The organism is Streptomyces sp. NPDC079141 (assembly GCF_040686775.1).
Lineage (GTDB): Bacteria > Actinomycetota > Actinomycetes > Streptomycetales > Streptomycetaceae > Streptomyces.
Genome location: NZ_JBFBLP010000002.1, coordinates 780,303 through 835,101, shown reverse-complemented (window position 1 = coordinate 835,101; position 54,799 = coordinate 780,303). Strand labels below are relative to the sequence as shown.

Below are 54,799 nucleotides of genomic sequence, written 5' to 3'. Positions count from 1 at the left end.
CGGTTGAGCTGCGAACGGTCCGACAGCCGCGCCCACATCGAGCCGGACCGGTCGACGAGCACCAGCGTCCGCCCGGGCAGCGCCGGCACATTGGCCAGCGAGTGGCCGAGCGCCTGCTCCAGCGGGTACGACCAGCGCAGCGACGGCGCGTGCTGGTACGCGGCGAGGTAGCGGAAGGGGAACTGCCGCGAGCGCGCGACCTCGGCCGGGTCGCTGATGCGCGCGGCGACCTGCGCGGCGACCTCGTCCGAGACGCCCGCCTCGTCGAAGTTCCGCAGATTCCGCACGAGCGCCATCGCGCCCATGGACGGGATCACGGCCTCCCAGGCCGCCTTGTCCATCGGCCCCTGGAGCCAGCCCGCCAGCGCCTCCCAGGTCATCCCGGCCGCCGCGAGCCGCTCGGCCCCGCCCTCGGACGTGACGACCCCGCGCCGGTCCTCGACGGGCAGCGCCATCAGCTCGCGGTGCGCGACCAGCGTCCGGTTGGACGCGGGCGGCACGGCGGTCTCCGGGTTGTGCCGACGGTCGAGGGCGTACTGGAACAGCTCGCCCTGCCACGGCTTGTCCGGGTCCGGCGCCGCATGCACCAGGTTGAGGATGTCACCGAAGCGGTAGCCCTTGGACGCCGTGTCGTACTTCAGCAGCGACTTGCCGCCGTAGAGCCGCCGTACGGCGTCGGCGATGCCGCGCTTGACCGGCTTGGGCACATTGCGGCCGTACGTCGCCGTCCAGTACGCGAGCAGCTCGCCGGGCTCGTCCGGCCGCCGCAGCACGGAGTCGACGACCTGCCGGTTCGACGGTCCGTCGGTGGCACCGGCGTCGAGGCGTGCCTTGACGTACTCGGCGGCGCCCACGATGGAGGCCGTACGGAGGTTGCCCTCGCCGCGCAGCCAGCCGAGCAGGCCGGCCGTCCACGCCGGGTCGGTGACGGCGAGCTCGCGCACGAGGCGCGCGAACCGGTCGTCGCGGTCGGCGCCGGACTCGTAGAAGGTGTCCTGCGAGACGAAGTTGGCGACGGCGAGCAGGAAGAGCTCGGAGCGTGCGTCGCGCTCGTGGCCGCGGCCGCCCTCGTACGTACGCAGAATGCGTCCCGTCGATGTCACCCGCGAAGTGGGCTGAGCCCGCGCGGCCTTGGAGTTGAATCGCGCCATGGTGAATTCCCCCGAATTCGTTTCTGTTTCGGAGGGAGGCGCAGCAAAAGGAGGGTGCCCGAGGTCAGAAGTCGGCGGCGGACTAAGTCAGATGCTCTATCCGTTGAGCTACGCCGACCCGGAGTCGACGACGGGATTCGAACCCGCAACCTTCTGATCCAATGAAGTAACCGCTGCCTGCGCACCGGGCACCCACCATGAGCTGCGCCTCCCGAGATCAAGTCGGCGGCGGCCCGGATTCTTTGGAAGAGAAGTAGCCGCAGCCCGCGCACCGGGAGGTGCAATGAAGTTGTGGTGTCCAGAGTTCAGGTCGACGGAACCGACATTAGGTGCTCTAACCCCTGAGCTACACCGGCGCGTTGTACCGGTGGCGGGACTCGAACCCGCGGCCGCCCCATTATGAGTGGAAGTAGGTCCTGCCTTCGCACCTGGACGTTCATCACTCTAGGAGGCGTGCCGCGGGACGGGCGAGCGAATTAATTCATCCGCGCTGCTGCCGCTTCCAGGGGCCGGTGATGGCCAGCAGGATGCCGGGCTTCTGGATGTTGGCGTACAGGGTCCGGCCGCCGGGCGAGAAGGTGACGCCCGCGAACTCGCTGTACTCGGGCTCCTCTTCGGTGCCGACGTTGAGGTCGTTGCGGGCGATGGGGTAGGTGCGGCCGCTGTCCGTCGCGCCGAACAGGTGGGAGACGCCTTCGCCGTCCTCGGCGAGGACGATGCCGCCGTAGGGGGAGACGGTGATGTTGTCGGGGCCGTCGAAGGCGCCGTCGACGGAGGGGTCCGGGTTGACGCCGAGGAGGACCTTCAGGGTCAGGGTGCGGCGCTTGGGGTCGTAGAACCAGACCTGGCCGTCGTGGGGGGCGCCGGGGCTCTCCTCGCGGGCGTAGGAGGAGACGATGTAGGCGCCGCCGTCACCCCACCACATGCCCTCCAGCTTGCGGGCACGGGTGATCTCGCCGGCCGCGAACTGGTTCCGCACCGCGACGGTCTGCGCGTCGCGGTCGGGGACGTCGATCCAGTCGACGCCGTAGACCGTGCCGACCTTCGTGGCGCGGGAGAGGTCGTCGACGAACTGGCCGCCGGAGTCGAAGCACCTGGGCGCCTGGAGGACGCCGGCGTCGTCGGCGAGGGTGCGGAACCTGCCGCGGCCGTACTCGAAGCCCTTGGGCGGGGTCCAGCGGAAGAACAGGCCGTTGGGCTTGGAGGCGTCCTCGGTGAGGTAGGCGTGTCCGCGCCTGGGGTCGATGACGACGGCCTCGTGGTCGTAACGGCCGAAGAACTTCAGGGGCTTGGGGTCGCGGTTGGCGCGCCGGTCGGCGGGGTCGACCTCGAAGACGTAGCCGTGGTCCTTGGTCATGCCGTTGACGCCGGCCTTGTCGGAGTTCTCCTCACAGGTCAGCCAGGTGCCCCAAGGGGTGCTGCCGCCCGCGCAGTTGGTGGAGGTGCCGGCGATGCCGACCCACTCGGCGACCCGGCCGTCGGGGCGCACCTCGACAACCGTGCAGCCGCCGGAGGCCGCGGGGTCGTAGACGAGGCCCTCGGTGAGCGGGACGGGGTGGTCCCAGTTGGCGCGCGGGCCCTTCAGCTCGTGGTTGTTGACCAGGAGGGTGGTGCCGCGCGGGCCGCGGAAGGCGGCCGTGCCGTCGTGGTTGGAGGGGGTGAACTCGCCCGACTCCAGCTTGGTCCTCCCGCTGTAGGTGAGGACGCGGTAGCTGAATCCGGCGGGCAGCGCGAGGATGCCGTCCGGGTCGGGGATCAGCGGCCCGTAGCCGACACCGAAGGGGCTGCCCGCGGACTCCTCGCCGTCGACTTCGGTGGAGGCGAGGGCGTTCGGCGCGGTGGCGAGGACCCCCACACTGCCCGCCAGCGCGACACCGGCCCCGGTGATCGCGGAGGTTCGGGCGAAGTCCCTGCGGGTGAGCGACATGGTGTCTCCTGTGACGGTGGGTGTGCCGTGGAGGGTGGCGTACCTCGGGTCGGCGCAACCGTCGCGCCCCCGCCTGAACGGGAGTTGAACACCGGGCGACGCCACCGGACCCCCTTGCGTGAATCCGTCCGTGTCCGCGCACCGGCACCAGCGTCCCCTCCAGCCCGGGAAATTGGTCGGACGAATCTTCGTAAAGAAGGTCAACCGGCACAGATCACCGCAGTACCCATGATTTACGGCGGACATGCTTGACCGGCGTGCTCCGCGGCAATAGACAGCAACCACCTGAAGCACCCGGGGGAGGCGAGCCGGAGTGGACGCACGTCGGACACGCAGCCTCCATGAGGGCCGGCTGATGAGCCTGCCCAATGTGACGGGGGTCGGGACCGGGAAGGACGAGCACACGGGTGAGGACGTCATCGTCGTCTTCGTGACCCGCAAGGTGCCCCGGGACCGGCTCAGGGAAGAGGACGTGGTTCCGGACGAGCTCGACGGCGTACCCGTGCGCGTGCTCGCGATCGGCGAGGTCTCCGCGCAGGAGTAGCGACGCGCAGGAGTGGCGACCGTACGCCCCGGCACCGCGACGACACCGGAAATCACCGGGGAAGAAGGTGGTCTGGCCGTGACGAGCCAGCCCGAACTGATGCGAGGCCCCACCGGCGCACAGCTGAGCGACAGCTCGCGCCGGCAGGCGTTGTCGGACTTCCTGCGGCGTGAGCAGCCGCTGGCGAACGTCGTCGGCTACGGCCACGGCGTGAAGTGGAGTGGGGGTCAACCGACCGGCGAGGAGGCCGTGTTGGTGTTCGTGACCCAGAAGGTCCCGGAGTCGATGCTGCCGGAACGGGATGTGATCCCGTACCAGATGGACGACGGCACACCGACCGACGTGGTGGCCGTGGGCCATGTCGCCGCCCAGCGGCAGCAGCGGGCGCCGGGTGCGCGGCGCGAGGAGCGGCGCGGGGTGTCCTACGGCCCGGACGGCGCCGAGGAGCAGCTGGCGCGGCTGTCGCAGCCGCTGCTTGAGGAGCTGGGCACGGCCGCCGCGTTCGAGCCGCAGATCCTCAAGCGCCGTATGCGGCCCAGCCCTTCGGGCTTCTCGGTGGGCAACGTACGGGTGACCGCGGGCACGCTCGGCAGTGTGGTGTACGACTTCCTGCCGGGTGCGACGGTCGATCCGCCGGGCCCGGGTCTGGGTGTCCCGGCGAAGTTCTACATCCTGTCCAACAACCATGTGCTCGCGGACTCCAACCGGGCGCAGCTGGGCAGTCCGATCGTGCAGCCGGGTGTCTTCGACGGCGGCATCGACCCGGCGGACCGGATCTCGACCCTGGACCGTTTCGTGACGATCCAGTTCGCGCCGCAGATCCCGCTGGAGCAGCACAACAACGTCATCGACGCGGCCCTGGGCTCGGTGGACTTCCAGGACGCGACCCGGGAGCAGTACTTCAGCGGTGCGCCGCGTGCCTGGCGGCGCAAGGCGAATGTGGCGGTCGGCGACCTGGTGAAGAAGACGGGCCGGACGACCAACATCAGTTTCGGCCGGATCATCGCGGTCGACGCGACGATCGACGTCAACTACGGCACGGCCGGTACGGCCCGCTTCAAGGACCAGATCCTGACCACGAACATCTCCGCGGGCGGGGACTCGGGGTCCCTGGTCACCTCGCTCGACAACGTCGCGGTGGGGCTGCTGTTCGCCGGTTCGTCGGTGGTGACGGTCGTCAACCACATCGAGAACGTCCGCGCGCTGCTGCGCGTCGAGGTCGCCGAGCAGCTGGCCTGAGGAGGAGCATCCCATGACGACACAGGCACGCAGGCAAAAGGGCGCGGCCTCGGCCGAGCACCGCTTCCACAACGCGCAGGGCGCGGAGGTCAAGACCCGCGACGAGGCGTTCGCGCTGCAGCAGCAGGTGTCCGCCGAGGCGGTGTCCGCGGCGGCGAAGCTGGTCCTGCACAACGGCTCCGTCACCTTCGACATGGAGGTGAAGTACAACCCCAACACCTACCCGCATGTGATCACCGGCGGTCAGATCACCGGCACCATCTGCGGGGCCCCCTGGAACATCACGGGCGGGTTCATCGGTGAGACGATCCGGCTGGACGCCAAGCGCGCGGGCACGGGCTCCTGCGCGGACACGCTCACCGTGGTCGGCGAGTACCAGAACCCGCCGGCGTACCGGGGGACGTACGGCTTCAACGGCTCGGCGTCCTCGTTCAAGCACACGACGGTGTACCACTGCTGAGGACGGCGGAGTTCTAGGTGCCGAGAACCGACACCGTGACCCCGCAGCACAGCATGACCCCGGTCCAGGGCATGGCGCGCAGCAGGTGTCGGTTCTTGGCGTGTGCGATGGCGCCCAACAGGCGTGCCATGTCCCAGAGTTGGGAGCACAGCAGGCGCGGGTCGGCGGCGGGCGGTATGTCCAGTCCCATGAAGCCGAACGGGCTGAGCGGGAGCGGGACGTGCAGCCGGGGCCTCATCGCCCGGCCCAGATGGAACCCCGAGACCAGGAAGGCGACGGCGAACCCGGCCAGAGCGAGGTCGATGAGGGGTCCGGACCGGTCCCGGCCGTCCGCCCCGAGGGTGGTCACCACGGCGACGACTCCCCCGGTGTGCACCACCAGCATGCTGTTGATCTTCGCGTCGGCCTCCTGGACGTAGCCCTGGAAGGCCGCCAGCGCCCCCAGCCCCGCGGCCACGGCGATCTCGGCCGCCCGTCCGCCCGCGTACTCCGACATCCCGCCCCCTGCCCCGATTCCCTGTCCACCAGGGTGGAGCGCCCGCCGAGCGGCCCCGACCATCCCCCGTCACCTGACGGGATGGCTCCGGAGCACAACCCGCGCTCACGGGGCGCGGACCGGGGCGGGGGCGGCCGGTCAGCCGACCGTCCAGTGCTGCGTCCGATCACCCGCCCGGCATGCCTCCAGCGTCAGCGGGCCGGCCTCTCCGTGTGCGGTGAGGCAGCCGTCCGGGTGGGCGCCGTTGTGGAGGCGGAACGCGCCCTGGCCGCCGGGTACGGGGACGGCCCACCACTCCTGGGCGGGGACGTCGGCGTAGCGGTCGAGCAGGACCCGGCCGGTGTCGGGGTCGAGGGTGAGCGCCCGGTCCCGGCCGGTGGTCAGGCGCAGTCGTCCGTCGTCTCCCGGCCGCCACTGCCAGGTCCGGCCGGCGCCTTCGGGGTCGTCCACGAGCCGGGCTCCGGTCCCGTCGGCGGCCAGGACTCCGCCGTCGCCCACGTTGCCGACCGTTCCCTGCTCGGTGGCGGCCGCTGTGGGGACGGACAGCCGGGGCCGGATGTCCTCCGAGCGCGAGGTCGCGGGACCGGGGCGGTCGGGGGCGGGGGTCGCGTTCTCCGCCGCCCAGACCGACGCGTCGACCGTCCCCGCCCCGCCCGGTGCCAGGGAGAACGTGAGGGGCGTCAGGAGCGCCGCCGCCGTGAGGGTTGCCACGGCCGGTGCCACCAGGGACGCCAGTACGAGCCGCGGTGTCCATCTGACCGCCCGTGAGATTCCGCGGATCCGGGGTGCAACGGTTCTGCCGAAACGGCGTCGCAGCCGGGCGAGCAGCGACGGATCGACGGTTCTGCGCACCTCCTCGGCCGTGCGGCCGGGCGCAGTGAGGAAGGCGCCCCACTTCTTCTTGTGCTTGTCGAGGACCTGGACGGGCTGGAAGCTCGCCGGGTCGACGCCCTCGGCCCAGCCTCCGCGCACGGCCTGTTCGTACACGTACTGGCTGACGATCACCACCAACTGCTGGTCGGCGAACTCCCGTTGCAGCCACTTCGCCTGCTCGCAGTCGACGAGCCGCTTGGCCTCGACGGCGCCCTCGCCCGCGGTGCCGAGCGCGCTCTCCGCGGCGAGGCCGGTGACGACCGACAGCCGGACCCGCAGCAGCTTGCCGGGTTCCCTGGTGACGTTCTTCTTCTCCAGGCTGTCCTGGAAGGCCGCGACGTAGGTGGAGACCACCCGGCTCATCCGGTCGCTGGGCCACCAGATCAGGAACCCGTCGCCGTCCTTCTGGAAGCCCCGCCAGTGCTCGCGCAGTGCCTCGGGCATCTGTGCGAGCACCTCCTGGTGCGCCCCCAGGAGCGCCGCTTGCGCCAGGTGCATCTCGGGGCCGGAGAAGCTGCTGTAGTCGCCCAGATCCGCGCGAACGAATACCGCCTCGAAGAGATTCTCGACTGGATCGGATCCGGGTCCGTCACCGGACTCGGACGGATTGTCGTGCAAGGTACGTGTGGCCCTCTCCTGAAACGGAGGACGAAGTCCATGGCGTGGTAACAGCAGGTGAATACCACACCAGAACGAGCGGTCGCCACCTGCGTCCGGCCCCTCTCCCGCACCGGCCGTCACTCCTGCTCGGCGAGCGCCCGAAGCCCCGTCAGATCCGTGACGATGACGCGCCGGTGCTGAGCGTCCACGAGATCACGCAGCTCCCTCAGCGCCCGGTAGGCGGTGCTCTCCGAGACCCCGATCAGCTCGCCCCACTCCAGGTGCTTGAGGTCCATCGGAAGGATTACCTCACGACCCCGCACCGACTGCCCGAAGTCGTCGGCCATCTCCACGAGAACCCGCGCGAGCCGCACCGCGGGACTCCTGCGGCGGTAGTCGACCCGGCGCCGGGTGGCCGCGGCCAACTTCCGGCTCACGGACTCCTGAAGCTGCCGCAGCACCTCGGGACGGGCCTGCCTGACCTGGTCGAAGTCGCTCCAGCGGAGCCGGAGCGCGGTGACGGGCCCGGTACCGCACGCGATGACGGACGCGCTGCGGGGAGCCCCGCTCATCCCGGCCAGCTCGCCCACCAGATCCCCGCTCATGCGTACGGCAACCAGCGTCCAGCCGCCGCCGGGGAGGGACGCGGTGACCTTGACGTACGAAGAACAGAGCACGAAGACATCGGAGGTACTGTCGCCCTCCTCGATCAGCAGGGCGCCGCGCTCGAACGAGACGAGTTCCCCACGCTCACCGAGCTCACGCCGGGCGGCAGCGCCGAGCCCGCCCAGGAAACTGCCGCTCCTCCAAACACCGTCCACACAGCCCCCGCACTCGGTGTCACCCGCCCGAGAACCTCAATCCCCCCGCTGCGACCGCGCCTTGAACGCGGCCTTCCGGGCCTCCTTCGCCACCTTCTTGTCCGGATGCAACCGTCCCATCGCCTCCAGCACTTCGGCCGTGGCCGGATGTTCCACCCGCCAGGCCGCCGCAAAGAAGCCACCGTGCTGCGCGGCAAGTCCCTCCACGAGGGCCTGCAGTTCGTCGGAGTTCCCCTCGGCGGCGAGCTGCGCCGCAATCGTGTCGACGGTCAGCCAGAAGACCATCGCCTCCGACGGCACCGGAACGTCCGCCGCCCCGTGCTCGGTCAGCCAGACCCGGGCAAGACCGCCCAGCTCCGCGTCGTCGAGCACCTCCCGCAGCGCCGGCTCGGCCTCCCGCCCCACCAGCGACAGCGCCTGCTGGCACCGCAGCCTGCGCAGCGGCGCCCCCGCGTCGGCGCCCCGCGCCGCCGCGAGCAACTCCCGTGCCGCCGCGAGGGATTCACGCCGCGCGAGCCACTGCTCGGTCTCCGCCTGCGCCGCCGAGGGCGCGTACGTGGCCGTCCCGTCGAGCAGCGCGTCGGCGCCCTTGTCCGCGAGGTCGCCCACGGCCGGCGCCGTGAACCCGGCCTCCAGCAGCCGCGCGCGCAGCCCGTACAGCCCGAGCGGGGTCAGCCGCACCATGCCGTAGCGGGAGACGTCGGTGTCGTCGACCGGCGCGGCGGGCTCCTCGTCGGCGTCCGCCATGAGGGCCTCGTCCACCGGCTGGAACTCCACCAGACCGACGGGCTCAAGGAGCCGGAACTGGTCGTCCAGCCGCATCATCGCGTCGGAGACCTGCTCCAGTACGTCGTTGGTGGGCTCCCCCATGTCGCTGGGCACGATCATCGACGCGGCCAGCGCGGGCAGCGGCACCGGTCCCTCACCGGGGCCGTCGTCGCCGGCGGTCAGCAGGTACAGGTTGGCGAGGACCCCGTCGAGGAACTCCGCCTCGGCCTCTGGGTCCCAGTCCAGCGCGGAGAAGTCGATCTCCCCGCCCTCATCCATGGCGTCGACGAGGTCGTCGAGGTCCGGCACGCTCGCGTCGGCGAGCACGGCGTCCAGCGCGCCCAGCCACACCGCGAGCACGTCGTGCGGCGAACCGCCGGTGAGCAGGGCCAGGTCCTCGCCCGCGGCGACGGTGCCCTCCTCCTCGTCGACGACCTCGACGAGGCCGGTGTCGACGGCGATGCGCCAGGCCTCACTGGCGTAGGCGGCGGCCTCGTCCCCGGTCAGTCCGAGGAGCTCGGCCGCGGCGGGGAGCTGGTCCTCGACGAGTCCGCCACCGGCGTCCACTCGGGTGTCGGGTCCGGCCCAGCGGGCGAGCCGGGCGGCACGGGACAGCAACGGCGTGGACAACGCGTCCCGCGCCAGCTCCGCTTCGGGGTGCAGCCGCACCGGCGGCAGGGGGGAGCTGTCTGTCATCGGCTGGTTCTCCTCGGGCGCGTCGTACCACTCAGCCGCTCAGCCTAGACGGATTTCAACCCATGCCGCCCGGTTCATCTACCCGTTGGCCCCCGTACATGGCCGAAACCTTGACAAGTGGCCTGACCAGGAATGAGATTACGCGCGTAGAAATCTGCTGGACATCTGTTCACTGTAGTTTCTACGCGCGTCGCGCCGCCCCATCGGTCGCGGCCACCGCCGCTGCCGCCCCACCGGTCGCGGCTCCGACCATTCCACGCTCCACCCTCGTCCCGGCGCCCACGCACGTCCCCGGAGGGATCCCGTTGCCGAGCAAGTCGTCCGCGCGCCTCGCCGCGCTCACCGTCGCCGCTGTCTGTTCCGCGGCGTCCACCGTCGTCCTCACGTCGCCCGCGCACGCCGACTCCGTGCGCATCCACGACATCCAGGGCAGCACCCGCATCTCCCCGTACGCCGGCAAGCAGGTCACGGACGTGACCGGCATCGTCACCGGCATACGCACCTACGGCTCGTCCCGCGGCTTCTGGATCCAGGACCCGGACGCGGACGCCGACGCCGCCACCAGTGAGGGCATCTTCGTCTTCACCAGCTCCACGCCCAAGGGTGTGGCCGTCGGCGACGCGGTAAGCGTCTCCGGCACGGTGTCGGAGTACGTCCCGGGCGGCACCTCCTCGGGCAACCAGTCGATCACCGAGATCACCAAGCCGGTGATCACCGTCGTCTCCAGCGGCAACGCCGTCCCGGCCGCCGCGGTCGTCGACGCCGACTCGGTGCCGGCCGCGTACACCCCGGCCGGGGACGCCGCCGCGAACGGGTCGGTCAACGGCCTGACGCTGAAGCCCTCGACGTACGCCCTGGACTACTACGAGTCCCTGGAGGGCATGAACGTCCAGGTCTCCGACACCCGGGTGGTCACCGCGACCGACGCCTACGCCGAGCTGTGGGTCACGGTAAAGCCGTGGGAGAACCGCAACCGCCGCGGTGGCACGGTGTACGGCTCCTACGAGTCGCAGAACACCGGCCGCCTGCAGATCCAGTCCCTCGGCGCGGCCTCCGCCTTCCCCGACGCGAACGTCGGCGACACCCTCGCCGGCACCACCGCCGGCCCGCTGGACTACACCCAGTTCGGCGGCTACACGCTCGTCGCGAGCACGCTCGGCACGCTGGAGAGCGGCGGCCTGGAGCGGGAGACGACCCGCAAGCAGAAGAACGGCGAGCTCGCGGTCGCGACGTACAACGTCGAGAACCTCGACCCGTCCGACGCCACGTTCGAGGAGCACGCCTCCGCGATCGTGAACAACCTGCAGTCGCCCGACATCGTGTCCCTGGAGGAGATCCAGGACAACACCGGCGCGACCAACGACGGCACGGTCGCCGCCGATGTGACGATGCAGAAGCTGGTCGACGCGATCGTCGCGGCGGGCGGCCCGACGTACGACTGGCGCTCGATCGACCCCGCCAACAACCTCGACGGCGGCCAGCCGGGCGGCAACATCCGCCAGGTGTTCCTGTTCAACCCGGAGCGGGTCTCCTTCACGGACCGCGCGGGCGGCGACGCGACCACCGCCGTGGGCGTCACCAGGACGGACGGCAAGGCGGCCCTGACGGTCTCCCCCGGCCGCATCGACCCGGCGAACGCGGCCTGGGACAACAGCCGCAAGCCGCTGGTGGGCGAGTTCGTCTTCCGCGACCGCACGGTCTTCGTGATCGCCAACCACTTCGCCTCCAAGGGCGGCGACCAGGCGCTGCACGCGCAGTACCAGCCGCCGGCCCGCAGCTCGGAGACCCAGCGCCACCTCCAGGCGACCGCGGTGAACGCCTTCGTCAAGGACATCCTGGCGACCCAGAAGAACGCGGACGTCGTCACGCTCGGCGACATCAACGACTTCGAGTTCTCCGGCACCACCAAGCTGCTGGAGAGCGACGGCGTGCTGTGGTCGGCGATCAAGTCGCTGCCGAGGAGCGAGCGTTACAGCTACGACTACCAGGGCAACAGCCAGGTCCTGGACCAGATCCTGATCTCCCCGTCGATCCGCCGCGCCTGCGACTTCGAGTACGACAGCGTGCACATCAACGCGGAGTTCCACGACCAGATCAGCGACCACGACCCGCAGGTGCTGCGGTTCAAGCCGTAACCGGTCGCCGCTTGGTCAGGGCCGGCTGAACACGCCGTTCAGCCAGCCCTGCCACTCGTTCTCGCACTCCTTGATGTCGGTGCCCGGCGTGAAGTCGTGCAGGGAGATGCCGACCGGGTAGCCCCAGTGGTTGCGCCCGAAGATCCGGGTCAGGCCCCGGTCGGTGCGCAGCCCGATGAAGTACGGGTTGCGGAAGTCGACCACGGCGTCGAAGGTGTCGGGCCCGTGGACCGTCAGCCGCGTCCCGGCCGCCACATCCTCCCCGACGCCCAGCGCCCGCCCCACGACGGCGAGGGCGTCGGCCGTCTTCGAGGCCTCGGGCCCGTCGAACGTGGCGAACGCGGCCGGCCGGGGCGCGAAGTGGGTGAGATACTCGCGCAGGGTGTGCAGATAGAACTCGGTGTGCTTCGCGGCGCCGTCGTACTGGTTGTCCCAGTCGTCGACGAAGATGCCGCTGTGCACGTAGCGCACCCAGGCCCGCTTGCCGCCCTCGCGCGGCTCGACGGTGTAGTCGAGCTGGTTGACGGTCTGCTCGGAGATGCCCTCGACGTCCTCGACGCGGTTGGTGTAGCGGTGCGGCGGGTCCCACACGGTGACCGTCGAGCCGAACGGCCCCTTGCCGCCCTCGCGCGGCTCCGGCGGCTCCATCGGCCACAGCCAGCCGCCGGTTCCGGAGGTGAAGGCCTCCCACACCTCCTGCGGCGTGGCGTCGACCTCGAACTCGCGGGCGATCTCGAATTCCTTGGACATGACGGGCTCCTGAGGACTGTTGGGGCTAACTCTCGGTGATCTCGGGGGACTTGACCGTCGTCTCGGGCGACGACGACTTGACCGTGGGATGGACGGCGACGACGATCCGGTGATCGCGGCCGCCCTCGGTGTCGGGCGCGTCGTACTTGCGGATCAGCGCGCTCACGCCGGCCGTCAACTCCTCCACGAACGCGGCCCGGTCGGCCGCCGACGCGAAGCGCACCTCGCCGTCCAGGGCGAACGTCGCCAGCCGCTTGCGGGCCTTGGCCGCGCCGGTGATCAGCGAACCGACGTCCCGCACCAGCCGGGCACCCAGCGCCAGCAGCCAGCGCGCGGACAGCTGGTCCCGGAAGCGGTCCGGGTCGGGCTGTACGGCGGCCAGGGCGAGCGGCGAGATGACGTACGACGCGGCGGTCGCGCGCATCAGCCGCTCGGTGACATTGCCCTTGCGGCGCTCACCGGCCAGCTCGACCAGGCCGTGCCGCTCCAGCGCCTTGAGGTGGTAGTTCACCTTCTGCCGGGGCAGCCCGACCCTGCCGGCCAGCATGGCGGCCGACGCGGGGCCGGCCGTCAGCTCGGCGAGCAGCCGCGCCCTTATGGGGTCCAGGGAGACGGCTGCGGCCTCGGCGTCCTCGATCACGGTCACGTCCAACATGGATCCACCGTCTCACCGAAAACTTTTTTTGTCCAGGAGACTCAGATTGTCGGAGAGTCGATCACGGCAGCACCGCCCTACGGCACGAGCCCGACGGCGTGCGTGTACCGGGCGGCACTGAACCCCTTGATCCCGGGATACGTCCGCACCCGCTCCCACTCCGGCGACTGCGACGCCGCGATGGCCTCGTCGTAGGCCCGGTCGCTCTCCCACTCGGCGTAGTTGAGGACATGCCCGCCGTCGGTACTGAGGTGGAAGTGCGCGGAGACGAAACCGCGATCACCCTCCGAGTCCGACAGAGCGGCGAGAACGGTGTCGACCCAGTCCCCCCGCCTCTCGGCGGCATCCGGCTCGAAGTCGATCCGGACGGCGACAATCAGCCCCGGCACCCGGGCGTCCCCTTCGGCACGCTCCTTGCTGCGGTACCGGCGGTACCGGTTGAGCTCGACCCGCTCGATGCCGGGCACGGCAGTGTCGATCTCGTCGTTGCGCTCCTGGCGGTGGGTCTTGAAGAACGCCTCGTAGCCCTGCTCGGTCCGCCACTGGGAGTGGTGCATCAAGGTGGTGCCGTCGTGGCCGGTGTAGAGGTGGTAGGCGAGCAGATCGGCGGTGGGCCAGGGACGGCCGTCCCAGGTACGGGCAACAGCCTCAACGGCCCGCACCTGCCGCTCGGGCGTCCCCACTCGCCAGGTACTGAAGAAAGGGGCGCCGGCCTCGGGGCGGGTGAGGTCGGGGTGAACGTGGGTACGGCGGGTCATGCCGGCCTCCGGTACGTAGGTGATCTCTGCATCACCTACCCTCGGACCTCAAGCATGGTTGAGGTCAAGTGGGGGCTGGAGGGCGGGAGTTCGGCTGGCGCGCGGTCAAGTGGGGGGCGGGAGGTCGAGGTCGGCCCGGGCCGGGCCGACCTCGCCCCCCGGACACAGACCGGCGCGGGACCGACCGCCGCCCGCCCCGCGCGGACCCTCCTACCTCAGTGCCGCCCGCTGCGCTGCCGCCCCGGCAACCACCACAGGCCGTGGATGCCGCAGCCCCGCCTGAACGACGCAACGGACAGGGCGCGACGCCGTCCTCCACCGTGCGCCCGACCCGCGTCGCCCGGCCCTGAACGATGTGACCAGCCTCGGACACCTTGCCCGGCACGGTATGGCCCACCCGGTCCCCCAGACCGGCCGGCGCACGGTCAAGCAGACGCCGGACGGCCAAGGCCCGCCCCGGACACAGACCGGCGCGGGACCGACCGCCGCCCGCCCCGCGCCGAGCCTCCCGCCTCAGTGCCGCCCGTTGTGCCGCCGCCGCGCGACCTCCACCGCGACGACCGCGCCCACCGCCGCCCCGGCGACCAGCACGGGCCGCGGATGCCGCAGCCCCGCCTGAACGACGCCACGGACGGGGCGCGGCATGCCGTCCTCCACCGTGTGCCCGGCCCGTGTCGCCCGGCCCTGGACCGTGTGACCGGCCTCGGACACCTTGTCCTGCACGGAGTGCCCGACCTCGGACACCTTGCCCTGCACCGTATGCCTGGCCTCGGCCGCCGTATGCCTGGCCTCGGCCGCCGTGCTGCGCAGCTGGACGGTCATTGCGCCCGCGCGGTCCCTCAGGTCGGCCGCTCGTGCTCGGGCCCTGCCCTTCACGTCTGCCTTGCCTGCCGGCTCCTCGACGGTGTCGCCGAGTTGTTCCCGGGTTTGCTGGATCTGTTGGCGCAGTTCCTCGGGGCCTTTGGCGCCTCGACCCGCGCCATCCGCAGCCTTGTCCGTCATCGGTGTGCCCTTTCCCTGATCTGCTCGGCGCCGGCCCTGACGCTGTCGAGGGTCTCCTCGGGCGTGGCGGGGGCGGCGCGCTTGAGCTGGGCGCGGCCGGTCGCGCCCACCGCCGTCACGATGAGGGCCGCGGCCCCGACCGGCAGCGCCGGTGAGAGGGCGGCGACGGGCGTGCCGGACAGGGCGAGCAGGCCGGCGTAGGCGACGGCGCCCGCCGCGCCCACGAGTCCGCCGCCGCGGCCCGCGCGCCGGCCCTTGTCGGCCGGCTCCTCCTTGGCCAGGGCCACTTCCTGCCACACCAGCAGGGAGAGCTGTTCGGTCGCCTGTCCGACGAGTTCACCCACGGAGTGGTGGTCGTCGCGGGCCGGCCTCGGGGCCGTGGTCCCGGTCACGGTGCCCCTCCTCCCGTCTTCCCGGTTCGGAACACCCGGGTACCCGGCCCCGCGCGGCCTATCCCTTCGCCTCGCCGCCCGGCCCGCGCTCGCCGAGCCGGGCCAACTGGGTCTGGAACCAGTCGAGGCGGGCCTGCAACAGGGCGGCCTCGGCGGTGAGTTCGGGCACCCCGAGCTCGGCCGGGAGGACGGCACCGGGCGCCGCGGTGCCGGCGACCACCCGCAGCCCGTCCCCGGCCAGCCGGGCGAACCCGGCGAGCGAGACGGACGTACGGCCGTGCAGACAGCCCGCGCAGGAGGGGGCCAGACCTCGCCAGCCCGGTCTGCCCCAGCCGGCGTCGGCCAGTGCCACGGCGGCGGCGCCGCAGGAGCAGGGGCCCACGGTGGCGGCGCGCACCCGCTGGCGGGCGTAGCGGAAGCCCAGTTCGAAGCGGAGGTAGCGGCCGAGCACGGTGACCTCCAGCAGCACGGCCGAGCGGTGCTCGGCCGTGCACAGCAGCGCCTCGGCGGCGTCGCGGTCGTGCACGCAGTGGAAGCCGCAGTCGCAGCGCCGGTGCGGTGCCCGGTGCCGCAGGCCGTAGACGCAGGAGGCGTCGGCCAGCACGCCGTAGGGCAGCGCGCCGCCCAGCGACACACCGGTGAACCCGGCCCGGGTGCCGTCGTGGGACAGCACCGGGTGGGCGATCTTGTATCCGGTCGGCGGCTCCGTCGGGCGTTCCTCCGGAAGCCGCAGCCTCATCGGCCGACCGGTGCCTCTTCGGGAACCTTCAGTTCCTTGACCTCCTCGATCTCCTCCATGACTTCAGGGAGTTCGAGCTCCTGCTCACGGTTCTCCGGCCGCTCTTCCGCGACTCCGGTGGCGAGTGCCTTGCCGAGCCTCATGACGCCTCCCAGGACCAGGGGTCGTTGACCGTCCCGGCCATAGTGACCCATGACGCCCGCCTTTGGACATAGGGCCTGGGCAGCCCACATCGCAGGGATGCTTAGCGGTACCCCTTACAAAATTTAAGTGGAGCTTCACAGTTGCCCCGCCGACACTACTCCCATGACGACCATGCGGACCCCGCACTCCCCCGCCCGCCCCTTCGGCCGCGCCCTGTGCGCCATGATCACCCCCTTCACCGAGGAGGGCACCCTCGATCTCGACGGGGCGCAGCGGCTCGCCGAACGGCTGGTGTCCGAGGGGTGCGACGGTCTGGTGCTGTCCGGGACCACGGGCGAGTCGCCGACCACGACGGACGAGGAGAAGTCGCGGCTCGTGCGGGCGGTCCGGGAGGCGGTGGGCGACCGGGCGTCGCTCGTGGCCGGGGTGGGCACCTCCGACACCCGGCACACCGTCGAGCTGGCGCTGGCGGCCGAAAAGGCGGGCGCGGACGGCCTGTTGGTGGTGGCGCCGTACTACAGCAGGCCGCCGCAGGACGCCGTCGAGGCGCACTTCCGGGAGATCGCCGACGCCTCGGGGCTGCCGCTCGCGCTGTACGACATCCCGGGCCGCACCGGCGTCCGTATCGAGCCGGACACGATGCTGCGGCTCGCGGAGCACCCCCGGATCGTGGCGGTGAAGGACTGCTCCTACGACTTCCTCGCCGCCCAGAAGGTCATCTCCCGCACGGAGTTGGCGTACTACGCGGGCTGCGAGGAGCACAATCTCGCGCTGTACGCGGTGGGCGGGGCCGGGTACATCAGCACGGTCGCCAATGTCGTCCCGTCCCGGCTGCGGGCCGTCCTCGACGCGTTCGACGCGGGCGACACCCCCGTGGCCACCCGCCTCCAGCAACGCGCCATGCCGCTCATCGAGTTGATGATGGCCTCGGGTCTGCCCGGCACGGTCACCGCCAAGGCCCTGCTGAACGAACTGGGCCTGCCCGCGGGCCCGGTCCGCTCGCCGCTGCGGCCCGCCGGCCGCGAGGCGGTCGACGGGCTGCTGGCGGCGTACCGGAGTCTGATGGCGGACTGATCACCGCCGGACGAAGATCGGCTCCCAGTTCCACTGCGTGTCGGGCCGCTGCTCGCGCGGTCCGCTCAGCCACTTCACCTTGTCGCTGCCGAGCGTGACCAGCGCGAGCCGGGGCCGGTACTCCTCCGAACCCGCCTCCCGCTCCCAGGCGATGAGCCGCCGGTTGTCCACCCAGGCGATCTGGACGCCCCCGCGCACCCGGGTGATCTCCTTCCCGGTACGGGGATCACGGATCGAGGAGTACCCCTTGTCGGGCACCTCCTTGGTCAGGCCCAGCGCGGCGAGCGAGCCGTCCGGGGACAGCCGCGCGGGAACGTCCGACCGCAGGTACCGCTCGTTCTCGGGCGCGGCGACCTCGTTGCCCGCGAGATCGTAGAACTGCTGCATCCCGTCCCGGCTGCCGACGATCCGCGCGTACACCAGCGTGCCGTCGCGGCTGAAGGCGAGGTCCGAACGGGGATTGAAACCCTGGCTGTCCGGAAGGGCGGTCCACGCGTCCCCGCTCCCCCCGGCCGGGTCGATCAGGAGGAATCCGGTCCGGCTCGACGGTTCGATGGGGGCGACCCATGTCACGTCGCCCTCGACGCGCTCGTCGACCTGACCGTCGTCGCCGAGGCCGGCCCGCTCGGTCAGCAGATCGGGGTTCTCGTCGTACGTCGTGGCGAGGAGCTGTGTTCCGTCGTACGAGTAGGCGAGCCCGCCGACCCCGTGCGTGACCGGGATCCACCGCGCGACCTCCCCCGTCGCGAGGTCGAGCAGCCCGATCCGCTGCGCGGGCAGGCTCCGTTCCAGCACGGCGGCGGTCCGCATCCCGGGGGCGACGGCGACGTACGACCACCGGGTGTCCTTCTTGTACTTCCCGGTCGCCGGATCGAGCAGCCAGTAGGTGCGGACGTTGACGCCGTGGTCACCCCTGTCCTGCGTGTCCAGCGTGTAGTACGCGGCCAGCGCCACGTCCCCCACCGCGATCAGGTCCCGCGGCGGCGACTGGTCCGGGTGCGCGCTGGTCCAGCCGCCGTCGAGGAGATCGGCGGGGCGGACGTCGTCCTTGCCGGAGTCCAGCTGCGGCACTCCCACCGCCACGGCGACGGCGACCACGGTGGCCGCGGCGGCGGAGGCGATACGGCGCCCGCGCCGACGCCGCCGCACCGCCAGCACCCGGTCGGCGAACCCCGCCCCCGCCGACGGCTGTTCCTCGGCCTGTTCGCGCAGCGCATCGCGTACGAGTTCCTCGACGTTCACGGACGCACCTCCACGGGCGAGAAGTCACGGGACGGCGGCAGATCGGCGGCGGCCGCCGCCGGGGCGAGGGCCGCCAGCTCGGGCGCGAGGGTGCGCAGGCGGGCGAGGGAGCGATGGGTGGTGGACCGCACGGTGCCGACGGAACAGCCGAGGATCCGCGCCACGTCGGCCTCGGGCAGGTCCTCGAAGTAGCGCAGGACGAGTACGATCCGCTGCCGTGCCGTGAGCCGGGCGAGGGCGCCCCGCATCAGCAGCCGCAGCTCGGCGGCGCCCGCGTCGTCCGCGCCGCGGCCGCTGTCCGGCGGCTCGGCCACGCTCAGCTCGCGCCGCCGCCACTTCAGCCGCCACCGGCTGATCTGCTGGCGGTAGAGGATCTGGCGTACGTACGCCTCGGGCTCGTCGATCCGATGCCAGCGCCCGGCCGCCTTGATCAGCGCGTTCTGGAGCAGGTCCTCGGCGGCATGCCGGTCCCCGCCGCTGAGCAGCACCGCGGTCTTCAGCAGCGCGGACGACCGGTTCTCCACGAACTCCCGGAAACTGCCCTGCGCCTCGGCATCCATCGTCACCTTCACTCCCCGGACGAGCCCCTGCCCGCCCCCTTCATCCCACCTGACGCGCGCACCGGCCTCCCGCTATGCCTGCCCGCGCGAGGAAATTCCGGGCTCCGCCCACGGCCGGTCCCGTACGGTGACCCCGTGGCCCGCCCCCTGCTGTTCCTCGACGTCGACGGCCCCCTCAACCCGTGGGCCGCCCAGCCGGAACGGCGTCCCGAGGGCTACACGACGATCAGGGTCGCCCTGCACCCCGGCCGCCCGCTCCGCGTCTGGCTGAACCCCTCCCACGGCCCGGCCCTCCTCGCCCTCGGCTACGACCTGTGCTGGGCCACCACATGGATGGACGCCGCCAACCGCTGGATCGCCCCCGTCATCGGCCTCCCCGAACTGCCCTACGTCGACTTCGGCACCGGCCTCTTCGCCGAGCGCCCGGACGGCGTCCACTGGAAGACGGAGGCGATCGTGACGTACGCCGAGGGCCGCCCCTTCGCCTGGGTCGACGACGAGCAGAGCCCGGCGGACGAGATGTACGTGGCCGCACACCACGAGGGGCCGGCATTGCTGCACCACGTGAACCCACGGATCGGCCTGCGGGAGCCGGACTTCAGGGCGCTGGAGGAGTTCGCGGCGACGGTGCCCCGGACATGAAGGAGCGCCCTCCCGCTGACTGCGGGAGGGCGCTCGCGCCCCTTTAGGGGCGCGGGGAACTGCGCGACAAGCCCCCACCGGACCCGCAGTCTGAAACCGCGGCTTCCAGCGGAGCTAGTTGTGGCTGTGCAGAATCTCGTTCAGCCCACCCCACACAGCATTGTTCGGCCGCGCCTCCACCGTGCCGGTGACCGAGTTGCGGCGGAACAGGATGTTGGACGCGCCGGACAGCTCACGCGCCTTCACGATCTGCCCGTCGGGCATGGTCACCCGCGTACCGGCGGTGACGTACAGACCGGCCTCGACCACGCACTCGTCGCCGAGCGCGATGCCCACGCCCGCCTCGGCGCCGATCAGGCAGCGCTCGCCGATGGCGATGATCACGTTGCCGCCACCGGACAGCGTGCCCATCGTGGACGCGCCGCCACCGATGTCCGAGCCGTCCCCGATCACGACACCCGCGGAGATACGGCCCTCGACCATCGAGGTCCCGAGCGTGCCGGCGTTGAAGTTGACGAAGCCCTCGTGCATCACGGTGGTGCCCTCGGCGAGGTGCGCGCCGAGGCGGACCCGGTCGGCGTCGGCGATACGGACGCCCTTGGGGGCGACGTAGTCCGTCATGCGCGGGAACTTGTCGATCGAGGTCACCTGAAGGTGCAGGCCCTCGGCGCGGGCGTTCAGCCGCACCTTCTCGACGTCGTCGACGGCGACGGGGCCGAGCGAGGTCCAGGCGACGTTGGCGAGGAAGCCGAACATGCCGTCCAGGCTCTGGCCGTGCGGCCTGACCAGGCGGTGGGAGAGCAGGTGCAGACGCAGGTACACGTCGTGGGCGTCGATCGGCTTCTCGTCGAGCGAGGAGATGACCGTGCGGACCGCGACCACCTCGACGCCCCGGCGCGCGTCCGGGCCGATCGCCTTCACGGCGCCCTCGCCGAGCAGCTCCACGGCACGCTCGGCGGACAGCCGCTCCGTGCCGGACGGGCCGGGCTCGGCGGAGAGCTCGGGCGCGGGGAACCAGGTGTCGAGGACGGTGCCGTCGGCGGCGATCGTGGCGAGGCCGGCGGCAACGGCGCCGGTGGTGCGAGGTGCAGTCGTGTCGGTCATGAGGGCAACCTAACTTGGCGGGGGCCGCCGGGGCGAACCGGTGCGCCCGGCATCTCACGTGCCGGGCGCACCGAGCGCGAGGTCAGGGGCGCTCGCCCCGCTTGTCCACGACCGCCGTCGCGAGGTAGGCGCTGCTGATGACGACGTCACCCTTCTTCCAGTCCGTGTCGTCCTTGAGGCCCACCGCGCGGTACCCGCTGGCGAGGTAGGTGGCCGGGTCGAGGAGTGTCTCGTCGCTCAGCGGGCCGTCGGTGTTGCGGTAGAGGGCGATCGCGTCCCGCCCGGCCGCGTCCTGGACGTTCGCGGCCCGCACCCCGGGAATCGTGGCCAGCGCCCGGTAGACCTTGGCGAGGCCCTCGGGCTCGTAGACGTGCGCCCGGCTGATGAGCACGGTGAGGGCCCGGTACTCGTGCTCCGTACGGGTCTCGGAGGGGTCGGTGGCGTAGTAGAAGGCGCGTGCCTTCGCCCGGACCTTCTGTGGGTCGTCCGGCAGGCTCTTCAGGAACTCGGCCTGCTCCCTGGGCGAGTGGTCGTCGCCTTCCTTGCCGTCCTCGAATGCGGGGTCCGCGTACTTCGTCCAGCTCTCACGCGTCTGCGGACCGGGCCGTTCGTCGTCGGTCCCGTTCGTCTCGACGGTCTTCGTGTAGATCCACTGGCCGTCGTGCGCGGTGACCCCGCTACCGGCTTCGATGGCGTCCGCGGCATCGTTGAGCAGGTCCTTCGCGCTGCCCAGCTCGACGGTGTAGCCCGGCCTGCTGCCGGGCTGCGTCTCGCTGCCGCCGCCCACCACCTGTGTGCCGACCACCGCGGCCACGGTGATCGCGGCGGCCGCGCCGACGGCCGCGAGCCGCCAGTCGGCGCGCAGCCTGCGCGCCCGGCCGCCCCGCCCCGCCTCCGCCAGCAGCCGCTCCCGCCCGGCGACCAGGTCGGCCCGCCGCGCCCGGGGCGCCTCGGCCCGCAGCTCGCGGACCGCTGTCATCTCGTCCATCGTCAGACCACCTCCGTGGCGTCGAGCGTGAATGCGGGATCGGCGCCGAGTGCCGTACGGACCTTGCGGCGGGCGCGGTTGAGCCGGGAGCGGACGGTGCCGACGGGGATGCCGAGCGCCTCGGCGACCTCCTGGTAGGTCAGGTCTGCCCAGGCGACGAGCAGCAGGACGTGCCGGTCGCCGGCGGAAAGACCGGCCAGTGCTCCGGCGAGCGGGGCGTTCGCGGACTGTGCGGCGAGGCGGTCGTCGGCCCGCTCGGACCAGGACTCGGCGACCGGGTCGTGGCCGGTGCGGGCCAGCGCGCGCAGGGCCCGTACCTCGGTGCGGCGCTGCTTGCCGATGAGGTTGCCCGCGATGCCGTAGAGCCACGGGCGGGCGTTGGGCCGGTCGGTGTCGTAGCGGGCCCGGGTGCGGAAGGCGATGAGGAACGTCTCCGCGGTGATGTCGTCGGCGGCGCCCGTGCCGAGGCGGCGGGCCGCGTAGCGGTGGATGTCGGGGGCGTAGTGGTCGTAGAGCCGGGCGAAGAGCTCCGGCTCCTCCAGGGACTGGAGGACGACCTCGGCGTCCTCGCGCGGTGGTGGCGGTCCGGTCACGGGCCCTCCGTGGCATGGGGTCTGGCTGAGCATGTCACCCGCTGTTCCCCGATGGGAGGTGGTGGGTTCACGCCCCCTTGCCGATGACCCGCGCCAGCACCTCGCGCGCGTAACTCTCCTCGTACGGCGTCCCGGTGAGCAGCACCTGGAGGCAGATGCCGTCCATCAGCGCGACCAGCGCCCGCGCGGTGAGCGGGTCGGTGTGCCGGGCGAGCAGGTCGGCGAGGTCGCGGGCCCATTCGGCGGCGACGGGGCGCAGGGCGGGGCGACGCAGGGCGGCCAGGTACAGCTCGTACTCCAGCTCGACGCCCGTGCGGTCGCCCGCCAGCCACTCCCCCATCCATCCGGCGAGTTCGTGCGCGAGGTCGGCGCAGGGGTCCTGGAGGCCGCCGCGCGAGGCGATGACCTTGGCGAAGCCCTCGTTCGCCTGGCGCAGGGCGGCGACCATCAGCTCGTCGAGAGTGCTGAAGTGGTACGTCGTCGAGCCGAGCGGGACGTCGGCCTCCGCCGCGACCGAGCGATGGCTCAGCCCCGCCAGGCCCTTCTCGCCGACGACCCGGATCGCCGCGTCGATGATCCGCTGCCGCCGCTCGGGGTCGTAGCGCCGGGGCATCAGTGGGCACCGCCCAGGTTCAGTACGACGACTCCGCCGACGATGAGCAGGATCCCGGCGACCTTGGTGAGGGTCAGCGCCTCCCCGAACAGCGCGAGTCCGAGGGCGGCGATGGTCGCGGTGCCGACGCCGGCCCAGATCGCGTAGGCCGTGCCGATGCCCACGGTCTTCAGGGTCTGGGCGAGCAGCGTGAAGGAGACGACGTAACCGAGCGCCGTCAGCAGCGAGGGCCACAGCCTGCTGAAGCCGTCGCTGTACTTCATGGCGGTGGTGGCGGCCACCTCGGCGGCGATGGCGCCGGCGAGCGTCAGATATCCCATGTGTACGAGCGTACACAACGAATGCGTACGGGTGTACACAACGGCGCCCCGGCGGTCATTCCCCGGACGTCACCCCGCGCCCGGCCGGTCGGCCACCGGCCCCGGTTCGCGCAGCCGCGCCAGCCGGTCGAGCGTGCGCCGTTTGGCATGGGCCGCGCGCCGCAGCGCCGACACCCGCCGGTAGCGCAGCAGTTCGGCGGGGTCGGGGCGTACGGCGCCGCTGAGCTCGTAGCCGCCCCGGACCAGCCGTTCGCCCAACACGGCGTCGCACAGCCTGATCTGATCGGGCGTCAGCCGCTGCTGCCAGCTGCCCGCCCGCGAGACGTCCAGGGCGCCGTGGGTGCGCCGGTGCCAGGTCTTGCGGGCGGGTACGGCCGTATGCGCCAGCCGCCGCGGCTCGGTCGTCCGCGGGTCGTACTCCTCGCCCAAGTAGGCGCACAGAGCGCGAAGTTGAGGCTCCGGGTCGGCGACCAGGTCCTCGAACCGCAGCTCGTGCCAGCTGTCCGGGCCCAGCCGGCGCCCGTACCGGCGGGTCACGTCCATGACCTGGGCCCAGGTGGCGACGGCCTCGTGGAAGCCGCGGTGCCACCAGGGCATGTCCAGCAGCGAGGCGACGCAGTCGCGCCCGTCGCGGACCAGGTGCACGAACTGCGCGTCCGGGAAGAGCCGCAGGATCTCCTCGACATGCAGGGCGTAGGCGGGCCGCTTGTCGCCCCAGCGCGCCTTCCCGTGCCGTTCCGCGTACGCCCTCAGCGCGATGCCGAGCGCGGAGCCGAGCGTCGGCGGCCCGCTCGCGATCCGCTCCGCCACGGCATCGGCGTCCAGCCCCAGTTCATGGAACCGCGTCTCCTTCCGGCCGGTGATCCAGCGGGCGAGACCGGCCCGGTTGGCTGTGTCCCGCAGGTCGCCGAAGCGCAGCCGTTCCTCGTAAGCGGGCAGTACGAAGCGGGTCTCCGGCGGCAGCGCGATCCGTGGATGCGCGTGCAGCATGAGCTGGAGCAGGGTGGTCCCGGACCGAGGACAGCCGAGGACGAACACAGGACGCGCGCTGATAACCACGCCGCCACGCTGCCGCGGCCCGATGAGACGGGGCTGGGACGGCTCTGAGAAAGCGATGTGAAGCGGAAAACGGCTGTGGCGCGCCCCCGCGTCCACTAGTGTTTCGCCACTGAAAACTTCGCTGTTCAATTACCGGACCGTCCGGGCGCAGCCGTCCCCCTGCGTGCCCCTGGAGGAACCGCGCATGTTCAAGAAGAAGCCCCAGCCCCCTCAGGACCGCCCCTGGGAGAGCGGCTGGGCACCGGACGCCTCACGGACCCCGGGCACCCGCCGCCTCTGGCTGGCCGGCGGCCTGGCCCTGGTCACCGTGGTCGCGTGCGTGACGGCGATAGCCGCGACCCAGCGGCCGTCCGACGAGCGCCCCTACCGGGCGGCACCGTCGGCCAGTGCCTCCCTGCCGGGCCTGATCTCCTTCGCCACCCCGTCCGCTTCCCGGCCGGACCGGAGCACCCCGCCGTCCGCCGCCCCGACCCCCACCCGCACCCACGCCAAGTCCCCGGCGCCGCAGCCCACTTCGGCCGCCCCGAAGCCGGATCCGAAGCCGGACGCGAAGCCCGATCCCCAGCCGGACCCGAAACCCACCGCCACCTGGCGCTCGGTCCGCTCGGTCAACTACCCCGACCGCTCCTGGCAGCTGAGCGACGACCGCGTCGTCCTCGGCACGACCCCCACGCGCTTCCAGCTGGTCGAAGGCCTCGCCGACGCCTCCTGCTACTCCTTCACCACCGCCGACGGCACCGTCCTGCGCCACCGCGACTTCGCCCTGCGCGCCGAACACGACGACGGCACCCGCCTGTTCGAGCAGGACGCCACCTTCTGCCCCCGCGCCTCGTCCCACTCCGGCGCGATCATGCTGGAGTCGGTCAACTACCCGGGCCGCTATCTGCGCCACCAGAACTTCCAGCTCCGCCTCGACCCGTACCAGCCGAGCGACCTCTACCGCGCGGACTCGGCGTTCCGGCTGGTGGCCTGAGACCGGTGGCCTGAACGCACGGAAGCGGCGACACCCCCAGAGGGGCATCGCCGCTTCCGCGAAAGACAGGTCTCAGACGTTGAACCCGAGCGCCCGAAGCTGCTCCCGACCGTCGTCGGTGATCTTGTCCGGGCCCCACGGCGGCATCCAGACCCAGTTGATGCGCAGCTCGCTGACGAGGCCGTCCGTGGCGGACTTGGCCTGATCCTCGATGACATCCGTCAGCGGGCAGGCCGCGGAGGTCAGGGTCATGTCGATCGTCGCGATGTTCGCGTCGTCGATGTGGATGCCGTAGATCAGGCCCAGGTTGACGACGTCGATGCCCAGCTCCGGGTCCACGACGTCGTAGAGCGCCTCGCGGATCTCCTCCTCCGAGGCCGGCTTCATCTCAACGGTCTCTGTCATGCCGTCTTCCTTTCGGCGTCGGCTCCGCCCAGGGCCTGGGCCGTCGCGTCCTTCCACGCCATCCAGCTCAGGAGAGCGCACTTCACCCGGGCCGGGTACTTGGAGACACCGGCGAACGCGACCGCGTCCTCCAGGATCTCCTCCATCGCGTCGTCGGGCTCGATCCTGCCCTTGGACTGCATCAGCTCCAGGAAGGTCTCCTGGATCCGCCGCGCGTCGGCCAGTTCCTTGCCGACCAGCAGGTCGTTCAGCACGGAGGCCGACGCCTGGCTGATCGAGCAGCCCTGGCCCTCGTACGAGACGTCCTTGATCGTCGTGCCGTCGTACTTCACCCGCAGCGTGATCTCGTCGCCGCACGTCGGGTTGACGTGGTGCACCTCGGCATCGCCATCCCTCAGACCACGCCCGTGCGGGTGCTTGTAGTGGTCCAGGATGACTTCCTGGTACATCGAATCCAGCTTCACGGTCTCAGCTCACGCCCTTCAGCCGAAGAAGTTCCGTACATGCTCCAGCCCCTCGACCAGTGCGTCGATCTCGGCCGGCGTGGAGTACAGATAGAAAGACGCTCGCGTGGTCGCAGGAATTCCGTACCGCAGGCAGACCGGGCGGGCGCAGTGGTGGCCGACCCGGACCGCGATGCCCTGCTCGTCCAGCACCTGGCCGACGTCGTGCGGGTGGATGTCACCGAGCGTGAAGGAGATCGCCGCACCCCGGTCCTCGGCCGTGGTGGGGCCGATGATCCTGAGGTCCGGGACCTCCGCCAGCCGCTTCACCGCGTACTCGGTGAGCGCGTGCTCGTGGGCGAGGATCCTGTCCATGCCGATCGAGTTCAGGTAGTCGATCGCCGCGCCCAGACCGACCGCCTGCGCGATCGGCGGGGTGCCCGCCTCGAACTTGTGCGGGGCGGGAGCGTAGGTCGACGAGTGCATCGACACCGTCTCGATCATCTCGCCGCCGCCGAGGAACGGAGGCAGGTCCTCCAGCAGCTCCTGGCGGCCCCACAGGACGCCGATGCCGGTCGGGGCGCACATCTTGTGGCCGGTGAAGGCCACGAAGTCGGCCTGGAGGGCCTGGACGTCTATCGGCATGTGCGGCGCGGCCTGCGAGGCGTCGATGCAGACCAGCGCACCGACCTCCTGGGCCCGGCGCACGATGGCGTCGACCGGGTTGATCGTGCCCAGGATGTTGGAGACCAACACGAAAGACACGATCTTCGTCTTCTCGGTGATGATCTCGTCGATGTTGGACAGGTCGAGGCGGCCGTCGTCGGTGAGCCCGAACCACTTCAGCTTTGCGCCCGTGCGCTGCGCGAGCAGCTGCCACGGCACGATGTTGGAGTGGTGCTCCATCTCCGTGATGACGATCTCGGTCTCGGAGTCCACGCGGTAGGGCTCATCGGCCCAGCCCAGCATGTTCGCCACGAGGTTCAGCGACTCGGAGGCGTTCTTGGTGAAGATCACCTCGTCGCGGCTGGGCGCGTTGATGAACTCCGCGACCTTGTCGCGCGCGCCCTCGTACAGCGCCGTGGCCTCCTCGGCGAGCACATGCACACCGCGGTGGACGTTGGCGTTGTAGCGCTCGTAGTACTCACTGAGGGCGTCCAGCACCTGCCGCGGCTTCTGCGAGGTCGCCGCGTTGTCCAGGTACACGATTTTCCGGCCGTCGTGGACCTGACGGTCCAGGATGGGGAAGTCCTTGCGGATCGCCTCGGTGTCGAGGAGGCCCGGCAGCTGTGTCACGCGGATGCGCCACCCTTCGTGTAAGCCTCGTAGCCCTCGGCCTCCAGCTTGTCGGCGAGCTCGGGGCCACCCGACTCGACGATCCGGCCGGCGGCGAAGACGTGCACGTGGTCCGGCTTGATGTAGCGCAGGATGCGCGTGTAGTGCGTGATCAGCAGGGTGCCGACCTCGCCGGTCTCGCGGACGCGGTTGACGCCCTCGGAGACGATGCGCAGGGCGTCGACGTCGAGGCCGGAGTCGGTCTCGTCGAGGATCGCGATGCTCGGCTTGAGCAGCTCCAGCTGAAGGATCTCGTGGCGCTTCTTCTCACCGCCGGAGAAGCCCTCGTTGACGTTGCGCTCGGCGAAGGCGGGGTCCATGTTGAGGCGCTCCATGGCCTCCTTGACCTCCTTCACCCAGGTGCGCAGCTTGGGGGCCTCGCCGCGGACGGCGGTGGCGGAGGTACGGAGGAAGTTGGAGACCGAGACGCCGGGGACCTCGACCGGGTACTGCATCGCCAGGAACAGGCCGGCCCGGGCGCGCTCGTCGACGGACATCTCCAGGACGTCCTCGCCGTCGAGGGTGACGGTGCCGCCGGTGATCGTGTACTTCGGGTGACCCGCGAGGGAGTAGGCGAGGGTCGACTTGCCGGAGCCGTTGGGGCCCATGATGGCGTGCGTCTCGCCCTGCTTCACGGTGAGGTCGACGCCCTTGAGGATCTCCTTCTCGGCGTTGTCGGCCTCGACGGTGACGTGCAGGTCTCGGATTTCAAGCGTAGCCATGGGTGCCTCAGGACTCCTGGGTGAGGGAGACGAGCACGTCGTCCCCTTCGATCTTTACGGGGTATACGGGGACGGGGCGCGTCGCGGGAAGGCCGGACGGCTTGCCGGTGCGGAGGTCGAAGCTGGAGCCGTGCAGCCAGCACTCGATCTGGCAGTCCTCCACCTCGCCCTCGGAGAGCGAGACGTTCGCGTGGGAGCAGATGTCGTGGATGGCGAACACCTCACCCTCGGTCTGCACGACCGAGACCGGCGTGCCGTCGAGTTCCACCCGCTTCGGGGTGTCCTCCTCCAGCTCGCTCAGCCCACAGGCGCGTACGTACGTCATGCGACGGACGCCTCCAGCTCCTCTTCGATCTTGGCGATCAGGCGCTCCTCGATGTCCTCGACGCCGATCTGCTGGACCAGCTCGGCGAAGAAGCCGCGGACGACGAGACGGCGGGCCTCGTGCTCCGGGATACCGCGGGCCATCAGGTAGAACAGCTGCTCGTCGTCGAAACGGCCGGTGGCCGAGGCGTGCCCGGCCCCGACGATCTCGCCGGTCTCGATCTCCAGGTTCGGCACGGAGTCGACGCGGGCGCCGTCGGTGAGGACCAGGTTGCGGTTCATCTCGTAGGTGTCGGTGCCCTCGGCCTTGGCCTCGATGAGCACGTCACCGATCCACACCGCGTGGGCGCTCTCGCCCTGGAGCGCGCCCTTGTAGACGACGTTCGACTTGCAGTGCGGGACGTTGTGGGTGACCAGCAGGCGGTGCTCCTGGTGCTGGCCGGCGTCGGTGAAGTACAGGCCGAACAGCTCGGCCTCGGCGCCGGGGCCGGCGTACGTCACGCGCGGGTGCAGCCGGACGACGTCGCCGCCGAAGGTGACGACGACCGACTTGAAGGAGGCGTCCCGGCCGATGAGCGCGTTGTGCTGGGCCACGTGCACGGCCTTGTCGTCCCAGTCCTGGACGGAGACGACGGTCAGCTTGGCGCCGTCGCCCAGGATGTAGTCGACGTTGGCGGCGAGCACGGCGTCACCGGTGTGGTCGATGACGACGACGGCCTCGGCGAAGGCGCCCAGCTCGATGAGCTGGTGGCCGAAGGCGGTGCCGCCCTCGCCGTGCACCGCGATGCGGATCGGCTCGGTGAGGACGGTCTCCTTCGGCACGGTCACGACCGAGGCCTTCTCGAAGGCGGAGTACGCCTGGGCCGCGATGCGGTCCACCGGGGTGCCCGCCCTGCCGAGCCGTGCGTCGTCGCGGCCGACGGTCTCGACGACGACACCCGCGGGCGCCTCGACGGCGACCTTCACGCCCTCGCCGGTGGCGACGGCGGTGCCGTCGTGCAGCCCGCGCAGGCGCTCCAGCGGGGTGAACCGCCACTCCTCCTCGCGGCCGTGCGGCACCGGGAAGTCGGCCACGTCGAAGGACGGGGGCGCGCTCATGCGCGACACGACGGTCGACTCGGCGGCCACCGCGATCTGGCCCGCGGTGGTGGAACCCACGGGGATGTTCTGAGCCTCAGCCATGGCTGTCGGTCTGCTCTCTTCCTACGTCAGATTTCGCTAGCTGGTTCCGGAGGACGGGGTCTTAACCGACCGCGCCTTCCATCTGCAGCTCGATCAGCCGGTTGAGCTCAAGGGCGTACTCCATGGGCAGCTCCTTGGCGATCGGCTCGACGAAGCCGCGCACGATCATCGCCATCGCCTCGAACTCGGTCAGACCCCGGCTCATCAGGTAGAAGAGCTGGTCCTCGGAGACCTTGGAGACGGTCGCCTCGTGGCCCATGGACACGTCGTCCTCGCGGACGTCCACGTAGGGGTACGTGTCGGAGCGGGAGATGGTGTCGACGAGCAGCGCGTCGCACAGCACGTTCGACTTGGATCCGGCGGCGCCCTCGCCGATCTCGACGAGACCGCGGTAGGACGTACGGCCGCCACCGCGCGCCACGGACTTCGAGACGATGTTGGACGACGTGTTCGGCGCCATGTGGACCATCTTGGAGCCGGCGTCCTGGTGCTGGCCCTCGCCCGCGAAGGCGATGGACAGGGTCTCGCCCTTGGCGTGCTCGCCCATCAGGTAGACGGCCGGGTACTTCATCGTCACCTTGGAGCCGATGTTGCCGTCGATCCACTCCATGGTCGCGCCCTCGTACGCCACGGCGCGCTTGGTGACCAGGTTGTAGACGTTGTTCGACCAGTTCTGGATGGTCGTGTAGCGGCAGCGGGCGTTCTTCTTGACGATGATCTCGACGACCGCGGAGTGCAGCGAGTCCGACTTGTAGATCGGGGCGGTGCAGCCCTCGACGTAGTGCACATAGGCACCCTCGTCGACGATGATCAGGGTCCGCTCGAACTGGCCCATGTTCTCCGTGTTGATACGGAAGTAGGCCTGGAGCGGGATCTCCACGTGGACGCCCGGCGGCACGTAGATGAAGGAGCCGCCCGACCACACGGCGGTGTTCAGGGAGGCGAACTTGTTGTCACCGACCGGGATGACGGTGCCGAAGTACTCCTTGAAGAGCTCCGGGTGCTCCTTCAGCGCGGTGTCGGTGTCGAGGAAGATGACGCCCTGCTCCTCCAGGTCCTCGCGGATCTGGTGGTAGACGACCTCCGACTCGTACTGGGCCGCGACACCGGCGACGAGGCGCTGCTTCTCCGCCTCCGGGATGCCCAGCTTGTCGTAGGTGTTCTTGATGTCCTCGGGCAGGTCCTCCCAGGACTCCGCCTGCTTCTCCGTGGAGCGCACGAAGTACTTGATGTTGTCGAAGTCGATGCCCGACAGGTCCGAGCCCCAGTTCGGCATCGGCTTCTTCTCGAAAAGCCTCAGGCCCTTGAGGCGCAGCTTCGTCATCCACTCCGGCTCCGACTTCTTGTCGGAGATGTCGCGGACGACGTCCTCGTTCAGGCCGCGCTTCGCAGAGGCACCGGCTTCGTCGGAGTCGGCCCAGCCGTATTCGTACGTGCCCAGACCCTCAAGTTCGGGGTGAGCAGTCTCCGTGGGGAGAGTCATGCGGGGTTCCTCCCGGCCGTGCTTGCAGATGCGTTATCGGAAATCTTGGGGATGAACGTCGTGCAGACGCCGTCGCCGTGCGCGATCGTCGCCAGTCGCTGGACGTGTGTACCGAGCAGTTCGGCGAAGAACTCCGTCTCCGCCTCGCACAGCTGCGGGAACTGTTCGGCAACGTGGGCGACCGGGCAGTGGTGCTGGCACAGCTGCTCTCCCACGGGCGCCTTGCGCGCCGTAGCAGCGTACCCGTCCGCGCTCAGGGCCTTGGCGAGGGCTTCGGTGCGCTGGTCCGGTGCGGCCTTCTCCACGGCCCTGCGGTACGCGCCGGCCTGGGCGGCGATCCGGGCCCGGGCGAACGCGGCGACCGCCTCCTGGCCGCCCTCCCGCTCGGCGATCCAGCGCAGCGCGTCCGTGGCGAGCGTGTCGTACGACTGGTCGAAGGCGTCACGGCCGCAGTCGGTGAGCACGAAGACCTTGGCGGGACGGCCACGCGTGCGCGTGCCGTACACCCGCTGCTCCCGGGCCTCCACGACGTCGTCGGCGACCAGCGCGTCCAGATGCCTGCGTACGGCGGCCTGGGTGAGCCCCAGCCGGCCGGCCAGCTCGGCGACGGTCGACGAGCCGTGGTCCAGGATGGACCGCGCGACCCGGTTGCGGGTGGACCGCTCACCGGTCGCGAGCTCCTCGGGGGCCTCGCCGACGTTTTTCACAACGCCATTGTTGCGTAATTCTTCAGACCCAGGCAAGCGGCGCCCGAACCCGTGGACGGTGCCCTGCGTCACTTAGGTTTACCTAATCTGACCTGCGAAAACGATCTTTGATCGATCAAACGCGCATACAATTCGGTGGCGTCCGCGAACCGCCTCCGGGACACTCCCGAACCATGTCGACACCGCCTCCGACCGGCCCACTTGTCACCCGGACCAGCATCGCCGAGGGCCTCGGCGAGCTCGGTGTCAAACCGGGCGACACCCTGCTCGTGCACTCCTCGCTCAGCTCACTGGGGTGGGTCTGCGGAGGCGCCGTGGCGGCCGTCCAGGGACTGCTCGACGCCCTCGGCCCGGGCGGCACGCTCGTCGTCCCCACCCAGTCCGGCGACCTGTCCGACCCGGCCGTATGGGGAAATCCGCCGGTGCCCGAGGAGTGGTGGGAGCCGATCCGCGCCACGATGCCCGCCTACGACCCCCGTCTCACACCCACGCGCGGGGTCGGCGTGATCCCGGAGACCGTACGGACGTGGCCGGGCGCCCTGCGCAGCGCACACCCCCAGACCTCCTTCACCGCCGTAGGCCCGCGCGCGGCCGAGGTGACCGACGGCCACGCCCCCGACTGCCGCCTCGGCGAGCGCAGCCCGCTGGCCCGCCTGGAGGCGCTCCACGCGCGCGTGCTCCTGCTCGGCGCCGGCTACGACGCCTGCACCAGCTTCCACCTGGCCGAGTACCGCATCCCCTCCCCCCTCGTGAAGGTCGGCCGCCCCGGCCCCGCGGGCTGGGAGACGGTCACCGAGGTGTCGATCAGCTCGGACCGCTTCGACGAACTGGGCCACGACTTCGAACGGGACCGCCCCGTCATACGCGGAAAGGTGGCCGCGGCCGACGCCCGCCTGTTCCCGGTCGCGGACGCCGTGGCCTACGCACAGCGGTGGCTGGCCTTGCACCGGCCCCGTGAGGAGGAGTTCTGAACCCGCCGGTCCGGCGGCACGCGCGCGTACCTAGACTCTTGAGCCATGCGAACTGAGCCCGTGGTCCAGGTACAGGCCCTGGTGAAGCGGTACGGCACGAAGACCGCGGTGGACGGCCTCGACCTGGTGGCCGGGGCGGGCGTGACCGCCGTACTCGGGCCCAATGGTGCGGGCAAGACGACCACGGTCGAGACCTGCGAGGGGTACCGGAGGCCGGACTCCGGCACGGTGCGTGTCCTGGGCCTCGACCCGGTGAGACAGTCCGGCGAGCTGCGCCCCCGGATCGGCGTGATGCTCCAGTCCGGCGGCGTCTACTCGGGCGCGCGGGCGGACGAGATGCTCCGCCATGTGGCCAAGCTGCACGCCAACCCGCTGGACGTGGACGCCCTCATCGAGCGGCTGGGCCTCGGCAGCTGCGGCCGCACCTCGTACCGCCGGCTCTCCGGCGGCCAGCAGCAGCGGCTCGCGCTCGCCATGGCCGTCGTAGGACGCCCGGAGCTGGTGTTCCTGGACGAGCCGACCGCGGGCCTCGACCCGCAGGCGCGCCGCGCGACCTGGGACCTGGTCCGGGACCTGCGCACGGACGGCGTCTCCGTCATCCTCACCACCCACTACATGGACGAGGCCGAGCAGCTCGCCGACGACGTCGCGATCATCGACGCGGGCCGGGTCATCGCCCAGGGCTCCCCCGAGGAGCTGTGCCGCGGCGGCGCCGAGAACACGCTCCGCTTCACCGGCCGGCCCGGCCTGGACGTCGGCTCCCTGCTCAAGGCGCTGCCCGCGGACTGCACGGCCGCGGAGCTGACCCCGGGCGCGTACCGGGTCGGCGGCAAGGTGGACCCGCAACTGCTGGCGACGGTCACCTCGTGGTGCGCGCAGCACGGCGTGATGCCGGACAGGATCTCCGTCGAACGCCACACCCTCGAAGACGTCTTTCTTGAGCTCACCGGCAAGGAGCTGCGCTCGTGACCGTGGGTACCTACACCCCGAAGCCCGGAGCAGCTCCGCTCCCCCGCATGATCATGGCGCAGGCCGCGCTGGAGACGAAGATGCTCCTGCGCAACGGCGAGCAGCTCCTGCTCACCGTGATCATCCCGACCCTGCTGCTGGTCCTGTTCAGCACGGTGGACATCGTCGACACCGGCGAGGGCGAGGCCATCGACTTCCTCGCCCCCGGCATCCTGGCGCTCGCCGTCATGTCGACGGCCTTCACCGGCCAGGCCATCGCCACGGGCTTCGAGCGCCGCTACGGCGTCCTGAAGCGCCTCGCCTCCTCCCCGCTCCCCCGCTGGGGCCTGATGACGGCGAAGACGCTGTCGGTCCTGGTCACCGAGATCCTCCAGGTGCTCCTGGTGACGGTGATCGCCTTCGCGCTGGGCTGGGACCCGCAGGGCAACCCCCTGGCCGTCGTCCTGCTCCTGGTCCTCGGCACGGCCGCCTTCTCCGGCCTCGGCCTGCTGATGGCGGGCACCCTGAAGGCCGAGGCCACACTGGCCGCCGCGAACCTGGTCTTCCTGCTGCTGCTCATGGGCGGCGGCGTAATCGTGCCCCTGGACAAGTTCCCGGACGCGGCCCAGGACGTGCTCGGGCTGCTGCCGATCGCGGCCCTCTCGGACGGACTGCGGGACGTGCTGCAGCACGGCGCCGGGATGCCCTGGGCCGACCTGGGGATTCTGGCCGTATGGTCCGTCGTGGGACTGGCCGCGGCGGGCAAGTTCTTCCGCTGGGAGTAACCCCTCGTGAAAGCGTGCACAAGCCCCGGCCTACGATAGGGCCCGTGCCAAACCTGACCCGCGCCGACGCCGTAGCGGCCGTGCGCAACCCGCTCGCCTTCATCGCCGCACGCTGGACCCCGGATCCGAGGACGGTTCAGCGGGCGGCGCTCGCCGCGCTCGTCATGGCCGTGGTCATCGTGGTCACCGGTGGTGCGGTGCGGCTGACCGGCTCCGGGCTCGGCTGCCCGACCTGGCCCAAGTGCACCGACGACTCGCTGACCACCACCAGCGCCATGGGCCTGCACGGCGTCATCGAGTTCGGCAACCGCATGCTGACGTACGTGCTGTGCGCCGCGGTCGGCTGGGCCATCATCGCCGCGCGCTCCGAGAAGCCGTACCGGCGCAGCCTGACCCGGCTGGGCTGGATTCAGTTCTGGGTGGTGATGGGCAACGCGATCCTCGGCGGCATCGTCGTACTCGTCGGCCTGAACCCGTACACGGTCGCCGCGCACTTCCTGCTCTCCACGGCGCTGATCGCCGTCGCCACGGCGATGTGGCAGCGCACCCGGGAGGGCGACGGCGCGCCCCGTCCGCTGGTCGGCAAGTCCGTGCAGCAGCTGGTCTGGGTCATGGTCGCGGTCACCTTGCTGCTGATCGCGGTGGGCACGGTCGTCACCGGCGCCGGCCCGCACGCGGGCGACTCCAGCGAGGTCGAGCGGATGCCGCTGGACTGGGAGAGCGTGAGCAAGCTGCACGCCGTGCTGGCCTGGATCGTGGTGACGCTGACGTTCGCCCTGTGGTTCGTCCTGAAGGCGGTCGACGCCCCGCCGGGCCCGCTGGCCCGCACCCGCGACCTCTTCCTGGTCCTCCTCGCGCAAGGCGTCATCGGCTACGTCCAGTACTTCACCGAGCTGCCCGAGGTGCTGGTCGGCGCCCACATGTTCGGCTCGTGCGTGGTGTGGATCGCGGTACTGCGCGTGCTGCTGTCGCTGCGCGAGCGTCCCGAGGCCACGACCGCCGACCTGCCCGCTCAGGCATCCGACGCGGTGAGCGCGTCGATCGCCGGTCCCAGGTAGTCCCGGGTCAGCCGGGCCCTGCGCGCCGTCCACTCCTCGGTGGGCGGCGCGGGGTTCCCGTAGCGGCGGCTGCGGACGTCCTCGACGACCTCGACCGGGGCACCGAGGCCGGGCAGCAGGTCCAGGGCCTCGCGCTTGGAGATCAGCCGGCCGTCGCGCGCGGTGGCGGTGGCGCGGGCGAAGGTGACCATCCCCAGATCGACCCAGACGTCCTGCTTCCACAGCGCGGCGTTGTCGACGGCGCGCCGCCAGAAGTCCCGCTGGTCGCGTACGACATAGGCCCCCAGCTCGCTGTCCGGCACCGGCGGCAGCAGCCCGGCGGGCTCGCGCCCGTGCAGCACCCGCCCGAAGGCATGCAGCTCACGCCGGGTCACCGGGCTGACCGGCCGCTTGAAGAGTTCCTGGTGCGCCCAGGTCAGATGGCTGCGGCGGGGGTCGGCGGCCCGGTCCGGGGTCAGATACGTGCAGTGCAGATGCGCGGCGAGCGGCTCGGCACGCAATCGGGCGTGCAGGACGGCGACCTTCCATACGACGCGCGGTGTCAGCGGGCCCGGCAGCACCGCGATCATGTCCAGGTCGCTGCGGCCCTCCTGGTAGTCGCCCCCGGCGAGCGAACCGTGCGCCCAGACGGCGACGGGGTCCACGGCCGTCAGTTCATGGAGGAAGCGGTCGAGTAACTTCTCGGTCTGCATCCGCCCAGTCTGTACAACTCACTCCAGCCCGTACACCCGGCGCGCGTTCCCCGCCGCGATCAGCCCGGCCACGCGCTGTGCGTCCGCGAGCGACCACGCGCCCTCCGCGACCCAGGTCCCGAGCACCCGGCCCAGGGCCTCGCGGAAGAGCCGTGCGCCCACCACATGCAGCTCCGGGAGTTCATGGCCGCCGCTGGAGAAGAGGATCTTGCCGAACGGGGCCAGCTCCAGGATCTCGGCGAGGACGGTCGCGGCCCGGGCGCCGGTGCGGACGAGGGCGGCGCCGGAGTCGGCGTAGACGTGCGGGAAGACACCGGCGAGGTGGGCGGACTGGCGGTGGTACGGGTAGCCGTGCAGCAGGATCAGATCCGTGCCGAGCCCGGCCGTGGCGCGGACGAAGTCGGTCAGCAGCACGGGATCGGTACGGTCGATGCGCAGACCCGGTTCACCCAGACCCGCGTGCAGCTGCAACGGCAGCCCCGAGGCCACCGCGATCCACAGCAGATGCCGCAGCAGCACCGGGTCGGTCAGCTCCCCGCCGACCCTGCGCCCGGCGAGCCACCGCCCCGCCGCGCCCCGCACCTCACCCGGTCCCGGCGGCTCGGGCGCCAGCGCGAGTCCGTGCCGTACACCCGCCACGGAGGTGAAGGCGACGGCATGCGTGGCGGCGCCGTGCACCGACTCGGCGAGGTTGGCGAGGAAGGACTCGACGGTGCCGGAGGTGTCGGCGACCTGTTCGGCGAGGAGTTCCAGACGCACGATCTCGTGCGCCTGCGCGGCCCCCGTGCAGGCCATCTCGTCGGGGCCGGTGAGGTCGCCGGGCAGCCCGGTGTCGACCAGGTACGTCGTGATGCCACTGCCGCGCAGCAGCCGCCGGCCCGCCTCCGGTACGCCGAGTTCACGACGCCGGGCGAGATAGCGGGCGGGCGGGCAGTGCGGTTCCAGGCCGAGCAGCGGGGGGCACCAGCGGCGTACGGCGAAGCCCGTCTGGGTGTCGAAGAGGGTCGTGCCGGGCGCGGGTGGGCCCTCGGTGCGGGCGAGGCGGGCCTCGAAGGTGCCGAGGCCCAGCTCGGTGCGGAGCACTCCGTGGCAGTACTGGTCCACGAGGGACGGCGTTTCGATCATCCGGAACTCCCCGTGTGCACGTGGCTTGCACGGCTTAACGGGTGAACCGGGGTTCAGGTTTGGGGGGTGCGCCTTGTTCCTTGGCCGCGGGACGGCTGTGGCTTGTCGCGCAGTTCCCCGCGCCCCTTAAGGTACGTTCCTCAGCCGCCCACTTGGATGCCGGCCATCCGCTTCCACTCGTAGGGCCCCGTCTTCACCTTCGCCGCGAACTCGCCGTCGAAGGTCTCGTGGACGGTGATGCCCGACTTCTGCACCGCCTTCTCGGCGATCTCGTAGGTCGGGGCCACCAGGTCGCCCCAGCCGCCGTCCTCGCCGACGAGGACGATCCGGGCGCCGCGCTGTCCGATGTAGGCCACCTGGCCCTCGGCGCCGCCGTGTGCCTTGGAGAAGGCGCTGATCTGCCTGGCCAGCTTGGCCGCCCGGCGCTCGGCCTTCGCGTCAACCGCTTGCGTGTCTGCCATGGACAGGATGCTACTCACCGGTAGATCGACTGGCGAGGGGAGGGCACTGTGACGTACGTCAGCGCAGGAAGGGGTCCACCGCGACCGCGACGAACAGCAGCGAGACATAGGTGATGGACCAGTGGAACAGGCGCATCTCCTTCAGCTTCGCGCCCGTCACCTCGGCCTTCGCCCGGTTCTGCAGGGCGTGTGCCTCCCACAGCCACCAGCCGCCGGCCACCAGCGCGACCAGCGTGTAGAACCAGCCGGTGTAGCCGAGGGGGGTCAGCAGCAGCGAGACCGCCACCATCACCCAGCTGTAGAGGACGATCTGCTTGGCGACGACCTTGTTGGAGGCCACGACCGGGAGCATCGGCACGCCCACGCGCGCGTAGTCGTCCTTCACCTTCATCGACAGCGGCCAGTAGTGCGGCGGCGTCCAGAAGAACATCACGAGGAAGAGGATGACCGGCGCCCACGACACGGAGTTCGTGACCGAGGACCAGCCGATCAGCACCGGCATGCAGCCGGCGATGCCGCCCCACACGATGTTCTGCGAGGTACGGCGCTTGAGGATCATCGTGTAGACGACGACGTAGAAGAGGAGTGCGCCGAGGGACAGCCAGGCCGACAGCCAGTTGACCGTGAGGCCGAACAGCAGGGTGGAGACGACCGCCAGGGTGATGCCGAAGGCCATGCACTCGCGCGGGCTCACCATGCCGGTGACCAGCGGCCGCTGCGAGGTGCGGTCCATGAGGGCGTCGATGTCGCGGTCGATGTACATGTTGAGCGCGTTGGCGCCACCCGCGGACAGGTAGCCGCCGATGCAGGTCAGCAGCACCAGCTTCAGATCGGGCACGCCCTGCTGCGCCAGGAACATCACCGGAACGGTGGTGATCAGCAGCAGTTCGATGATCCGCGGCTTGGTCAGCGCCACGAACGCCAGGACCCGGGCCCCGAACGGCCGCCGACTCGGGCTCTGGCTCGTCCCGACAATCCCCGCTGGACGGGATTCAACGGCCGTCACGCACACCCCTGACAGAGACATCCCAGCAAGCCCGCCGGTGTGAAGTCCCGGTAAAGGCTCGCGCGTACCACGCCACTGTAGACGTTGCCCAGACCCGGACATTCGCGGGGGTGGCCTCGTGTTGGCGACCGCCGCTGGAAGAGCCGATCGGCACTCGATTGAGCACTCGTTCGAGCGGCTTCGTATTCACTTGCCGAGTGCGGTACGGCCCAGTCAGGAGGCGGATTCCAGCGAGTCCCGGCAGTCTGGAATGACTCGAAAAAACGCACGTACATACGGGGGTAGGCTCGACAACGGCCGGGGCGCCCCGTGCACCGGCAATTCGACATGCGTGACATGTGGAGAGGAGCCCTGACCCAGGGTGAGCACCAAGCCGACCACCGCAGACCTCGACTGGACCGAGCTGGACCAGCGGGCCGTGGACACCGCCCGCGTCCTGGCCGCCGACGCCGTACAGAAGGTCGGCAACGGCCATCCCGGTACGGCGATGAGCCTGGCGCCCGCCGCGTACACCCTCTTCCAGAAGGTGATGCGGCACGACCCGGCGGACGCCGACTGGGTCGGCCGCGACCGCTTCGTGCTGTCCGCCGGCCACTCGTCCCTGACCCTCTACACCCAGCTGTACCTGGCCGGCTTCGGCCTGGAGCTGGACGACCTGAAGGCCTTCCGGACGTGGGGCTCGAAGACCCCGGGTCACCCCGAGTACGGCCACACCGTGGGCGTCGAGACCACCACCGGCCCGCTGGGCCAGGGTGTCGCCAACGCCGTCGGCATGGCGATGGCCGCCCGCTACGAGCGCGGTCTGTTCGACCCGGAGGCTCCCGTCGGCGAGTCCCCGTTCGACCACTTCGTCTTCGCCATCGCCGGTGACGGCTGCCTCCAGGAGGGCATCTCCGCCGAGGCGTCCTCGCTGGCCGGCCACCAGAAGCTCGGCAACCTGGTCCTGCTGTGGGACGACAACCACATCTCGATCGAGGGCGACACCGAGACGGCCGTCTCCGAGGACGTCTGCAAGCGCTACGAGGCGTACGGCTGGCATGTGCAGCGCGTCCAGCCGCAGGCCAACGGCGACCTCGACCCGGCCGCCATCTACGACGCCGTGCAGCAGGCCAAGGCCGTCACCGACAAGCCGTCGTTCATCGCGATGCGCTCGATCATCGCCTGGCCCGCCCCGAACGCGCAGAACACCGAGGCCGCCCACGGCTCGGCGCTCGGCGACGACGAGATCGCGGCGACCAAGCGTGTCCTCGGCTTCGACCCGGAGCAGACCTTCGAGGTCTCCGACGAGGTCATCAACCACACCCGCCAGGCGCTGGAGCGCGGCCGTCAGGCCAAGGCGGAGTGGGAGAAGTCGTTCCAGGAGTGGCGCAACAACAACGCCGAGCGCGCTGCCGAGTTCGACCGCATCGCCGCGGGCGAGCTGCCCAAGGGCTGGGAGGAGAAGCTCCCGGTCTTCGAGGCGGGCAAGGGCGTCGCCACGCGAGCCGCGTCCGGCAAGGTGCTCCAGGCGCTCGGTGCGGTGATCCCCGAGCTGTGGGGCGGCTCGGCCGACCTGGCCGGCTCGAACAACACGACCATCGACAAGACGTCGTCCTTCCTCCCGGCGGACAACCCGCTGCCGGAGGCGGACCCGTACGGCCGCACGATCCACTTCGGCATCCGCGAGCACTCCATGGCCGCGGAGATGAACGGCATCACGCTGCACGGCAACACCCGTGTCTACGGCGGCACGTTCCTGGTGTTCTCCGACTACATGCGCAACGCGGTGCGCCTGTCGGCCCTGATGCACCTGCCGGTGACGTACGTGTGGACGCACGACTCCATCGGTCTGGGTGAGGACGGCCCGACGCACCAGCCGGTCGAGCACCTGGCCTCGCTGCGCGCGATCCCCGGTCTGAACGTGGTCCGCCCGGCGGACGCCAACGAGACCGCGATCGCCTGGCGCGAAATCCTCAAGCGATACACGAAGGTCTTCGGCAAGGGTCAGCCGCACGGCCTCGCGCTGACCCGTCAGGGCGTGCCGACGTACGAGCCCAACGAGGATGCGGCCAAGGGAGGTTACGTCCTGTTCGAGGCGTCGAACGGCACCCCCGAGGTGATCCTGATCGCGACCGGTTCCGAGGTGCACGTCGCCGTGGACGCGCGTGAGCGGCTGGAGGCCGACGGCGTTCCCACGCGCGTGGTGTCCATGCCCTCCGTGGAGTGGTTCGAGGAGCAGGACCAGGGGTACCGGGACAGCGTTCTGCCGCCCGCGGTCAAGGCGCGTGTCGCGGTGGAGGCCGGTATCGGTCTCACCTGGCACCGTTACGTCGGGGACGCCGGCCGCATCGTTTCCCTGGAGCACTTCGGTGCTTCCGCCGACGGCAAGCTGCTCTTCCAGGAGTACGGCTTCACTGGCGAGAACGTGGCTGCCCAGGCCCGGGAATCCCTCGCCGCCGCCCAGCGCTGACGCCCATATACGACACCGTAGGAGATGTAATTCCATGACAGACGCACTCAAGCGCCTCTCCGAGGAAGGCGTGGCGATCTGGCTGGACGACCTGTCGCGCAAGCGGATCACGTCCGGCAACCTCGCCGAGCTGATCGACCAGCAGCACGTCGTGGGCGTCACCACCAACCCGACCATCTTCCAGAAGGCGATCTCGTCGGGCGACGGTTACGAGCAGCAGCTCACCGACCTCGCCGCCCGCAAGGTCACCGTCGACGAGGCGGTCCGCATGATCACGACGGCGGACGTCCGCGACGCCGCCGACATCCTGCACCCGGTCTTCGAGGCCACCGGCGGCCAGGACGGCCGCGTGTCGATCGAGGTCGACCCGCGCCTGGCCCACAACACCAAGGCGACCGTCGCCGAGGCCAAGCAGCTGGCCTGGCTGGTCGACCGGCCCAACACGCTGATCAAGATCCCGGCCACCAAGGCGGGCCTGCCGGCCATCACCGAGGTGATCGGCAACGGCATCAGCGTCAACGTCACGCTGATCTTCTCCCTTGAGCGCTACCGCGAGGTCATGGACGCCTACCAGGCGGGCCTGGAGAAGGCGAAGGAGAAGGGCCTCGACCTCTCCCTGATCCACTCCGTGGCCTCCTTCTTCGTGTCCCGCGTGGACACCGAGATCGACAAGCGGATCGACGCGCTCGGCACCGACGAGGCCAAGGCCGCCCGCGGCAAGGCCGGCGTCGCCAACGCCCGCCTCGCCTACCAGGCGTACGAGGAGGTCTTCGGCACCGACCGCTGGGCGGCGCTGGAGAAGGCGGGCGCCAACAAGCAGCGCCCGCTGTGGGCCTCCACCGGCGTGAAGGACCCGGCCTACAAGCCGACCCTCTACGTCGACGAGCTGGTCGCGCCGAACACGGTGAACACCATGCCGGAAGCCACGCTTCAGGCCACCGAGGAGTCCGGCCAGATCCGCGGCAACGCGGTCGCCGGCACCTACGAGCAGTCCCGCGCCGAGCTCGACGCCGTCGAGAAGCTCGGGATCTCGTACGACGACGTGGTGCAGCTGCTGGAGGACGAAGGCGTCGAGAAGTTCGAGGCGTCCTGGAACGACCTGCTGAAGTCGACCGAGGCGGAGCTGAACCGCCTCGCCCCCTCGGAGGGCTGAAATCTTGTCAAGCAGCAACCCGCTGCGTGACCCCGCCGACCGACGGCTCCCGCGTATCGCGGGGCCGTCGGGCCTGGTCATCTTCGGCGTCACGGGCGATTTGTCACGAAAGAAGCTCATGCCCGCCGTGTACGACCTCGCGAACCGGGGTCTGCTGCCGCCGGGTTTCTCGCTGGTCGGCTTCGCCCGGCGTGAGTGGCAGAACGAGGACTTCGCGCAAGAGGTCCACGACGCGGTCAAGGAGCATGCCCGCACCCCCTTCCGCGAGGAGGTCTGGCACCAGCTCATCCAGGGCATGCGGTTCGTCCAGGGCACCTTCGACGACGACGAGGCCTTCGAGCGGCTGCGCGACACCATCGACGAGCTGGACAAGGCACAGGGCACGGGCGGCAACTTCGCCTTCTACCTGTCGGTGCCGCCGCGCTCGTTCCCGGTGGTCATCCAGCAGCTGAAGAAGCACGGCCTCGCCGACCAGACGGGCGGCTCCTGGCGGCGCGCGGTCATCGAGAAGCCCTTCGGGCACGACCTCGCCTCCGCCGAGGAGCTCAACAAGGTCGTCCACGAGGTCTTCGCCCCGGACCAGGTCTTCCGTATCGACCACTACCTGGGCAAGGAGACCGTCCAGAACATCCTGGCGCTGCGCTTCGCCAACACGATGTTCGAGCCGATCTGGAACCGGTCCTTCGTGGACCATGTCCAGATCACGATGGCCGAGGACATCGGCATCGGCGGCCGGGCCGGTTACTACGACGGTATCGGCGCCGCCCGTGACGTCATCCAGAACCACCTGCTCCAGCTGATGGCCCTCACCGCCATGGAGGAGCCGGCCTCCTTCGACGCGGACGCACTGGCCGCGGAGAAGACCAAGGTGCTGGGCGCCGTCAGGCTCCCCAAGGACCTGGGCCGCGACACCGTGTTCGCGCAGTACGCGGCCGGCTGGCAGGGCGGCGAGCAGGCGGTCGGCTACCTCCAGGAGGAGGGCATCGACCCCAAGTCGAAGACCGACACCTACGCCGCGATCAAGCTGGACATCGACAACCGCCGCTGGGCGGGCGTCCCCTTCTATCTGCGCACCGGCAAGCGCCTGGGCCGCCGGGTCACCGAGATCGCGGTGGTCTTCCAGCGGGCGCCGCACTCCCCCTTCGACCACACGGCGACGGAGGAGCTCGGCAAGAACGCGATCGTCATCCGCGTCCAGCCGGACGAGGGTGTCACGGTCCGCTTCGGCTCCAAGGTGCCGGGCACCTCGATGGAGATCCGGGACGTGTCGATGGACTTCGCCTACGGCGAGTCCTTCACCGAGTCCAGCCCGGAGGCGTACGAGCGCCTGATCCTCGACGTGCTGCTCGGCGACTCCAACCTCTTCCCGCGCACGGAGGAGGTCGAGCTGTCCTGGAAGATCCTCGACCCGATCGAGGAGTACTGGGACAAGCACGGCAAGCCGCCCCAGTACCCGGCCGGTACCTGGGGGCCCGTCGAGGCGGACGACATGCTTGAGCGAGACGGACGGAGCTGGCGCCGGCCATGAAGACAGACCTCACGGACACCACGGCCAGCAAGATCAACAAGGCGCTGGTGCAGGGCCGCCGAGCCATCGGCACCCCGGCCGTCGGCATGGTGCTCACGCTGGTCATCGTCACGGACGAGGAGAACGCGTACGACGCGCTCAAGGCCGCGAACGACGCCTCGCACGAGCACCCCTCGCGCACGCTCGTCGTCATCAAGCGCGTCTCGCGCTCGCCCCGCGACCGCACGCAGTCCCGCCTGGACGCCGAGGTGCGGGTGGGCGCGGACGCGGGCACCGGCGAGACGATCGTGCTGCGCCTGTACGGCGAGGTCGTCGACCACGCCCAGTCGGTCGTCCTGCCGCTGCTGCTGCCGGACGCGCCGGTGGTGGTCTGGTGGCCGGTCAACGCGCCGCTCGACCCGGCGAACGACCCGCTGGGCGCGCTGGCCCAGCGCCGGGTCACCGACACCTACGCCTCCGAGCAGCCGGTACGGGACCTAGGATCCCGCGCCGGCACCTACACCCCCGGCGACACGGACCTGTCGTGGACCCGCATCACGCCCTGGCGTTCGATGCTGGCCGCGGCGCTGGACCAGGTCGTGTGCGAGGTCAAGGGCGTCGAGGTGGAGGGCGAGGAGTTCAACCCGAGCTGTGAGCTGCTGGCGATGTGGCTCGCGGACCGGCTGGACGTCCCCGTGAAGCGGTCGCTGTCGTCGGGCCCCGGTCTGACGGCGGTCCGTATGTCCACCGACTGCGGCCCGATCGTCCTGGACCGGCCGGACGGCTCGCTGGCGACGCTGTCCATCCAGGGTCAGCCGGACCGTGCGGTGGCGCTCAAGCGCCGCGAGACGGCCGAGCTGATCGCGGAGGAGCTGCGGCGGCTGGACCCGGACGACACGTACGCGTCCGCGCTGCGGTTCGGGGTGGAGCGGCTGAACCCGGTCGTCGAGGAGCCCGTACCGGCCGAGGATGAGCCGGCCGCCGTCGAAGCGCCGGTGGAGACGGCCGCGAAGGCGCCTGCCAAGAAGGCCGCGAAGAAGGCTCCGGCAAAGAAGGCGGCGGCGAAGTGAGTACTCCGCAGCTGGTCGTGCACCGGGACAAGGAGCTGATGGCGCAGGCCGCGGCGGCCCGGCTGATCACGAAGATCGTGGACGCGCAGGCCTCCCGGGGCGAGGCGTCCGTGGTCCTCACGGGCGGCCGCAACGGCAACGGCCTGCTGGCCGCGCTGGCGGCGGCGCCCGCCCGTGACGCCATCGACTGGGGCCGCCTCGACCTGTGGTGGGGCGACGAACGCTTCCTCCCCGAGGGCGACCCGGAGCGCAATGTCACGCAGGCCCGCGAGGCCCTGCTGGACGCGGTGCCGCTGGACCCCAAGCGCGTGCACGCCATGCCCGCGTCGGACGGTCCGTACGGCGCGGACGCGGACGCGGCGGCGGCCGCCTACGCCGAGGAGCTTGCCCTTGCGGCGGGCCCCGAGAACCACGGCGCGGTGCCGACGTTCGACGTCCTGATGCTGGGTGTGGGCCCGGACACGCATGTGGCGTCCCTGTTCCCCGAACTCCCGGCGGTCCGCGAGACGGAACGCACGGTCGTCGGGGTGCACGGCGCACCGAAGCCCCCGCCCACCCGGGTCACTCTGACCCTGCCCGCCATCCGGGCCGCCCGCGAGGTCTGGCTCCTCGCGGCCGGCGAGGACAAGGCCCAGGCCGCGGCGATCGCCCTCTCGGGCGCGGGCGAGATCCAGGCCCCGGCGGCGGGGGCGCGCGGCCGCCAGCGCACCCTGTGGCTACTGGACGCGGCGGCTGCCTCGCAGCTGCCCCGATCGCTGTATCCACCGGCTTCGGCGTGAGGCGTCCTCAAACGCCGGACGGGCTGGTTTCAGCCCGTCCGGCGTTCGAGGACGAGGCCCGTTCAGGGCCGAAGCGGGGGTCCGGGGGCGGCAGCCCCCGGGGGTGAAATCCGTCCGGCGCGGAGCCCTACTTCACCGACCCCGCCATCACCCCCTGCACAAAGTGCCGCTGGAACGCGAAGAACACCACCACCGGCACCACCAGCGACACAAACGCCCCGGGCGCCAGCACATCGATGTTGCTGCCGAACTGCCGTATCTGCGACTGGAGTTCAACGGTCAACGGCTGCGAGGCACTGTCGGCGAACAGCAGCGCGACAAGCATGTCGTTCCACACCCACAGGAACTGAAAGATCGCCAGGGACGCAATCGCCGGCCGCCCCACCGGCAGCACGAGCCGCACAAAGATCCGCCACTCCCCGCCCCCGTCCATCCGCGCCGCCTCCAGCATCTCCTTGGGCATCTCGGCGAAGTAGTTGCGCAGCAGGAACACTGCGAACGGAAGCCCGTAGGCGACATGGAACAGCACCACACCCGGAATCGTCCCGAACAGCCCCAGCTGACCGAAGAGTTTGGCCACCGGCAGCAGCCCGACCTGCACGGGCACCACCAGCAGCGCCACCACCACCAGGAAGATCGCCTCCCGGCCGGGGAAGTCCAGCCACGCGAACGCGTACCCGGCAAGCGCCGCAAGCACCACCACCAGCACAGTCGTAGGCACCGAGATCAACACGGTGTTCCAGAACGCCCGCGTGATCCCCGCGTTCTCCAGCAACGCCGAGTAGTTGTCCAGGGAGAGCTGACCGGGACTGGTGAACACCGTCCACCAGCCACCCCGCGCGGTGTCCGAGGCCGACCGCAGCGACGACAGCAGCAGCCCGGCCAACGGCGTGACCCACACCAGCCCGACCAGCACCAGAACCACCTGCACCACACCATTGCCGAGACCGCGTCGCACGGCGTTCATCGCTGACTCCTTCGGAAACGGCGGAGGTTGAAGACCATGGCGGGCACCACGAGCAGCAGCAGAAGCACCCCGAGGGCACTGCCGAGCCCCTGGTTGTTGCCACCACCGAACGACACCAGCCACATCTGCGTGGCCAGCACGGTGGCGTCCTCCTGCACCGGCCCGGGCGCGATGATGTAGACGAGGTCGAAGACCTTCATCACGTTGATGACGAGGGTGACGAACACGACCGTCAGCACCGGCGCCAGCAGCGGCACGGTGATCCGCCGGAAGATCTGCCACTCGTTCGCGCCGTCCATCCGCGCCGCCTCCAGCGCGTCCCGCGGCAGCGTCGCAAGCCCGGCACCGATCAGCACCATCGCGAACCCGGTCCAGATCCACAGGTACGCGCCGATGATCGCCGGCGTGACGAGGGCCGGCCCGAGCCAGGAGATCCCTTCGTACGGCGCGGCGAAGTTCGACCCGGGCAGCCGCACGTCGTAGGCGCCGTCGGCCAACTCCCGGAAGCGGAAGGAGCCGTCGGAGCCGGTCGTCGTCGTGGCGACGGTCCGCCCGTCGCGCACCGCCTCCACCGTGACGCCGGGCAGCCCGCTCTCCCGCCGGTCGACACGGCCCTGCTCCCCTCCCCCACCGGGCGTGAAGTCCAGGTAGACGACCCCGCGCAGTTCACCGGCAGCGGCCTGCCGAGCGGCGGCCTGGTACGCGGGCTGTGCGTCGGCGGGCAGTTCCTTGGGCGGCACGCCGACCAGGCCGAGGGCCACCGCGTCGCCGGGCGAGACGCTCGCACTCGTACGGTACGAGCCGTCCCCGCCCTCGCTCAGCCCCTGGCCGTCGCGGGCCCGGGCGGTCGGATAGGCCGACGTGCCCTGGAAGGCGTCGTGCACGGAGACGGCCGCGGCGTTGAGGACGCCCTTGTCCGGGTCCTCGTCGTAGGCGAGCCGGAAGATGATGCCGGCGGCGAGGAAGGACACCGCCATCGGCATGAACAGCAGCAGCTTGAAGGCGGTGGCCCAGCGGACCTTCTCCACCAGCACGGCCAGGATCAGGCCCAGGCCGGTCAGCAGGGCGGGCGCCACCACCACCCAGATCGCGCTGTTGCGCACCGCCTTGAGGGTGGCCGGGTCGCGGAACATCTCGGAGTAGTTCTCGCCGCCCACGAACCGGGTGCCGGAGGCGTCGAAGAAGCTCCGGCCGACCGAGAACAGCACGGGGTAGACGACGAGCGCGCCCAGCAGGAGCAGCGCGGGGAAGACGAACAGCAGGGCGACGATCCGTCCGCGCCGCCGCAGGCGCCGGGCCCGCCCGGGGAGCGTGGCGGGCGGCGGCGGAGGGCTCGTCTCCTTCACAAGGGTCGCGGTCATGGCGCGTCAGCCCCGGTAGGCCTTGGCCGCCGCGGCTTCCAGCTGGGCCGCGGTCTCCTCCGGGTCGGAGGGGTCGCGCAGGAAGTCCTGGAGGATCTTCCACTCGCCGGTGCCCTTGGTGCCGCCGAAGGCGGCGGGCGCCTGGTCGGACATGTCGAAGCGGACCGTGTCCCCGGCGGCGATCAGGGACTTGGCGGTCGTCCGCGTGACGCCGTCGCTGTACGAGGCCGGGTCGAGCTTCTTGTTCGGGGACAGGAATCCGCCCGCCTCGGCCCACACGGCGGCGGCCTCCGGCGTCGCGAGGTACTCCACGAGCGCCTGGGCGGCCTTCTGGTTCTTGCCGTCCTTCAGTACGACGGCGGCGTCACCGCCGCTGACGACGGGCGCCGTGCCGCCGTCGACCGCGGGGAAGGGGAAGAAGTTCGCGTCGTCGCCTATGGACCGCCCGAACTGGTCCTTGGCGACCCCGGCGACGAAGTCCCCCTCGTAGACCATGCCGGCCTCCGGTTCGGGCCCGAAGACCTGCTCCACGGAGCCGGGGAAGTCGGTGTTCAGGGCGCCGTCCCGGCCGCCGGACATGAGCTGCTCGTCCTTGAAGACCGTGCCGAGGGTGGTGAGCGCCTCGACGACGCTGGCGTCGGTCCACTTCAGCTCGTGCGCGGCGAGGGCGTCGTACTTCTCGGGTCCGGCCTGGGAGAGGTAGATGTTCTCGAACCAGTCGGTGAGGGTCCAGCCGTCCTGACCGGCGACGGAGAAGGCGGCGAGCCCGGAGTCGGAGACGGTGCGGCCGGCCTTCAGCAGGGCGTCGAAGGTGCGCGGCGGCTGCACGCCGGCCTGGTCGAGGGCCTCGGGGCTGTACCAGACGGTCGACTTGTGGGCGGCCTTGAAGTAGAGGCCGTAGAAGGTGCCGTCGACACTGCCGTAGGTCTTCCAGACCTCGGCGTAGTTGGCGTCGACGGACTCTTCGGTGGCCTGGGACAGCGGCTTGAGCCAGCCCTGTTCGGCGAACTGCTGGAGGACGCCGACCTGCGGGACCATGACGACGTCGGGGGCGTTGCCGCCCTCGATCTTGCTGCCGACGACGGTGGAGACGTTGTCCCCGGTGGAGACGAACTGGGTCTTGGCGCCGGTCTTCTCGGCGAAGGCGTCGAGCACCTTCTGGAAGTTCTTCTGCTCGCTGCCGGACCAGACTCCGGCCACGGTGACGGTCTGGCCGCTGAGCGCCTGGTCGCCGCCGCCTGCCGTGACGGGCCCGCCGCCGCAGGCGGTCGCGCCGAGTGCCAGCGCGAGGGCGGTGCATCCGGTGAGCAGGGTGGTACGTCGTCGCATCATCGTTGATGTCCCTTCGGGGATGGGGAGTTGACGGAGGTTCAGAGGTCGCCGATCCACCAGGCGGCCGTGGAGCCGGGGAGCACCCCGGCGGGACAGGGGCCGCTGGCCAGCAGCGGGGTGCCGGAGACCGGCGCGGGGGCGGGTGCCGTACCGAAGTTGACGGCGCAGACGACTCCGTCGCCGCGGGTGAAGGCGAGGACGTCGGGCGCGCTGTCCAGCCAGTGCAGTTCGCCCTCGCCCAACTGGGGCAGTGCGGCCCGCAGTTGGAGTCCGTCGCGGTACAGGTGCCAGAAGGAGCGGGTGTCGGCGAGGGCGCGGTCGGTGGCGTACTCGGCGAAGTACTCCGGCTGCGGCAGCCAGGGCTTGGCGCTCTCCGCCCCGGAGGTGAACCCGAACGGCGAGGCCTGCCCCGACCACGGCAGCGGCACGCGGCAGCCGTCCCGGATGCGCGCCCGGCTGCCGGTGCGGCGGAAGATCGGGTCGGTGAGCACGTCGTCGGGCAGATCGACGACCTCGGGCAGCCCCAGCTCCTCGCCCTGGTAGATGTACGCGGCTCCGGGCAGCGCCAGCATCAGCAGCGCGGCGGCGCGGGCGCGGGCGGCACCGAGTCCGCTGCCCTCGGTGGCGGGTTCGCCGTAGCGGGTGACGGTGCGGACCTGGTCGTGGTTGTTGAGGACCCAGGTGACCGTGGATCCCGTACCGGCTATGTCCTGCATGGCCTCGGAGATGACCTTGCGGAAGGCGTCGGCGTCCCAGGCGGCGCCGAGCAGGTCGAAGAAGAAGGCCTGGTGGAGTTCGTCGGCGCGGACGTAGAGGGCGTGTTCGCGGGCGGTCGGCACGGACACCTCGCCGACCAGGAGCCGCTCACGGCCGTCGCGGGCGGTGTACTCCTCGCATATCGAACGCCACTGGCGCCAGACCTCGTGCACCTCGGGCTGGTTCCAGGCGAGCGGGTTGACCGAGTCGCGGGTGCGGGCGTCGGCCTCCGGGTCGTCGGAGTCGGGCAGCTCGGGGTGCTTGAAGAGGCCGGCGGCGACGTCGATACGGAAGCCGTCGACGCCCCGGTCCAGCCAGCAGCGGAGCACCTGGTCGAACTCGGCGCCGATCTCGGGGTTGCGCCAGTTCCAGTCGGGCTGCTCCGGCGCGAACATGTGCAGGTACCACTGGCCGTCCTCGACGCGGGTCCAGGCCGGGCCGCCGAACATGGAGTGCCAGTTGTTGGGCGGCTCGGCGCCGTCCGGGCCACGGCCGTCGGCGAAGTGGAAGCGGGCGCGGGCCGCGCTGCCGGGCGCCGCGGCGAGGGCCTCGCGGAACCACGGGTGCTCGCTGGAGCAGTGGTTGGGGACGATGTCCAGCAGCACCTTGACGCCGAGCCGCCGGGCGGCCGCCATCAGCAGGTCGAACTCGGCGAGGTCACCGAAGAGCGGGTCGACGCCGCGGTAGTCGGCGACGTCGTAGCCGTGGTCGTGCTGCGGCGAGGGATAGAACGGGCTCAGCCAGATCCCGTCGACGCCGAGCTTCTTCAGGTACGGCAGTCCGGCCCGGACTCCCGCGAGATCTCCGACGCCGTCGCCGGTGCTGTCCAGAAAGCTGCGGACGTACACCTGGTAGATCACTGCGTCACGCCACCAGTGGCACTTACTTGACATGCATGCATGTTAGGTAGCGGTGTCGCGAGGGTGTCAATGAGAAGTACGCATGCTACTGCCAAGTTGGGCACTAAATACGGATTTATTGGGGCACTAAAGGGCTAGATGAGACGTCCGCGTTACTTAACAAGTAACTAGGTGGGCTATCGAGCGGAGATCGCGGCCAGCTCGCGCGCCAGCCGCCGCACCGCCGACGCGGGCGTCTCCCGCCCGGTCATCGCGTCGTGCACGACCGCCTGCACCACCAGGCTGACCTGGTCGTAGCGCGGGCTCTTGGGGCGCGGCGCGGCCGTCAGCACGCTCTCGCGCAGGGTCGGCAGATACGGGAACTCCCGCACCAGCTCGGGATCCTCGTACAGCGCGGCCCGCACCGGCGGCAGCGCGCCACGGGTGAGCACCTGGCGCTGCACGCGCTCGCTGGTCAGGTACGCGAGCAGGCGCGCGGCGGAGTCGGGGTGCCTGGCGTGCGTGCTGACGGCCAGGTTGGAGCCGCCGAGCACACTGGTGCCCGGCCCGTCGGGCCCCGGCAGCGGCACGGTGCCGATCTTCCCGGCGACCGGCGAACCCTCGGCCGAGGCGACGACGTAGGCATAGGGCCAGTTACGGAGGAAGAGCAGGCGTCCGTCCTGGAAGGCCTGCTTGGACTCCTCCTCCTTGTACGTCAGCGCCCGCTCCGGAATCCAGCCCTCGCGCACCCCGCGGGCCAGGAACCCGATGCCCTCGCGTGCGGCGGCCGAGTCGACGGTGACGCGTTCGCCCTCGCCGCCGAGGATGGAGCCGCCCGCCGAGTAGACGGCCTCGGCCGCGTTGACGGTGAGCCCCTCGTAGGGCAGGAACTGGCCCGCGTAGCCGTCGAGTCCGTGTTTCGGGGCGACGGTCTTCGCCAGATGCTCCAGCTCGGCCCAGGTGCGCGGCGGTTCGACGCCCTCCTCGGCGAGGACGTCCTTGCGGTAGAGGAGCAGCCCGGCGTTGGTCACGTACGGCACGGCGTGGAGCCGTCCGTCGTAGGTGGCCGTGTCGACGACCGGCGGCAGGAAGGACTCCAGCGGGAAGCGGTCGCGCGGCAGTGGGCGGATCCAGCCCGCGGCCGCGAACTCCGAGGTCCAGCTGACGTCGATGTTCAGCACGTCGAACCGGCCTCGGCCGTCGTCGCGCAGGTCGGTGGCCATCTGGGCGTGGGTCTCGTCGGCGGAGTCCGGCAGCTCGACGAGGGTGACCCGCTCGCCGGGGTGAGTGCGGTTCCAGCCCTCCAGGAGGGGGCCGAGATAGCCGGTGAGGTCACCGGCGGTGGCGAGGGTGAGCGGTCCGCGGCCGTCGCCGTCCGCGTCCTTGGCTCCCACTCCGGAGGCGGCGTACCCGGTCAGGACGACAAGCAGGGCGAGGAGGCCCCTACCGGCGGCGTGTATCCACCGCATAGGTTCCTCCCTGTACACCGGCACGGGCGTCGTCGCCCGGTCAGAGGCCATGTATACCTGTTAGGTATGCGCGATACTAGGGCCCGTCGCACATTACCGAGGACCCGAGGAGGACAGCACGAGTGCGCCTGCCCCTCCTGGCACTCCTCGCACGCGGCCCCGCCCACGGCTACGAGCTCAAGCAGGACCTTGAGCAACTGCTGGGCTCGGCGTACCCTCAGCCGAACGTCGGCCAGATCTATGTCACCCTCGGCCGCCTTGAGAAGTCGGGACTGATCGAGGGCGAGGACGTCGAGCAGGCCGGCCGACCCAACAAGAAGGTCTACCACCTCACCGACGCCGGACGCGAGGCAGTGAGCGCCTGGTTCGAGGAGCCCGAGGACGAGCCACGGGTGCGGGACGAGTTCTTCATGAAACTGGCCCTCGCCCCACGGACCGGTCTCGCCGACCAGATCGCCCTCATCAACAAGCAGCGGCGCCAGTACCTCACGACCATGCGCAACCTGTCGAAGCTGGCCGCCGCCGAAGACCGCGACAACCGCATCGCCCATCTGCTCATCGAGGGCGCGATGCTGCATCTTCAGGCCGACCTCGACTGGCTCGAACGGTGCCAGGAAGAGCTGGAGGAGCTGGAATGAGCAACGGCCCCGCTCCGGTGCTGCACGCCGAGGGCCTGGTCAAGACGCACCACGGCGAGGGCGCCCCGGCGCATGCCGTGCGCGGGGTCGACCTGTCCGTGGCGCGCGGCGAGTTCACGGCGATCACCGGCCCGTCCGGCGCCGGGAAGTCCACGCTGCTGCATCTGCTGGGCGGTCTCCAGCGGCCCGACAGCGGGAGCATCCGTCTTGACGGGGAGCCGACGGACGCGTGGAGCGAGGCGCGCTGGGCCGTGGAGCGCAGAAAGCGCATCGGCGTCGTCTTCCAGTTCTTCAACCTGGTCTCGAACCTGTCGGTCGCCGACAACGTCGAGCTGCCCGCCCTGCTCGCCGGGGTCCCGCCGAGGCGGGCGCGCGCCGAGCGGGAGGAGCTGCTGGCCGAGCTGGGCCTCGACGGCAAGGAGCGCAGCATGCCGGGCGAGCTGTCCGGCGGCGAGCAGCAGCGGGTCGCGCTGGCCCGCGCCCTGGTCAACCATCCGCCGCTGCTGCTGGCCGACGAGCCGGCCGGCAGCCTCGACAGCAAGGGCACCCGCGAGGTGATGCGGCTGCTGTCCCGCTTCCACCAGCGCGGTCAGACGATCCTGCTGGTCACCCATGACGCCCGGCTGGCGAGCGCCGCGGACCGGGTGATCAGCTTCTTCGACGGCCGGATAGCCGACGACGCGACCCTCCAGGACGCCGCGCCGTCGCGCCGCTCCGGCATATCCGGGGTGCTGGAGCTCAGGGACTGACATGCGGGTGCACGACGATCCCCGGAGGCCCTGAGCCGTATGCGAGCCACCCTGCGCTGGGCGCACTCCGATCTGCGCACGCACCGCGGCGAGGCCCTGTTCCTCGTCCTCGCCACCGTCGGCGTCGTCGCCTCGCTGCTGCTGGCCACGGCCCTCTTCGGCTACGCCACCAACCCCTGGCAGCGCGTCTTCACCCAGTCCCGCGGCGCCCATGTGTGGCTGCACACGGCCGAGTCCGCCGACGCCGGGAAACTCGCCGCGCTCGACGGCGTCGCGTCCGTCTCCGGCCCCTACCCGACCTCCGCCGCCACCCTCGCCTCCCGTGGCACCCGCGCCTCGGTCGAACTGCGCGGCACTCCCGAGCAGCCCACCGTCGGCCGCCCGCTGCTCACCTCCGGGCACTGGCTGGACCCGGCGACCCCCGACGGTGTCGTCCTGGAGACCCGCCTCGCCCACAGCCTGCTCGCCGGCCCCGGCGACACGCTCACCGTCCCCGGCACCGCGCGCACGCTGACCGTCCTCGGCGTGGCCGACAGCGCGGAGCCCCGCTACCGGCCCGGCGAGCGGCCCGGACTCGTCTGGGCCCTGCCCTCCGCCGTGCGCGACCCGGGCGGCCAGGTCACCGGCCTGCGCCTGACGGACCCCGACGACACGGACTACGCCGTCCAGCGCGCCGTCACCGTGCTGGGCGCCGGCGCGGTCAGCGAGGTCACCACCTGGCAGCAGGCGCGCGCCGAGGAGCAGGGCGACAACCGGCTGCTCGGC

General features: G+C 70.9%; 57 protein-coding genes (2 of these 57 only partly in view). 19 read left to right on the top strand and 38 right to left on the bottom strand.

All coding sequences use genetic code 11. The annotated features are described in order from the left end of the window. Both AB0Q90_RS08910 and AB0Q90_RS08905 read right to left on the bottom strand, forming a co-directional pair. On the bottom strand, positions 1-1,151 hold the 5' portion of the coding sequence (locus AB0Q90_RS08910; RefSeq protein WP_363165627.1) for a TROVE domain-containing protein. Its footprint begins 433 nt before the window's first position; 1,151 of the gene's 1,584 nt are visible here — the first part of the coding sequence; its start codon is at positions 1,149-1,151; its stop codon lies off the left edge, out of view. A gap of 481 nt (positions 1,152-1,632) precedes the next feature. Beyond that, positions 1,633-3,078 (bottom strand): alkaline phosphatase PhoX, encoded by a 1,446-nt coding sequence (locus AB0Q90_RS08905; protein WP_363165626.1) that lies wholly within the window; start codon positions 3,076-3,078, stop codon positions 1,633-1,635. A gap of 355 nt (positions 3,079-3,433) precedes the next feature. Here AB0Q90_RS08905 and AB0Q90_RS08900 point away from each other — a divergent pair, with 355 nt between their 5' ends. From AB0Q90_RS08900 to AB0Q90_RS08890, 3 genes are all read left to right on the top strand, one after another. Then, complete coding sequence (locus AB0Q90_RS08900; protein WP_363165625.1) at positions 3,434-3,622, top strand: hypothetical protein; 189 nt, start codon at positions 3,434-3,436, stop codon at positions 3,620-3,622. Between the two features lie 78 nt (positions 3,623-3,700). Beyond that, positions 3,701-4,861 carry a hypothetical protein gene (locus AB0Q90_RS08895; protein ID WP_363165624.1) on the top strand — a complete coding sequence of 387 codons (1,161 nt, stop codon included), beginning with the start codon at positions 3,701-3,703 and terminating at the stop codon, positions 4,859-4,861. A 13-nt stretch (positions 4,862-4,874) separates the two neighbouring features. Beyond that, entirely contained in the window at positions 4,875-5,321 is a 447-nt protein-coding gene (locus tag AB0Q90_RS08890) for a hypothetical protein (protein ID WP_363165623.1), read from the top strand. A 13-nt stretch (positions 5,322-5,334) separates the two neighbouring features. Here AB0Q90_RS08890 and AB0Q90_RS08885 read toward each other — a convergent pair whose 3' ends face one another. The 4 genes from AB0Q90_RS08885 to AB0Q90_RS08870 form a co-directional block, all read right to left on the bottom strand. Continuing rightward, entirely contained in the window at positions 5,335-5,817 is a 483-nt protein-coding gene (locus AB0Q90_RS08885; protein ID WP_363165622.1) for a hypothetical protein, read from the bottom strand. Between the two features lie 138 nt (positions 5,818-5,955). Further along, on the bottom strand, positions 5,956-7,308 hold the full coding sequence (locus AB0Q90_RS08880) for a hypothetical protein (protein ID WP_363165621.1): 1,353 nt from the start codon (positions 7,306-7,308) through the stop codon (positions 5,956-5,958). A 119-nt stretch (positions 7,309-7,427) separates the two neighbouring features. After that, positions 7,428-8,111, bottom strand: coding sequence for a Crp/Fnr family transcriptional regulator (locus AB0Q90_RS08875; protein ID WP_363165620.1), 684 nt, complete (start codon positions 8,109-8,111; stop codon positions 7,428-7,430). A gap of 36 nt (positions 8,112-8,147) precedes the next feature. After that, positions 8,148-9,575: a hypothetical protein gene (locus AB0Q90_RS08870; RefSeq protein ID WP_363165619.1), complete on the bottom strand. Its 1,428-nt coding sequence runs from the start codon at positions 9,573-9,575 to the stop codon at positions 8,148-8,150. 305 nt (positions 9,576-9,880) lie between these two features. Between AB0Q90_RS08870 and AB0Q90_RS08865 the strand changes: the two genes are divergently transcribed. Further along, positions 9,881-11,710 carry an endonuclease/exonuclease/phosphatase gene (locus tag AB0Q90_RS08865; protein ID WP_363165618.1) on the top strand — a complete coding sequence of 610 codons (1,830 nt, stop codon included), beginning with the start codon at positions 9,881-9,883 and terminating at the stop codon, positions 11,708-11,710. 15 nt (positions 11,711-11,725) lie between these two features. Here AB0Q90_RS08865 and AB0Q90_RS08860 read toward each other — a convergent pair whose 3' ends face one another. The 7 genes from AB0Q90_RS08860 to AB0Q90_RS08830 form a co-directional block, all read right to left on the bottom strand. After that, complete coding sequence (locus AB0Q90_RS08860; protein ID WP_363165617.1) at positions 11,726-12,460, bottom strand: SRPBCC domain-containing protein; 735 nt, start codon at positions 12,458-12,460, stop codon at positions 11,726-11,728. Between the two features lie 25 nt (positions 12,461-12,485). Further along, on the bottom strand, positions 12,486-13,115 hold the full coding sequence (locus AB0Q90_RS08855; protein WP_363165616.1) for a helix-turn-helix domain-containing protein: 630 nt from the start codon (positions 13,113-13,115) through the stop codon (positions 12,486-12,488). Between the two features lie 77 nt (positions 13,116-13,192). Continuing rightward, complete coding sequence (locus tag AB0Q90_RS08850) at positions 13,193-13,873, bottom strand: antibiotic biosynthesis monooxygenase (protein WP_363165615.1); 681 nt, start codon at positions 13,871-13,873, stop codon at positions 13,193-13,195. 513 nt (positions 13,874-14,386) lie between these two features. Next, complete coding sequence (locus AB0Q90_RS08845; protein WP_363165614.1) at positions 14,387-14,875, bottom strand: DUF3618 domain-containing protein; 489 nt, start codon at positions 14,873-14,875, stop codon at positions 14,387-14,389. Continuing rightward, a complete protein-coding gene (locus tag AB0Q90_RS08840; RefSeq protein ID WP_363165613.1) occupies positions 14,872-15,267 on the bottom strand; it encodes a phage holin family protein in 396 nt (131 codons plus the stop codon). Before AB0Q90_RS08840 ends, AB0Q90_RS08845 begins: the two co-directional genes overlap by 4 nt. 58 nt (positions 15,268-15,325) lie before the next feature. After that, the gene (locus AB0Q90_RS08835; protein WP_363165612.1) at positions 15,326-16,006 is read right to left on the bottom strand and encodes a hypothetical protein; all 681 of its coding nucleotides are present in this window, start codon (positions 16,004-16,006) and stop codon (positions 15,326-15,328) included. Then, a complete protein-coding gene (locus tag AB0Q90_RS08830) occupies positions 16,003-16,149 on the bottom strand; it encodes a hypothetical protein (RefSeq protein WP_363165611.1) in 147 nt (48 codons plus the stop codon). Before AB0Q90_RS08830 ends, AB0Q90_RS08835 begins: the two co-directional genes overlap by 4 nt. Positions 16,150-16,312: 163 nt before the next feature. On the opposite strand from AB0Q90_RS08830, the gene dapA reads away from it, so the two are divergent. Further along, positions 16,313-17,224, top strand: a complete 912-nt coding sequence (dapA, locus tag AB0Q90_RS08825; protein WP_363165610.1) for a 4-hydroxy-tetrahydrodipicolinate synthase — start codon at positions 16,313-16,315, stop codon at positions 17,222-17,224. On the opposite strand, the gene AB0Q90_RS08820 is transcribed toward dapA, so the two are convergent. Both AB0Q90_RS08820 and AB0Q90_RS08815 read right to left on the bottom strand, forming a co-directional pair. Beyond that, entirely contained in the window at positions 17,225-18,466 is a 1,242-nt protein-coding gene (locus AB0Q90_RS08820) for a WD40 repeat domain-containing protein (RefSeq protein WP_363165609.1), read from the bottom strand. Further along, positions 18,463-19,026 (bottom strand): SigE family RNA polymerase sigma factor, encoded by a 564-nt coding sequence (locus AB0Q90_RS08815; protein ID WP_363165653.1) that lies wholly within the window; start codon positions 19,024-19,026, stop codon positions 18,463-18,465. Before AB0Q90_RS08815 ends, AB0Q90_RS08820 begins: the two co-directional genes overlap by 4 nt. A gap of 135 nt (positions 19,027-19,161) precedes the next feature. Here AB0Q90_RS08815 and AB0Q90_RS08810 point away from each other — a divergent pair, with 135 nt between their 5' ends. Continuing rightward, positions 19,162-19,668 carry a hypothetical protein gene (locus AB0Q90_RS08810; protein ID WP_363165608.1) on the top strand — a complete coding sequence of 169 codons (507 nt, stop codon included), beginning with the start codon at positions 19,162-19,164 and terminating at the stop codon, positions 19,666-19,668. A gap of 114 nt (positions 19,669-19,782) precedes the next feature. Here the strand turns inward: AB0Q90_RS08810 and dapD are convergent, their stop codons facing one another. The 6 genes from dapD to AB0Q90_RS08780 all read right to left on the bottom strand — a co-directional run bounded on the left by dapD (position 19,783) and on the right by AB0Q90_RS08780 (position 24,345). Beyond that, the gene (dapD, locus tag AB0Q90_RS08805) at positions 19,783-20,772 is read right to left on the bottom strand and encodes a 2,3,4,5-tetrahydropyridine-2,6-dicarboxylate N-succinyltransferase (RefSeq protein WP_363165607.1); all 990 of its coding nucleotides are present in this window, start codon (positions 20,770-20,772) and stop codon (positions 19,783-19,785) included. An 82-nt stretch (positions 20,773-20,854) separates the two neighbouring features. Further along, the gene (locus AB0Q90_RS08800) at positions 20,855-21,760 is read right to left on the bottom strand and encodes a CU044_5270 family protein (RefSeq protein WP_365732821.1); all 906 of its coding nucleotides are present in this window, start codon (positions 21,758-21,760) and stop codon (positions 20,855-20,857) included. Between the two features lie 2 nt (positions 21,761-21,762). Further along, the gene (locus tag AB0Q90_RS08795; protein ID WP_363158310.1) at positions 21,763-22,353 is read right to left on the bottom strand and encodes a sigma-70 family RNA polymerase sigma factor; all 591 of its coding nucleotides are present in this window, start codon (positions 22,351-22,353) and stop codon (positions 21,763-21,765) included. A gap of 67 nt (positions 22,354-22,420) precedes the next feature. Then, a complete protein-coding gene (locus tag AB0Q90_RS08790; protein ID WP_363158309.1) occupies positions 22,421-22,966 on the bottom strand; it encodes a TetR family transcriptional regulator in 546 nt (181 codons plus the stop codon). Beyond that, positions 22,966-23,286: a multidrug efflux SMR transporter gene (locus tag AB0Q90_RS08785; protein WP_363158308.1), complete on the bottom strand. Its 321-nt coding sequence runs from the start codon at positions 23,284-23,286 to the stop codon at positions 22,966-22,968. The genes AB0Q90_RS08790 and AB0Q90_RS08785 overlap by 1 nt, the downstream gene beginning before the upstream one ends. A gap of 69 nt (positions 23,287-23,355) precedes the next feature. Then, entirely contained in the window at positions 23,356-24,345 is a 990-nt protein-coding gene (locus AB0Q90_RS08780; RefSeq protein ID WP_363158307.1) for a sulfotransferase, read from the bottom strand. 184 nt (positions 24,346-24,529) lie between these two features. On the opposite strand from AB0Q90_RS08780, the gene AB0Q90_RS08775 reads away from it, so the two are divergent. Beyond that, a complete protein-coding gene (locus AB0Q90_RS08775; protein ID WP_363158306.1) occupies positions 24,530-25,318 on the top strand; it encodes an AbfB domain-containing protein in 789 nt (262 codons plus the stop codon). Between the two features lie 72 nt (positions 25,319-25,390). Here AB0Q90_RS08775 and AB0Q90_RS08770 read toward each other — a convergent pair whose 3' ends face one another. The 8 genes from AB0Q90_RS08770 to AB0Q90_RS08735 all read right to left on the bottom strand — a co-directional run bounded on the left by AB0Q90_RS08770 (position 25,391) and on the right by AB0Q90_RS08735 (position 31,919). Beyond that, a complete protein-coding gene (locus AB0Q90_RS08770; protein ID WP_363158305.1) occupies positions 25,391-25,723 on the bottom strand; it encodes a metal-sulfur cluster assembly factor in 333 nt (110 codons plus the stop codon). Continuing rightward, positions 25,720-26,187 carry a Fe-S cluster assembly sulfur transfer protein SufU gene (gene sufU / locus AB0Q90_RS08765; RefSeq protein WP_363158304.1) on the bottom strand — a complete coding sequence of 156 codons (468 nt, stop codon included), beginning with the start codon at positions 26,185-26,187 and terminating at the stop codon, positions 25,720-25,722. Before sufU ends, AB0Q90_RS08770 begins: the two co-directional genes overlap by 4 nt. An 18-nt stretch (positions 26,188-26,205) precedes the next feature. Next, complete coding sequence (locus tag AB0Q90_RS08760) at positions 26,206-27,462, bottom strand: cysteine desulfurase (RefSeq protein ID WP_363158303.1); 1,257 nt, start codon at positions 27,460-27,462, stop codon at positions 26,206-26,208. Then, positions 27,459-28,223, bottom strand: coding sequence for a Fe-S cluster assembly ATPase SufC (sufC, locus tag AB0Q90_RS08755; protein ID WP_363158302.1), 765 nt, complete (start codon positions 28,221-28,223; stop codon positions 27,459-27,461). The genes AB0Q90_RS08760 and sufC overlap by 4 nt, the downstream gene beginning before the upstream one ends. 7 nt (positions 28,224-28,230) lie before the next feature. Beyond that, positions 28,231-28,548, bottom strand: coding sequence for a bifunctional 3-phenylpropionate/cinnamic acid dioxygenase ferredoxin subunit (locus tag AB0Q90_RS08750; RefSeq protein WP_363158301.1), 318 nt, complete (start codon positions 28,546-28,548; stop codon positions 28,231-28,233). Next, positions 28,545-29,729 carry a Fe-S cluster assembly protein SufD gene (gene sufD, locus AB0Q90_RS08745; protein ID WP_363158300.1) on the bottom strand — a complete coding sequence of 395 codons (1,185 nt, stop codon included), beginning with the start codon at positions 29,727-29,729 and terminating at the stop codon, positions 28,545-28,547. The genes AB0Q90_RS08750 and sufD overlap by 4 nt, the downstream gene beginning before the upstream one ends. A 61-nt stretch (positions 29,730-29,790) precedes the next feature. Further along, a complete protein-coding gene (sufB, locus tag AB0Q90_RS08740) occupies positions 29,791-31,212 on the bottom strand; it encodes a Fe-S cluster assembly protein SufB (RefSeq protein ID WP_363158299.1) in 1,422 nt (473 codons plus the stop codon). Further along, positions 31,209-31,919, bottom strand: a complete 711-nt coding sequence (locus AB0Q90_RS08735; protein WP_363158298.1) for a winged helix-turn-helix transcriptional regulator — start codon at positions 31,917-31,919, stop codon at positions 31,209-31,211. The genes sufB and AB0Q90_RS08735 overlap by 4 nt, the downstream gene beginning before the upstream one ends. 173 nt (positions 31,920-32,092) lie before the next feature. On the opposite strand from AB0Q90_RS08735, the gene AB0Q90_RS08730 reads away from it, so the two are divergent. The 4 genes from AB0Q90_RS08730 to AB0Q90_RS08715 are packed head-to-tail and all read left to right on the top strand — an operon-like array spanning position 32,093 to position 35,681. After that, positions 32,093-32,890: an AAC(3) family N-acetyltransferase gene (locus AB0Q90_RS08730; RefSeq protein WP_363158297.1), complete on the top strand. Its 798-nt coding sequence runs from the start codon at positions 32,093-32,095 to the stop codon at positions 32,888-32,890. A gap of 45 nt (positions 32,891-32,935) precedes the next feature. Next, positions 32,936-33,859, top strand: a complete 924-nt coding sequence (locus AB0Q90_RS08725; RefSeq protein ID WP_363158296.1) for an ABC transporter ATP-binding protein — start codon at positions 32,936-32,938, stop codon at positions 33,857-33,859. A gap of 47 nt (positions 33,860-33,906) precedes the next feature. Further along, positions 33,907-34,623, top strand: coding sequence for an ABC transporter permease (locus AB0Q90_RS08720; RefSeq protein WP_363158325.1), 717 nt, complete (start codon positions 33,907-33,909; stop codon positions 34,621-34,623). A gap of 53 nt (positions 34,624-34,676) precedes the next feature. Continuing rightward, the gene (locus AB0Q90_RS08715) at positions 34,677-35,681 is read left to right on the top strand and encodes a COX15/CtaA family protein (protein WP_363158324.1); all 1,005 of its coding nucleotides are present in this window, start codon (positions 34,677-34,679) and stop codon (positions 35,679-35,681) included. Here the strand turns inward: AB0Q90_RS08715 and AB0Q90_RS08710 are convergent. The 4 genes from AB0Q90_RS08710 to AB0Q90_RS08695 form a co-directional block, all read right to left on the bottom strand. Beyond that, on the bottom strand, positions 35,636-36,373 hold the full coding sequence (locus AB0Q90_RS08710) for a nucleotidyltransferase (protein ID WP_363158295.1): 738 nt from the start codon (positions 36,371-36,373) through the stop codon (positions 35,636-35,638). The genes AB0Q90_RS08715 and AB0Q90_RS08710 overlap by 46 nt on opposite strands. Before the next feature lie 18 nt (positions 36,374-36,391). Beyond that, positions 36,392-37,498, bottom strand: coding sequence for an amidohydrolase family protein (locus AB0Q90_RS08705; RefSeq protein WP_363158294.1), 1,107 nt, complete (start codon positions 37,496-37,498; stop codon positions 36,392-36,394). A 140-nt stretch (positions 37,499-37,638) separates the two neighbouring features. Next, the gene (locus AB0Q90_RS08700; protein WP_363158293.1) at positions 37,639-37,959 is read right to left on the bottom strand and encodes a hypothetical protein; all 321 of its coding nucleotides are present in this window, start codon (positions 37,957-37,959) and stop codon (positions 37,639-37,641) included. A 58-nt stretch (positions 37,960-38,017) separates the two neighbouring features. Next, positions 38,018-38,971, bottom strand: coding sequence for a heme o synthase (locus AB0Q90_RS08695; RefSeq protein WP_363158323.1), 954 nt, complete (start codon positions 38,969-38,971; stop codon positions 38,018-38,020). Between the two features lie 355 nt (positions 38,972-39,326). Between AB0Q90_RS08695 and tkt the strand changes: the two genes are divergently transcribed. The 5 genes from tkt to pgl are packed head-to-tail and all read left to right on the top strand — an operon-like array spanning position 39,327 to position 45,923. Then, entirely contained in the window at positions 39,327-41,414 is a 2,088-nt protein-coding gene (gene tkt, locus AB0Q90_RS08690) for a transketolase (protein WP_363158292.1), read from the top strand. Between the two features lie 34 nt (positions 41,415-41,448). Then, a complete protein-coding gene (tal, locus tag AB0Q90_RS08685; protein WP_363158291.1) occupies positions 41,449-42,567 on the top strand; it encodes a transaldolase in 1,119 nt (372 codons plus the stop codon). Between the two features lie 4 nt (positions 42,568-42,571). After that, positions 42,572-44,095 carry a glucose-6-phosphate dehydrogenase gene (gene zwf, locus AB0Q90_RS08680; RefSeq protein ID WP_363158290.1) on the top strand — a complete coding sequence of 508 codons (1,524 nt, stop codon included), beginning with the start codon at positions 42,572-42,574 and terminating at the stop codon, positions 44,093-44,095. Continuing rightward, positions 44,092-45,144, top strand: coding sequence for a glucose-6-phosphate dehydrogenase assembly protein OpcA (opcA, locus tag AB0Q90_RS08675; RefSeq protein ID WP_363158289.1), 1,053 nt, complete (start codon positions 44,092-44,094; stop codon positions 45,142-45,144). Before zwf ends, opcA begins: the two co-directional genes overlap by 4 nt. Beyond that, on the top strand, positions 45,141-45,923 hold the full coding sequence (gene pgl / locus AB0Q90_RS08670; RefSeq protein ID WP_363158288.1) for a 6-phosphogluconolactonase: 783 nt from the start codon (positions 45,141-45,143) through the stop codon (positions 45,921-45,923). Before opcA ends, pgl begins: the two co-directional genes overlap by 4 nt. Positions 45,924-46,050: 127 nt before the next feature. Here pgl and AB0Q90_RS08665 read toward each other — a convergent pair whose 3' ends face one another. The 5 genes from AB0Q90_RS08665 to AB0Q90_RS08645 all read right to left on the bottom strand — a co-directional run bounded on the left by AB0Q90_RS08665 (position 46,051) and on the right by AB0Q90_RS08645 (position 52,647). Next, positions 46,051-46,890, bottom strand: a complete 840-nt coding sequence (locus AB0Q90_RS08665) for a carbohydrate ABC transporter permease (RefSeq protein WP_363158287.1) — start codon at positions 46,888-46,890, stop codon at positions 46,051-46,053. Continuing rightward, complete coding sequence (locus tag AB0Q90_RS08660) at positions 46,887-48,251, bottom strand: ABC transporter permease subunit (RefSeq protein WP_363158286.1); 1,365 nt, start codon at positions 48,249-48,251, stop codon at positions 46,887-46,889. Before AB0Q90_RS08660 ends, AB0Q90_RS08665 begins: the two co-directional genes overlap by 4 nt. A 6-nt stretch (positions 48,252-48,257) precedes the next feature. Further along, positions 48,258-49,583: an ABC transporter substrate-binding protein gene (locus AB0Q90_RS08655; RefSeq protein ID WP_363158285.1), complete on the bottom strand. Its 1,326-nt coding sequence runs from the start codon at positions 49,581-49,583 to the stop codon at positions 48,258-48,260. Positions 49,584-49,621: 38 nt separating this feature from the next. Beyond that, positions 49,622-51,232, bottom strand: a complete 1,611-nt coding sequence (locus AB0Q90_RS08650; protein ID WP_363158284.1) for a glycoside hydrolase family 13 protein — start codon at positions 51,230-51,232, stop codon at positions 49,622-49,624. 143 nt (positions 51,233-51,375) lie between these two features. After that, a complete protein-coding gene (locus tag AB0Q90_RS08645) occupies positions 51,376-52,647 on the bottom strand; it encodes an ABC transporter substrate-binding protein (protein ID WP_363158283.1) in 1,272 nt (423 codons plus the stop codon). A gap of 122 nt (positions 52,648-52,769) precedes the next feature. Here AB0Q90_RS08645 and AB0Q90_RS08640 point away from each other — a divergent pair, with 122 nt between their 5' ends. The 3 genes in view from AB0Q90_RS08640 to AB0Q90_RS08630 are tightly spaced (at most 39 nt apart) and all read left to right on the top strand, a layout consistent with a single transcriptional unit that may run on beyond the window. Beyond that, entirely contained in the window at positions 52,770-53,285 is a 516-nt protein-coding gene (locus AB0Q90_RS08640; protein WP_363158282.1) for a PadR family transcriptional regulator, read from the top strand. Further along, entirely contained in the window at positions 53,282-54,034 is a 753-nt protein-coding gene (locus tag AB0Q90_RS08635; RefSeq protein WP_363158281.1) for an ABC transporter ATP-binding protein, read from the top strand. The genes AB0Q90_RS08640 and AB0Q90_RS08635 overlap by 4 nt, the downstream gene beginning before the upstream one ends. A 39-nt stretch (positions 54,035-54,073) precedes the next feature. Beyond that, positions 54,074-54,799, top strand: partial view of an FtsX-like permease family protein gene (locus AB0Q90_RS08630; RefSeq protein WP_363158280.1) — the beginning only. It continues 1,575 nt past the right edge of the window; only the first 726 of its 2,301 coding nucleotides appear in the window; the start codon lies at positions 54,074-54,076; the stop codon falls past the right edge of the window.

Excerpts from the sequence above, each read along its gene's own strand:
- AB0Q90_RS08905 (WP_363165626.1), bottom strand. The coding sequence starts at position 3,078 with ATGTCGCTCACCCGCAGGGACTTCGCCCGAACCTCCGCGATCACCGGG.
- AB0Q90_RS08900 (WP_363165625.1), top strand. The coding sequence starts at position 3,434 with ATGAGCCTGCCCAATGTGACGGGGGTCGGGACCGGGAAGGACGAGCAC.
- AB0Q90_RS08890 (WP_363165623.1), top strand. The coding sequence starts at position 4,875 with ATGACGACACAGGCACGCAGGCAAAAGGGCGCGGCCTCGGCCGAGCAC.
- AB0Q90_RS08885 (WP_363165622.1), bottom strand. The coding sequence starts at position 5,817 with ATGTCGGAGTACGCGGGCGGACGGGCGGCCGAGATCGCCGTGGCCGCG.
- AB0Q90_RS08870 (WP_363165619.1), bottom strand. The coding sequence starts at position 9,575 with ATGACAGACAGCTCCCCCCTGCCGCCGGTGCGGCTGCACCCCGAAGCG.
- AB0Q90_RS08860 (WP_363165617.1), bottom strand. The coding sequence starts at position 12,460 with ATGTCCAAGGAATTCGAGATCGCCCGCGAGTTCGAGGTCGACGCCACG.
- AB0Q90_RS08855 (WP_363165616.1), bottom strand. The coding sequence starts at position 13,115 with ATGTTGGACGTGACCGTGATCGAGGACGCCGAGGCCGCAGCCGTCTCC.
- AB0Q90_RS08850 (WP_363165615.1), bottom strand. The coding sequence starts at position 13,873 with ATGACCCGCCGTACCCACGTTCACCCCGACCTCACCCGCCCCGAGGCC.
- AB0Q90_RS08845 (WP_363165614.1), bottom strand. The coding sequence starts at position 14,875 with ATGACGGACAAGGCTGCGGATGGCGCGGGTCGAGGCGCCAAAGGCCCC.
- AB0Q90_RS08835 (WP_363165612.1), bottom strand. The coding sequence starts at position 16,006 with ATGAGGCTGCGGCTTCCGGAGGAACGCCCGACGGAGCCGCCGACCGGA.
- AB0Q90_RS08830 (WP_363165611.1), bottom strand. The coding sequence starts at position 16,149 with ATGAGGCTCGGCAAGGCACTCGCCACCGGAGTCGCGGAAGAGCGGCCG.
- dapA (WP_363165610.1), top strand. The coding sequence starts at position 16,313 with ATGACGACCATGCGGACCCCGCACTCCCCCGCCCGCCCCTTCGGCCGC.
- AB0Q90_RS08815 (WP_363165653.1), bottom strand. The coding sequence starts at position 19,026 with ATGGATGCCGAGGCGCAGGGCAGTTTCCGGGAGTTCGTGGAGAACCGG.
- dapD (WP_363165607.1), bottom strand. The coding sequence starts at position 20,772 with ATGACCGACACGACTGCACCTCGCACCACCGGCGCCGTTGCCGCCGGC.
- AB0Q90_RS08800 (WP_365732821.1), bottom strand. The coding sequence starts at position 21,760 with ATGGACGAGATGACAGCGGTCCGCGAGCTGCGGGCCGAGGCGCCCCGG.
- AB0Q90_RS08790 (WP_363158309.1), bottom strand. The coding sequence starts at position 22,966 with ATGCCCCGGCGCTACGACCCCGAGCGGCGGCAGCGGATCATCGACGCG.
- AB0Q90_RS08785 (WP_363158308.1), bottom strand. The coding sequence starts at position 23,286 with ATGGGATATCTGACGCTCGCCGGCGCCATCGCCGCCGAGGTGGCCGCC.
- AB0Q90_RS08775 (WP_363158306.1), top strand. The coding sequence starts at position 24,530 with ATGTTCAAGAAGAAGCCCCAGCCCCCTCAGGACCGCCCCTGGGAGAGC.
- AB0Q90_RS08770 (WP_363158305.1), bottom strand. The coding sequence starts at position 25,723 with ATGACAGAGACCGTTGAGATGAAGCCGGCCTCGGAGGAGGAGATCCGC.
- sufC (WP_363158302.1), bottom strand. The coding sequence starts at position 28,223 with ATGGCTACGCTTGAAATCCGAGACCTGCACGTCACCGTCGAGGCCGAC.
- AB0Q90_RS08750 (WP_363158301.1), bottom strand. The coding sequence starts at position 28,548 with ATGACGTACGTACGCGCCTGTGGGCTGAGCGAGCTGGAGGAGGACACC.
- sufD (WP_363158300.1), bottom strand. The coding sequence starts at position 29,729 with ATGGCTGAGGCTCAGAACATCCCCGTGGGTTCCACCACCGCGGGCCAG.
- sufB (WP_363158299.1), bottom strand. The coding sequence starts at position 31,212 with ATGACTCTCCCCACGGAGACTGCTCACCCCGAACTTGAGGGTCTGGGC.
- AB0Q90_RS08730 (WP_363158297.1), top strand. The coding sequence starts at position 32,093 with ATGTCGACACCGCCTCCGACCGGCCCACTTGTCACCCGGACCAGCATC.
- AB0Q90_RS08725 (WP_363158296.1), top strand. The coding sequence starts at position 32,936 with ATGCGAACTGAGCCCGTGGTCCAGGTACAGGCCCTGGTGAAGCGGTAC.
- AB0Q90_RS08720 (WP_363158325.1), top strand. The coding sequence starts at position 33,907 with ATGATCATGGCGCAGGCCGCGCTGGAGACGAAGATGCTCCTGCGCAAC.
- AB0Q90_RS08710 (WP_363158295.1), bottom strand. The coding sequence starts at position 36,373 with ATGCAGACCGAGAAGTTACTCGACCGCTTCCTCCATGAACTGACGGCC.
- AB0Q90_RS08705 (WP_363158294.1), bottom strand. The coding sequence starts at position 37,498 with ATGATCGAAACGCCGTCCCTCGTGGACCAGTACTGCCACGGAGTGCTC.
- AB0Q90_RS08700 (WP_363158293.1), bottom strand. The coding sequence starts at position 37,959 with ATGGCAGACACGCAAGCGGTTGACGCGAAGGCCGAGCGCCGGGCGGCC.
- tal (WP_363158291.1), top strand. The coding sequence starts at position 41,449 with ATGACAGACGCACTCAAGCGCCTCTCCGAGGAAGGCGTGGCGATCTGG.
- opcA (WP_363158289.1), top strand. The coding sequence starts at position 44,092 with ATGAAGACAGACCTCACGGACACCACGGCCAGCAAGATCAACAAGGCG.
- AB0Q90_RS08665 (WP_363158287.1), bottom strand. The coding sequence starts at position 46,890 with ATGAACGCCGTGCGACGCGGTCTCGGCAATGGTGTGGTGCAGGTGGTT.
- AB0Q90_RS08660 (WP_363158286.1), bottom strand. The coding sequence starts at position 48,251 with ATGACCGCGACCCTTGTGAAGGAGACGAGCCCTCCGCCGCCGCCCGCC.
- AB0Q90_RS08655 (WP_363158285.1), bottom strand. The coding sequence starts at position 49,583 with ATGATGCGACGACGTACCACCCTGCTCACCGGATGCACCGCCCTCGCG.
- AB0Q90_RS08650 (WP_363158284.1), bottom strand. The coding sequence starts at position 51,232 with ATGTCAAGTAAGTGCCACTGGTGGCGTGACGCAGTGATCTACCAGGTG.
- AB0Q90_RS08645 (WP_363158283.1), bottom strand. The coding sequence starts at position 52,647 with ATGCGGTGGATACACGCCGCCGGTAGGGGCCTCCTCGCCCTGCTTGTC.
- AB0Q90_RS08635 (WP_363158281.1), top strand. The coding sequence starts at position 53,282 with ATGAGCAACGGCCCCGCTCCGGTGCTGCACGCCGAGGGCCTGGTCAAG.